At 68.9% G+C, this 57,671-nt stretch carries 47 protein-coding genes and 3 pseudogenes (2 of these 50 running past the window's edge); 29 read left to right on the top strand and 21 right to left on the bottom strand.

Annotated elements, in window-relative coordinates; translation table 11 throughout:
- Positions 1-815: the 5' portion of an ATP-grasp domain-containing protein gene (locus AC07AG_RS26045; RefSeq protein ID WP_478758105.1), read on the bottom strand. The gene continues 559 nt to the left of window position 1, outside the view; the window shows 815 of its 1,374 coding nt (coding positions 1-815); it begins with the start codon at positions 813-815; its stop codon lies off the left edge, out of view.
- Positions 816-1,174: 359 nt separating this feature from the next.
- On the opposite strand from AC07AG_RS26045, the gene AC07AG_RS26040 reads away from it, so the two are divergent.
- The 3 genes from AC07AG_RS26040 to AC07AG_RS26030 all read left to right on the top strand — a co-directional run bounded on the left by AC07AG_RS26040 (position 1,175) and on the right by AC07AG_RS26030 (position 5,627).
- Positions 1,175-2,488, top strand: coding sequence for a PAS domain S-box protein (locus AC07AG_RS26040; RefSeq protein WP_478758103.1), 1,314 nt, complete (start codon positions 1,175-1,177; stop codon positions 2,486-2,488).
- Positions 2,489-2,626: 138 nt separating this feature from the next.
- Positions 2,627-4,063 (top strand): FG-GAP repeat protein, encoded by a 1,437-nt coding sequence (locus tag AC07AG_RS26035; protein ID WP_478758102.1) that lies wholly within the window; start codon positions 2,627-2,629, stop codon positions 4,061-4,063.
- A gap of 88 nt (positions 4,064-4,151) precedes the next feature.
- Positions 4,152-5,627, top strand: a complete 1,476-nt coding sequence (locus AC07AG_RS26030; protein ID WP_478758100.1) for an FG-GAP-like repeat-containing protein — start codon at positions 4,152-4,154, stop codon at positions 5,625-5,627.
- 67 nt (positions 5,628-5,694) lie between these two features.
- On the opposite strand, the gene AC07AG_RS26025 is transcribed toward AC07AG_RS26030, so the two are convergent.
- On the bottom strand, positions 5,695-6,291 hold the full coding sequence (locus tag AC07AG_RS26025; RefSeq protein WP_478758099.1) for a hypothetical protein: 597 nt from the start codon (positions 6,289-6,291) through the stop codon (positions 5,695-5,697).
- Between the two features lie 9 nt (positions 6,292-6,300).
- The gene (locus AC07AG_RS26020; protein ID WP_478758097.1) at positions 6,301-6,780 is read right to left on the bottom strand and encodes a nitroreductase family deazaflavin-dependent oxidoreductase; all 480 of its coding nucleotides are present in this window, start codon (positions 6,778-6,780) and stop codon (positions 6,301-6,303) included.
- Positions 6,781-6,933: 153 nt separating this feature from the next.
- On the opposite strand from AC07AG_RS26020, the gene AC07AG_RS26015 reads away from it, so the two are divergent.
- The 4 genes from AC07AG_RS26015 (at position 6,934) to AC07AG_RS26000 (ending at position 10,271) form a co-directional block, all read left to right on the top strand.
- Entirely contained in the window at positions 6,934-8,232 is a 1,299-nt protein-coding gene (locus AC07AG_RS26015; RefSeq protein ID WP_478758095.1) for a lipase family protein, read from the top strand.
- Positions 8,233-8,385: 153 nt separating this feature from the next.
- Positions 8,386-9,456: a sulfotransferase gene (locus AC07AG_RS26010; RefSeq protein WP_478758093.1), complete on the top strand. Its 1,071-nt coding sequence runs from the start codon at positions 8,386-8,388 to the stop codon at positions 9,454-9,456.
- A 102-nt stretch (positions 9,457-9,558) separates the two neighbouring features.
- Entirely contained in the window at positions 9,559-10,050 is a 492-nt protein-coding gene (locus tag AC07AG_RS26005) for a DUF2975 domain-containing protein (protein ID WP_478758091.1), read from the top strand.
- Entirely contained in the window at positions 10,050-10,271 is a 222-nt protein-coding gene (locus tag AC07AG_RS26000; RefSeq protein ID WP_478758089.1) for a helix-turn-helix domain-containing protein, read from the top strand. The genes AC07AG_RS26005 and AC07AG_RS26000 overlap by 1 nt, the downstream gene beginning before the upstream one ends.
- Before the next feature lie 17 nt (positions 10,272-10,288).
- Here AC07AG_RS26000 and AC07AG_RS25995 read toward each other — a convergent pair whose 3' ends face one another.
- Complete coding sequence (locus tag AC07AG_RS25995; RefSeq protein ID WP_478758087.1) at positions 10,289-10,921, bottom strand: DUF2461 family protein; 633 nt, start codon at positions 10,919-10,921, stop codon at positions 10,289-10,291.
- Between the two features lie 164 nt (positions 10,922-11,085).
- On the opposite strand from AC07AG_RS25995, the gene AC07AG_RS25990 reads away from it, so the two are divergent.
- Together AC07AG_RS25990 and AC07AG_RS25985 are read left to right on the top strand one after the other, a co-directional pair.
- The gene (locus AC07AG_RS25990; protein WP_478758085.1) at positions 11,086-11,325 is read left to right on the top strand and encodes a hypothetical protein; all 240 of its coding nucleotides are present in this window, start codon (positions 11,086-11,088) and stop codon (positions 11,323-11,325) included.
- Between the two features lie 82 nt (positions 11,326-11,407).
- The gene (locus AC07AG_RS25985; RefSeq protein ID WP_478758084.1) at positions 11,408-12,214 is read left to right on the top strand and encodes a DUF899 family protein; all 807 of its coding nucleotides are present in this window, start codon (positions 11,408-11,410) and stop codon (positions 12,212-12,214) included.
- A gap of 218 nt (positions 12,215-12,432) precedes the next feature.
- Here the strand turns inward: AC07AG_RS25985 and AC07AG_RS25980 are convergent, their stop codons facing one another.
- Positions 12,433-12,942: a mycothiol transferase gene (locus tag AC07AG_RS25980; RefSeq protein WP_478758082.1), complete on the bottom strand. Its 510-nt coding sequence runs from the start codon at positions 12,940-12,942 to the stop codon at positions 12,433-12,435.
- Between the two features lie 202 nt (positions 12,943-13,144).
- On the opposite strand from AC07AG_RS25980, the pseudogene AC07AG_RS25975 reads away from it, so the two are divergent.
- From AC07AG_RS25975 to AC07AG_RS25965, 3 genes and pseudogenes are all read left to right on the top strand, one after another.
- Positions 13,145-13,303 (top strand): annotated as a pseudogene (locus tag AC07AG_RS25975) (VOC family protein); the annotation flags it as partial.
- A gap of 229 nt (positions 13,304-13,532) precedes the next feature.
- On the top strand, positions 13,533-15,284 hold the full coding sequence (locus tag AC07AG_RS25970; RefSeq protein ID WP_478758081.1) for a chitinase: 1,752 nt from the start codon (positions 13,533-13,535) through the stop codon (positions 15,282-15,284).
- Positions 15,285-15,583: 299 nt separating this feature from the next.
- Positions 15,584-16,134 (top strand): annotated as a pseudogene (locus tag AC07AG_RS25965) (M24 family metallopeptidase); the annotation flags it as partial.
- Between the two features lie 33 nt (positions 16,135-16,167).
- On the opposite strand, the gene AC07AG_RS25960 reads toward AC07AG_RS25965, so the two are convergent.
- Positions 16,168-17,145 (bottom strand): LacI family DNA-binding transcriptional regulator, encoded by a 978-nt coding sequence (locus AC07AG_RS25960; RefSeq protein WP_478758079.1) that lies wholly within the window; start codon positions 17,143-17,145, stop codon positions 16,168-16,170.
- A gap of 237 nt (positions 17,146-17,382) precedes the next feature.
- Between AC07AG_RS25960 and AC07AG_RS25955 the strand changes: the two genes are divergently transcribed.
- The 3 genes from AC07AG_RS25955 (at position 17,383) to AC07AG_RS25945 (ending at position 22,263) form a co-directional block, all read left to right on the top strand.
- Positions 17,383-18,747: an NCS2 family permease gene (locus AC07AG_RS25955; RefSeq protein ID WP_478758078.1), complete on the top strand. Its 1,365-nt coding sequence runs from the start codon at positions 17,383-17,385 to the stop codon at positions 18,745-18,747.
- A 94-nt stretch (positions 18,748-18,841) separates the two neighbouring features.
- Complete coding sequence (locus AC07AG_RS25950; protein WP_478758076.1) at positions 18,842-20,560, top strand: adenine deaminase C-terminal domain-containing protein; 1,719 nt, start codon at positions 18,842-18,844, stop codon at positions 20,558-20,560.
- A gap of 107 nt (positions 20,561-20,667) precedes the next feature.
- Positions 20,668-22,263, top strand: a complete 1,596-nt coding sequence (locus AC07AG_RS25945) for an MFS transporter (RefSeq protein WP_478758075.1) — start codon at positions 20,668-20,670, stop codon at positions 22,261-22,263.
- Here AC07AG_RS25945 and AC07AG_RS25940 read toward each other — a convergent pair.
- The 3 genes from AC07AG_RS25940 to AC07AG_RS25930 form a co-directional block, all read right to left on the bottom strand.
- Positions 22,248-23,036, bottom strand: coding sequence for a bestrophin-like domain (locus AC07AG_RS25940; RefSeq protein ID WP_478758073.1), 789 nt, complete (start codon positions 23,034-23,036; stop codon positions 22,248-22,250). The genes AC07AG_RS25945 and AC07AG_RS25940 overlap by 16 nt on opposite strands.
- A 249-nt stretch (positions 23,037-23,285) precedes the next feature.
- Positions 23,286-24,326 carry a bile acid:sodium symporter family protein gene (locus tag AC07AG_RS25935; protein ID WP_478758071.1) on the bottom strand — a complete coding sequence of 347 codons (1,041 nt, stop codon included), beginning with the start codon at positions 24,324-24,326 and terminating at the stop codon, positions 23,286-23,288.
- 267 nt (positions 24,327-24,593) lie between these two features.
- Positions 24,594-25,109 (bottom strand): GNAT family N-acetyltransferase, encoded by a 516-nt coding sequence (locus AC07AG_RS25930; RefSeq protein ID WP_478758069.1) that lies wholly within the window; start codon positions 25,107-25,109, stop codon positions 24,594-24,596.
- 232 nt (positions 25,110-25,341) lie between these two features.
- Between AC07AG_RS25930 and AC07AG_RS25925 the strand changes: the two genes are divergently transcribed.
- Positions 25,342-26,139 (top strand): SDR family oxidoreductase, encoded by a 798-nt coding sequence (locus AC07AG_RS25925; protein WP_478758765.1) that lies wholly within the window; start codon positions 25,342-25,344, stop codon positions 26,137-26,139.
- Between the two features lie 174 nt (positions 26,140-26,313).
- Here the strand turns inward: AC07AG_RS25925 and AC07AG_RS25920 are convergent, their stop codons facing one another.
- Positions 26,314-27,783, bottom strand: a complete 1,470-nt coding sequence (locus AC07AG_RS25920; RefSeq protein WP_478758067.1) for an FG-GAP repeat protein — start codon at positions 27,781-27,783, stop codon at positions 26,314-26,316.
- 292 nt (positions 27,784-28,075) lie between these two features.
- On the opposite strand from AC07AG_RS25920, the gene AC07AG_RS25915 reads away from it, so the two are divergent.
- Positions 28,076-28,597, top strand: coding sequence for a peptidase inhibitor family I36 protein (locus tag AC07AG_RS25915; protein ID WP_478758065.1), 522 nt, complete (start codon positions 28,076-28,078; stop codon positions 28,595-28,597).
- 166 nt (positions 28,598-28,763) lie between these two features.
- Here AC07AG_RS25915 and AC07AG_RS25910 read toward each other — a convergent pair whose 3' ends face one another.
- Together AC07AG_RS25910 and AC07AG_RS25905 are read right to left on the bottom strand one after the other, a co-directional pair.
- Positions 28,764-29,288, bottom strand: a complete 525-nt coding sequence (locus AC07AG_RS25910) for a 2'-5' RNA ligase family protein (RefSeq protein WP_478758063.1) — start codon at positions 29,286-29,288, stop codon at positions 28,764-28,766.
- Positions 29,289-29,801: 513 nt separating this feature from the next.
- Complete coding sequence (locus AC07AG_RS25905) at positions 29,802-31,151, bottom strand: cytochrome P450 (RefSeq protein WP_478758061.1); 1,350 nt, start codon at positions 31,149-31,151, stop codon at positions 29,802-29,804.
- Between the two features lie 668 nt (positions 31,152-31,819).
- Between AC07AG_RS25905 and AC07AG_RS25900 the strand changes: the two genes are divergently transcribed.
- Positions 31,820-32,566 (top strand): dienelactone hydrolase family protein, encoded by a 747-nt coding sequence (locus AC07AG_RS25900; RefSeq protein WP_478758059.1) that lies wholly within the window; start codon positions 31,820-31,822, stop codon positions 32,564-32,566.
- A 451-nt stretch (positions 32,567-33,017) separates the two neighbouring features.
- Here AC07AG_RS25900 and AC07AG_RS25895 read toward each other — a convergent pair whose 3' ends face one another.
- Together AC07AG_RS25895 and AC07AG_RS25890 are read right to left on the bottom strand one after the other, a co-directional pair.
- Complete coding sequence (locus AC07AG_RS25895) at positions 33,018-33,419, bottom strand: MmcQ/YjbR family DNA-binding protein (protein WP_478758057.1); 402 nt, start codon at positions 33,417-33,419, stop codon at positions 33,018-33,020.
- Positions 33,420-33,875: 456 nt separating this feature from the next.
- Entirely contained in the window at positions 33,876-35,093 is a 1,218-nt protein-coding gene (locus AC07AG_RS25890) for a low temperature requirement protein A (protein ID WP_478758764.1), read from the bottom strand.
- A gap of 441 nt (positions 35,094-35,534) precedes the next feature.
- Between AC07AG_RS25890 and AC07AG_RS25885 the strand changes: the two genes are divergently transcribed.
- Positions 35,535-36,062, top strand: coding sequence for a ferredoxin (locus AC07AG_RS25885; protein WP_478758055.1), 528 nt, complete (start codon positions 35,535-35,537; stop codon positions 36,060-36,062).
- Between the two features lie 760 nt (positions 36,063-36,822).
- The gene (locus AC07AG_RS25880) at positions 36,823-37,314 is read left to right on the top strand and encodes an NUDIX hydrolase (protein ID WP_478758053.1); all 492 of its coding nucleotides are present in this window, start codon (positions 36,823-36,825) and stop codon (positions 37,312-37,314) included.
- A 605-nt stretch (positions 37,315-37,919) separates the two neighbouring features.
- Here the strand turns inward: AC07AG_RS25880 and AC07AG_RS25875 are convergent.
- Entirely contained in the window at positions 37,920-38,525 is a 606-nt protein-coding gene (locus AC07AG_RS25875) for a SigE family RNA polymerase sigma factor (RefSeq protein WP_478758051.1), read from the bottom strand.
- Between the two features lie 586 nt (positions 38,526-39,111).
- On the opposite strand from AC07AG_RS25875, the gene AC07AG_RS25870 reads away from it, so the two are divergent.
- Both AC07AG_RS25870 and AC07AG_RS25865 read left to right on the top strand, forming a co-directional pair.
- Entirely contained in the window at positions 39,112-39,867 is a 756-nt protein-coding gene (locus AC07AG_RS25870) for an alpha/beta hydrolase (RefSeq protein WP_478758049.1), read from the top strand.
- Positions 39,868-39,952: 85 nt separating this feature from the next.
- Positions 39,953-41,146 (top strand): alpha/beta hydrolase, encoded by a 1,194-nt coding sequence (locus tag AC07AG_RS25865; protein ID WP_478758047.1) that lies wholly within the window; start codon positions 39,953-39,955, stop codon positions 41,144-41,146.
- A 163-nt stretch (positions 41,147-41,309) separates the two neighbouring features.
- On the opposite strand, the gene AC07AG_RS25860 is transcribed toward AC07AG_RS25865, so the two are convergent.
- Together AC07AG_RS25860 and AC07AG_RS25855 are read right to left on the bottom strand one after the other, a co-directional pair.
- Complete coding sequence (locus AC07AG_RS25860; RefSeq protein ID WP_478758762.1) at positions 41,310-42,140, bottom strand: hypothetical protein; 831 nt, start codon at positions 42,138-42,140, stop codon at positions 41,310-41,312.
- A gap of 321 nt (positions 42,141-42,461) precedes the next feature.
- Entirely contained in the window at positions 42,462-43,331 is an 870-nt protein-coding gene (locus AC07AG_RS25855; protein WP_478758045.1) for an AraC family transcriptional regulator, read from the bottom strand.
- A 436-nt stretch (positions 43,332-43,767) separates the two neighbouring features.
- Here AC07AG_RS25855 and AC07AG_RS25850 point away from each other — a divergent pair, with 436 nt between their 5' ends.
- Both AC07AG_RS25850 and AC07AG_RS25845 read left to right on the top strand, forming a co-directional pair.
- Entirely contained in the window at positions 43,768-44,373 is a 606-nt protein-coding gene (locus tag AC07AG_RS25850; RefSeq protein ID WP_478758043.1) for a dihydrofolate reductase family protein, read from the top strand.
- A gap of 341 nt (positions 44,374-44,714) precedes the next feature.
- The gene (locus tag AC07AG_RS25845) at positions 44,715-45,209 is read left to right on the top strand and encodes a hypothetical protein (protein ID WP_478758041.1); all 495 of its coding nucleotides are present in this window, start codon (positions 44,715-44,717) and stop codon (positions 45,207-45,209) included.
- Between the two features lie 670 nt (positions 45,210-45,879).
- Here the strand turns inward: AC07AG_RS25845 and AC07AG_RS25840 are convergent.
- The gene (locus tag AC07AG_RS25840; RefSeq protein WP_478758039.1) at positions 45,880-46,377 is read right to left on the bottom strand and encodes a hypothetical protein; all 498 of its coding nucleotides are present in this window, start codon (positions 46,375-46,377) and stop codon (positions 45,880-45,882) included.
- A gap of 46 nt (positions 46,378-46,423) precedes the next feature.
- Here AC07AG_RS25840 and AC07AG_RS25835 point away from each other — a divergent pair, with 46 nt between their 5' ends.
- Complete coding sequence (locus tag AC07AG_RS25835; RefSeq protein ID WP_478758037.1) at positions 46,424-46,960, top strand: dihydrofolate reductase family protein; 537 nt, start codon at positions 46,424-46,426, stop codon at positions 46,958-46,960.
- A gap of 44 nt (positions 46,961-47,004) precedes the next feature.
- Here AC07AG_RS25835 and AC07AG_RS25830 read toward each other — a convergent pair whose 3' ends face one another.
- From AC07AG_RS25830 to AC07AG_RS25820, 3 genes are read right to left on the bottom strand one after another with little or no spacing between them, the layout of a single operon-like run.
- Complete coding sequence (locus tag AC07AG_RS25830; protein WP_478758036.1) at positions 47,005-48,120, bottom strand: AI-2E family transporter; 1,116 nt, start codon at positions 48,118-48,120, stop codon at positions 47,005-47,007.
- Positions 48,121-48,130: 10 nt separating this feature from the next.
- A complete protein-coding gene (locus AC07AG_RS25825; RefSeq protein WP_478758034.1) occupies positions 48,131-48,301 on the bottom strand; it encodes a hypothetical protein in 171 nt (56 codons plus the stop codon).
- A gap of 45 nt (positions 48,302-48,346) precedes the next feature.
- Complete coding sequence (locus AC07AG_RS25820; RefSeq protein WP_478758032.1) at positions 48,347-51,319, bottom strand: helix-turn-helix transcriptional regulator; 2,973 nt, start codon at positions 51,317-51,319, stop codon at positions 48,347-48,349.
- A gap of 1,686 nt (positions 51,320-53,005) precedes the next feature.
- Here AC07AG_RS25820 and AC07AG_RS25815 point away from each other — a divergent pair.
- From AC07AG_RS25815 to AC07AG_RS25800, 4 genes and pseudogenes are all read left to right on the top strand, one after another.
- Positions 53,006-53,899: a hypothetical protein gene (locus tag AC07AG_RS25815; protein ID WP_478758030.1), complete on the top strand. Its 894-nt coding sequence runs from the start codon at positions 53,006-53,008 to the stop codon at positions 53,897-53,899.
- Positions 53,900-54,985: 1,086 nt separating this feature from the next.
- Complete coding sequence (locus AC07AG_RS25810) at positions 54,986-55,288, top strand: Mu transposase domain-containing protein (RefSeq protein WP_478758028.1); 303 nt, start codon at positions 54,986-54,988, stop codon at positions 55,286-55,288.
- Between the two features lie 243 nt (positions 55,289-55,531).
- Entirely contained in the window at positions 55,532-56,875 is a 1,344-nt protein-coding gene (locus AC07AG_RS25805) for an MFS transporter (RefSeq protein ID WP_478758027.1), read from the top strand.
- Between the two features lie 95 nt (positions 56,876-56,970).
- A pseudogene (locus tag AC07AG_RS25800) lies at positions 56,971-57,671 on the top strand (IS5 family transposase); its annotated part runs 124 nt beyond the window's last position; the annotation flags it as partial.

Genomic DNA, 57,671 nt, shown 5'->3' with positions numbered 1-57,671 from the left:
AGGGCCACGATCCGGTCCTGGGCGTCCTGGGACAGCAGGGCGGGAGTGATGCCCGCACGCTCGGTGAACGGCTCGACCGTGGGCATCCGGCCGCTGAGGCAGACCGGACGGAACACGCCGTCCGCCACGACTCCCTCCACACTGACGTAGTCGCCCCAGCCGGACTCGTCGAACCAGTCCGAAGCGGTACCGGTCACGATCTCTTCGACCACGAAGTCCGCGTCGGCCTCGGCGACATGAAGCTCCGCGTACCCCAACAGAGCCGATTCGGCCATCACTTCACGCGATCGATGCCAGGCAGCGGACACCTCGTGCGGGGAGCGGATGATCTGGTGCGCGGTGGACCCCGCGCTCCAGGCCGCCTTGAGGAGCAGCGGGAAGGGCAGGTGAGCGGCCGCCTCGTGCAGGTCCGCCTCCGTGGCGACCGGCCGGAACTCGGGCTGCGGCAGGCCTTGTTCGTGCCAGGTGCGCCGCATCAGGCGTTTGTCACGGGCGAGCGCGGCGGCGCTGCCCGCCCCCGTCAGGCCGAGCGCCCCGCACGCCTCGGCGACGGCCACGACCGCGTACTCGGAGAAGGTGAACACCGCGTCCGCGCCCACGGCCCTGGCCTGCGAGACGATCAGGGACACCAGGTCGGAGCGCTGTGCCTCGGTGGGTGTCACCACCGAGGCGCACAGTGTCCGGGCGGCGTCTGCCGCCGTGGGAGGAAGAGCGCTGAGCGTCAGAAGATGCACTTCCGCCCTCGCGGCCGCCCGGGACAGGACGTGACCGAGCGGCGGACCACCCTTGGCGTGCACTAACAGCACCTTGCTCATTGAAGTTCGTCTCCATACATCCGGTTGGTACGTGTCGTGGTGCCGTACGGATCGGTGACGCGCGTAGAACACGAGGGATCACCGGGCGTACGTTGCAGGGCGTGTTCACCCGCACACTCAAGGGGACCAGCCGGCAGGCACCCGCGGACGCCACCGGGGGTGCCTGCGACTCAGGCAAATGCCTGAGTCGCAGGCCGTGTTGGGCCACCTCATGCTCCGCGAGGGATCGCAGGCCGCCCGCGACACCGCGCGGGCAGCCGCCACTTCGGCCGAGAACCGAGCATGCGCGAGACCGGGACGGGATACGCCTCGCGTGATGACTGTGCGTCAACTGGCTGTATACGGACGGAGAGACCCCTGTGGACGATTCCAGACTCAAGGCACTTCTCGATCACCTTCCCGTCTTCTGGCGGGAGGTCGACGAGCCGTGGCAGGCGCTGGAGAGCGGAGGCGGCGCCTTCGCCGACACCGGCACTGACACCGGCACCGACACGGCGCAGCGCTTCCTGGAGCGGATGCAGCAAGAACGCCCGGCCCCCGGGCACCCGCCCGAGGAGGGCCGCTGGCAGGCCCGTTTCGACGGCCGCACCATCGACGTGAGCCGGCCCCAGGACGAGAACCGCGCCCGCAGCCGCCCGCGTGGCCTCGCGGTGGAGGCCGAGGCCCACCCCGAAGTCCCGCGCCGGTACGCGGCTTTCGCCGACCTCATCGACCGCGCCCCGGCCGCCGCCTTCATCCGGGACCGGGACGGACGCTACCTGTGGGCCAACCATGCCTACGCGCACCTCTACGGCACCACGGCGGAGGAACTCACCGGCAAGTGCATCGAGGACTTCGACGCCCCCGCCGAGGCCGTCCGGTTCCGCGCCCTCGACCAGGAGATCCTCAACCGGGGCACGCAGGTGCGCCACACCCTCGGCTACCGCCGCCCGGACGGCAGCGCCGGTCAGGCGGTCGGCCACCGCTTTCCCGTACGGGAGAACACACAGACCTGCGTCGCCGGAATCTACGTGGACATCACGGACCACCTCCGTGCCATGGTCCAACGGCAGGAGGCGGAGGAGAACCTCCAGGCGCTGCGCGACCACAGCGGCCTGCCCTGCGCACTGCTCTCGGCCGACGGACGCGTGATCGAGGCGAGCGCGGCGGCCGCCGACCTGCTCCACCTCGGCCTGCCCGACCTGGTGGGCCGCCGCGCGGGCACCCTGCTCGCCCCCACCCCTGACCTCGACCGGCTGCACCGCAGATGGAACGGTCTGATAGCGCGCCGCACCAGACGGGTGGAGACATCCGCCGTGCTCGTCGACAGCCGGGGGCGACACCGCCGCGCGCAGCTGCACCTGACGACGGTCGGCCATTCCGCTGCCCGTGCCCGGCACGTCTGGGCCGTCATCACCCACCAGAGCCTCGCCCACGAGGCCCATCCGGCGCTCACCGCCGCGCAGGTCCGCATCCTGTCCCTCCTGGCGGAGGGCAGCAGCAACAGCGACATCGCCACCTCGCTGAAGCTGTCCCGGCAGACGGTCGACTACCACCTCAGCCGCCTGCGGCAAGCCCTGGGCGCCGCCACCCGCCCCGCCCTGGTCGCCCGCGCCTACGTCCTGGGCATCCTCGCCCCCCGAGCCTGGCCCCCGCGCTCCGCCACGGCGGCCCACCCGCTCAGCACCGTCTGACCGTCGGGCCACCCGCATCGGACAACGAAAGTGCGTTCACCGGGCAGCCACCTTCGCACAACCCTTCGTACGCCTCACGAGTCACATCCCCGGAAGCCCTTCCCTCTCATTTCCCCCTTCTAGCACCGGAGTTCCACCGTGCGTGTACGTACCCTGACCGCCACCGCTGCCGTAGTGGCACTCACCGCCGCCGGTCTGACCCTGCCGCTCGCCGGGAGCGCCGCGGCTGCCACGACCCCGCGGTTCGACTTCAACGGCGACGGATACGAGGACATCGCGGTCGGCATGCCCAACGCCACGGTGGACGGCAAGGCCAAGGCCGGCTACGTCAGCGTGATCTACGGCGGCCCGCAGAGCCCGAGCCAGTCCACCGGCGTCATCAGCCAGGCCGAGGCCGGCATACCCGGCACCCCCGAGGCGGGCGACCGCTTCGGCTCCTCCGTGGCCCCCGTCGACGTGAACGGCGACGGCGTCTACGAGCTCGTCGTCGGCGCGAGCGGCGAGTCACTCACCGCCGAGCAATTCCAGGACGAGGGCACCATCACCGTCCTGGACGGCTCGGGGTGGAACGTCAAGGGCACCACCGTGGCCAGGGGTTCGGGCGAGTTCAGCAAGATCGGCGGCACCATCGCCACGGGCGACTACGACGGCGACGGCGACACCGACCTCGCGTACGGCGAGAGCGGCGAGGAGCGCGGCTCGCTCCGGTTCCGTCCGGGCCCGCTGACCGCCGACCCGGTGACCCCCACCACTGTGCGCCAGTACGGCATGGGCGGCGCCACCACCGACCTGGCCACCGGCGACTTCGACGGCGACGGCCGGGACGACCTCGCCGCCACCTGGAAGGGCATGGAGGACTCCAGCACCTTCATCACGCGCTGGGACGACCAGGCCAAGCCCGCCCAGTGGTACGCCGACGCCGACCGCGGCAGCTCGCTGGCCGCCGCCGACTTCGACCGGGACGGAACGGACGACCTCGCGGTCGGCCTCGTACAGCCCAACCCCGAGTCGGAGACCACGAATTGCAGCGACCGGCTCGGTGGTGCCGTGCTCCTTCTCAAGGGCTCCAAGACCGCGGACTTCGGCACCGAGAGCGAGTGCTTCACCCAGTCGACCCCGGAGGTCGGCGGCACCGCCGAGGAGGGCGACGACTTCGGCGCCGCGCTGTCCGCGGGCGACCAGACCGGCGACGGCCGTCCGGAGCTCGTGGTCGGCGTGCCGGGAGAGGACGTGGGCACGGTGAAGGACGCGGGCGGATACGTCACCATGAACGGCACCGAGCACGGCCTCCGTGGCGGTCTGGCCCGCAGCCAGAGCACCCCGAACATGCCCGGCACGGCCGAGGCCGGCGACCGCTTCGGCGCCCAGGTGGCCGTCGGCGACTACAACCGCGACGGGCTGCCGGACAGCGCGGTGAGCGCGCCCGGGGAGAACGACGGTGAGCCCAGGTCGGGCGGCGTCTGGTTCGCGCCGAGCAGCACCGAGGAGACGTACCCGCTGGGCAAGTCGCTGACCCCGTTCGGCTTCGCGCTGCCCAACGGGGCCATCAAGTACGGCGAAGTGCTGGGGTTCTAGGCGTCCGTCCGCCCTTCCGCACGTGATCCGCGTGATCCGCGTGACCCGCACGTGAACTGACCTTCCCACCCTGCGATATGGAGTACCTGTGCCCGGTAAGAGACTCTCGGCCGCCTTGCTCGGCGCCGTCACCGCCTTCGTGTCGGCGGGGCTTGCCCCCGCAGCGGGCGCGGCGCCGTCGGCGGCCGTTCAGGGGGCCGACTTCAACGGTGACGGGTACGCGGACACCGTGGTCGGCGTGTATCGAGGGGACGTCGACGGCATGAAGGCCGCCGGTTACCTGCACGTGCTCTACGGCGGATCGAGCGGCGCCGGTACGTTCACCACCTCTGTCAGCCAGGACAGCCCGGGTGTCCCCGGCACCAGCGAGAGGAACGACGGGTTCGGCAGTTCCGTCGTGACGGCCGACGTGGACGGCGACGGATTCACCGACGTCGTCGTCGGGGCGACGGGCGAGGATGTCGGCAGCGATCCGGCGGCGACGGGCCACGGCTCGGTGGTCGTGCTGTACGGCTCGTCCAGTGGCTACTTCGAGCGCGGCAGGACCATCGCGCAGGGCTCGGCGGGCAGCGGCGCCGGGGCCTCGCTCGCCGTGGGCGACTTCACCCAGGACGGCGCCATGGACGTGGCGGTGGGACTGCCCCACGGGGAGTTCGGCGAGGTCACCCTGCGGCCGGGCCCGCTCACCGAGGACAAGCCGCTGACGCATCTGCTCGACACGGGCTTCGGCGGCACATCGGGCAGGCTCGCGGCCGGGGACTTCGACGGGAACGGCAAGACCGACCTGGCGATCTCCGCGTACTCCAACGACTACTCGCGCACCACCCTGTGGAGCTGGAACGGCTCGGCCCTGCAGGAGTACTGGAAGTCCCCGGCCACCGGCTACGACGTGGCCGCGGGCGACTTCGACGGCGACAGCGTGGACGACCTGGCGCTCGGGCACTGCCTGATCACCGCCGAGGCCGACCGGCCCACCGGGGCGTGCGGTCCCGACGCGGCGGCCAAGGGCGGCAAGGTGCGGGTGTTCTACGGAGGCGGGGGCGCCGAGGGCTTCGGGACGCGCAACCAGACTTTCAGTCAGGACACTCCAGGCGTCGCGGGCACGTCCGAGGACGCGGACAACTTCGGCATCGAGCTGGCCGCGGGCGATCTCAACGAAGACGGCCGGGACGACCTCGTGGCGGGCACGCCCAGCGAGGCCATCGGGACGTTGGACCGCGCCGGTTCGGCCACCGTGCTGACCTCGGGCCCGGACGGTCTGCTCGACGCCTCGGGCACCGCCCGGTCGACGGCCTGGCACCAGGACTCCGCCGGGGTCCCCGGGGCGCCGGAGGTCAACGACGAGTTCGGCTCGGCGCTGGCTCTCGGGGACTACGACGGTGACGGCGACGGCGATGTCACGGTCGGCGTCTACAACGAGAACAGCACGGAGTACGAGCAGAGCCTCAGCACGGGCGGTGTCTGGACCCTGCCGAACGGCGCCGGGGCGGGTTCCCAGGCGCTGACGCCACGGCTGTTCGGGCTGCGGGGGGCGCTGCACTACGGGCAGGTGCTCGGGCGCTGAGACTGCGGTGAACGGGCGGCGGCGCGTCCCTTCCGAACCGCTGCCCCTTGCCGTGCGTTTCCGGCTCTCAGCTGAAGATGTCCAGGAGGTCCAGGGGCGAGCCGTCATCGTTGGAGGGGCGGGCTCGCATCGGGAGCGGATCCGGGTAGGTCTCCGCTGCGGCCCTTGCACGGACGATGTCCGGCCCGCCGCACGCCGCGACGGCGAAGGCGCCGAATATCTTGGCGAACGCGGCCGGGTCGCGGAACTCCGCGCCGAACGCCCGGCCGTCCCGCAGCGGCACCCACACGACCCGGTCGAACCGTGTCCATTCCAGCACCGGCTGGTCGTCGGCCGTCGACCGCCCTTCCAGCCACAGCCGCGCTACGTGCAGCAGGTTCACCTTCTCCATCGGCAGCCGCTTGCGCCGCACCCGCAGCTCACGCGTCGTCAGCACGACTCGCTGGTCCTTCTTCGGGTACCAGACGACGCCGATCCCGAACGGCACCCACAGCAGGATCATGATCATCGGCCAGACCAGAGCGTCGCCCCACGACCGGAGCAGTCCGCCGTCGAGCAGGTACAGGACCCCGAAGACCAGAACCCACTTCGCTGTCATCCGCCAGAACCCGGTGCCTTGCCGGTACAGGACTCGCTGCTTCCCCGTCATCCCCGTCATCGCCATGCCCGCACGTTATCCGCCGTGCCCGCTGCTGGGCGTCGGGCGTGTCGCGGACGCGGGCTCCAGCACGAAGACGGGAATCACACGGTCGGCCTTCTCCTGGTACTCGGTGTACGGGGGATACGCGGCGACCGCCCGCTCCCACCACTCGGCCTTCTCGTCCCCGGTGATCTCACGGGCCGTCATGTCCTGGCGTACGGAACCGTCCTGGAGCTCCACGTGCGGGTCGGACTTGAGGTTGAAGTACCAGACCGGGTGCCGCGGGAAGCCGCCATTCGAGGCCACGGCCGCGTACCGCCCTTGATGTTCCACGCGCATCAGCGGGATCTTGCGGATCTTGCCGCTCTTCGCGCCGCGCATCGTGACGATGACGACGGGCAGGCCCGTGTCCCAGAGCGTCGCCCCTCGCGTGCCGCCCGAACTCTCGTACAACTCGACCTGTTCGCGCACCCACTGCACCGGATGCGGCCCGTACTCGCCCTCAAGCGGCATCGCGTTCACCCCATCGTCCCGTGCGGATTGTATCGACCGGACAAGACCGAGGTCGGCCTCGCCTCGGACCCTGCACATCTATGGCCGTATTACTGACGGGTCAGTACGGTGCTGGTCAACCCCCCTTGTACACAGGAGAGTTGGGAGAGCTGCATGATGTCAGCCTTACGCAGACGGCCGGTGGCCGCGGGTGCCGTCCTCGCGGTGGCAATGCTCGGGCTCCCGGGATCCGCCGCCGCGCAGAGCGCGAACGCGGACGGTGCCCCAGGCGCAACACCCTCGGCCTACGCCTCGACGCCGACCGCAGGCAATGCCTCCAGCGCCGCGAAGCACGAGAAGGACAAGCGCCACCACCCGGGCCAGGCCGCGAAGCGCCCGGGTAGGAACGGCGAGATCATCAGCTCCGAGCCGTCCTCGTTCCAGTACACACCGGGCGTTCCGACCCCCACCAAGGCGTGGAAGATCATCTACCGGTCGACCTCCGCCGACGGGCGGCACAACAAGGTCTCCGGCACCGTGATCGTCCCCGACGACGGAAGGGTCACCCCTCGCCCGCTGATCACCTACGCCGTCGGCACGGTCGGCCTCGGCGACAAGTGCGCGCCGTCCGCCGGATTCCCGGGCGGTACGACGGCGGAGGCGCCGCTCATCAACGCCGCGCTGGTCCGGGGTTACGCCGTCGTCGCCACCGACTACGAAGGCCTCGGCACCCCCGGCGACCACACCTACATGGTCGCCAAGGCCCAGGGCAGCGCCGTCCTCGACGCGGCGCGCGCGGCCCAGCGGCACCCGGAGGCGGCAAAGTACGGCGTCTCCGCGAGCGCGCCCGTGGGCATCATGGGCTACTCCCAGGGTGGCGGAGCCAGCGCGAAGGCCGCCGAGATGGCCGGGACCTACGCCCCCGAGCTGAAGGTCAAGGGGACGGCGAGCGGAGGCGTTCCCGCCGATCTCACCAAGGTCGCCGAATCGCTGGAGGGTGGCGACAGCGCCGGGTACCTGCTGATGTCCGCCGTCGGCCAGAACGCCGCCCAGCCGTCCCTGGCGCTCAACAAGTACCTCAACAAGGAGGGCCGCAAGCTGGCCAAGGTGGTGCGCAGCGAGTGTGTCGGTACGGTCCTGGAGGCTGGGCGCGGCAAGACGATCGAGGACGTCACCACGTCCAACCCGCTGGAGCGGCCGAACTGGCGGAAGGCCATCGCCAAGCAGTTGATCGGCACGAAGCGGACCTCGGCACCGACGTTCGTCTACCACGGGGAGGCGGACGAGACGATCCCCTACGCCGTCGGGCAGCAGCTGAGGGCAAACTGGTGCGCGAAGGGTAACGCCGTGGAGTGGAAGTCCTTCCCCGGGCAGTCCCATGTGGGGACGGCAATCCAAGGCAACGGCCCGGCACTTGAGTGGCTCGGTCGGCGCTTCGCCGGCGAGCCCACATCGGGCAACTGCGGGACGTGAGGGCGCGGCCCGCACTCACCCCTCCGCCACCGTCCACGGGTGGCGGCGGAGGGGTGCCGAGGCTGCCACCTGGTGCCCTGGGCTCAGGTGTGCTGAGGTGGTGAGAGCCCTGGAACAGCCGCCCTGTGCCCTCGGAGAGCGACCTTGCGCAGCTTGACCTTTGTCATCGGTACGGGCCGCAGCGGCTCCACCGCCCTGTCCCGCATTCTCCAATCCCATCCCGACGTGCTGAGCCTCAACGAGTACCTGGCCTCGGTAGGTGATGTGGCATTTCCCGAAGGCCACGTGTCGGGCGCGGAGTTCTGGGAGTTCCTGTTCCGGCCCACCCCGTACTTCGCGAGCATGATCCGCAGCGGGGTGCTGATGCCGGAGTTTCTCTACACCCGTCGTCCGGGGCGGTACCGGGCGGAGACCGACGGCATCCCCGCTCTCTCCCTCATGGTGCTGCCCCACCTCACCGACGACCCCGACGGCCTGCTCGACGACATCCGTGCGGCGGTCGTCGGCTGGCCGGAGCGTGCCGCTGCCGCCCATCACGAGGCGCTCTTCGAGTTGCTCGGCGAACGGTTCGGCCGCACCGCCGTCGTGGAGCGTTCCGGATACTCGACGGGCTGGGCACCGGGGCTTCGATCCGCCTTCCCCTACGCGAAGTTCGTGCACCTCTTCCGCGACGGGCCGGACTGTGCGCTGTCCATGAGCCGCCACCCCGGGTACCGCACCATCACCTTGATGCGTGAGATCAGGGAACGGACGGGAGTCGACAGCTTCGGCGAACTGACGGAGGAGCATGTGCGTTCTCTTCCTCCGGACCTGGCGCCCCTGCTCGGCGACACCTTCGACGCCGCCCTCGTGCGGGACCGGGAATTTCCCCTACGGCGGTTCGGTGACCTGTGGTCCGAACTGGTCGTCCAGGGCACGCAGTTCCTCGACGGTCTGCCTGCCGGTCAGCGCATGACACTCGCCTACGAGGACCTGCTCGACACGCCTCGGGAGGAACTCGCCCGCCTCGCGGCGTTCGTCGGGGTCGAACCGTCCCCGCAGTGGCTGGACGGCGCGTGTGCCGAGCTCGACGACAGCCGCCGCGGCTCCGCCCGCAAGCAGTTGTCGGCCGCCGAACTGCAAGACCTGAGGGACAGCTGCGCTGCGGGCACCCAGGCCTTGGAGGGGAAGCCGACGGGGGCCGCGTCCCGAGACCACGAGCCAGGGCCAGGGCCCCCGCAGTAGCGGCGTGGATTCCTTGCGGGGCCTCCGTCTCAGCCCTTGCTAAGCCTATCGAATAACGATAGATTCCCATCGCGTCTCGATGGACGGATGGGTGGATGGGTCATGGGAAAGCTGACAGTGCGCGCGCTGCGCGCCGTGCTCGTGGTGGTGCTCACCGGCAGTGTGTTCGTACAGGTATTGATGGTGTGGGCGTTGGTCAGCGGGAATGACCCGGAGGACGGGTCGCTCCCGCTGACCCCGCTGCGCGTGATGACGATCCTGGGCATCGGGACGGCCCAGGTCGCCCTGGTCTCTGTATGGCGACTGGTGACGATGGTGCGACGCGGAACCGTGTTCTCCCACGCCGCGTTCCGGTACGTGGACCTCATCATCGGCGCGATCGTCGCCGCTGGTCTCGTGTGGTTCGCGGCCACGGCCCTGAACGCGCCCGGCCAGCGGGACGACCCGGGCGTCACCCTCATCATGGGCGGGATCGGCGTGGCCATCCTGGGAGTCGCGCTCATCGTGCTCGTGCTGCGGATGCTGCTCGCCCAGGCCGTCGCCCGCGACGGCGAAGCGGCGCAGATGCAGGCCGAGTTGGACGAGGTGATCTGATGCCGATCGCCGTCGACATCGACGTGATGCTGGCCAAGCGGAAGATGTCCGTGGGCGAACTCGCCGACCGCGTAGGGATCACGCCCGCCAACCTGGCGGTACTCAAGAACGGCCGCGCCAAGGCGGTGCGCTTCGCGACGCTCGCCGCGCTCTGCGAGGTGCTCAAGTGCCAGCCGGGCGACCTGCTTCGCTGGGAGTCCGAGGACACCGAGGGCGGCTGACCGGCGCCCTCGTGATGTCAGGCGGCGCGCTTCACGTGGCGGACCAGCCACATCAGCAGGGCGTCCAGGTCGGCGGCGGCGGAGAGGACCCGGTCGAGCGCCTCGGGAGTGTGCAGCCACTCCTCGCAGCCGAGGGGACGGGCGGCGATCAGCGAACGGTGGCGCAGCAGGTTCGTCCGGGAGTGGTCCGTCGGATAACCGCGCGGGGGGCGTTTCATCACGTCCCCGGAGATGTCGTAGCCCTTCTGCCGCACGTCCTCGACGATGGCTGACAGTTCGCGGCCGCTCCCCTCGGCGGCCACGGCTTTGCGGAACATGCTCACCTGGCCGGGATCGGGGTACCACCAGGCGCCCTGGATCCGCAGGCCGTCCAGGGAGAACCGGAGACCGATCTCGACCTTGCGTCCGAGCCGGATCACCGCGCTCTGGTTCTGCCACCACCACGAGTCGGTGCGGTAGTGCCAGACGGAGAAGTCCTCGTATCGGGGGTCGGTGTCCGCGACCTCGTTGAGCAGGGCGATCATCGGCTGCCGGACCAGGCGTTCGCGGTCCGCGCGACAGCGCTCGCGGGTCGCGTGGGTCGGTTCGCCCTGGAGCTGCCACAACACGTCCATGGCCTGCTCCGGCCAGCCGGTGAACTGTCCGTGCATGCGGGCAGGTTAGCTCACAGGGGTTCCAGGCCCGTTAGGACACCATCGTCGCGATCACCGACGCTGAGCTGGAGCGATCCTGAGCGCCTGGAGGGCGGCGGCCGGCACGCCGCATCGGGCGCCCCCGGGTCGCGCGAGGGCGCGTGGCCCCTTAGACCGGATGTATGAGCGAGAACGAAGGGCAGGTCTACCGCCCCGGCGAGATCGTCCCTGAGCCGGGTATCTACGAGTGTGAGTGCGGAGAACACCACCGCTACGGCGCAGACCCTCCCCGGCCACCGCTTTCCGCCGCCGAGCGAGGCCTGCACCGGCAGCGGCTGGGAACTCGTCATCTCCGCGCACGATTCCTGACCGCACTCGCCAAGCACGGCATTGCCGCGCGCCGTGCTGCAGCACCGATGTGACCGCCAGCGAGGCACCCACCCTTCGGCGGGAGATGAGAGGAAGCTTCAGCCAACGCCATCGGAACAAGGAGAGAAAGCAGCCATGGAGGACGAATCAACAACCCTCGGCAAGCCGGCGGTCGTCGACCGGGCCGCCTTCCAGGCCGAACTCGACAACCTGCGCTCCCGTGAGAAGGCGCACACCCGGGAAGGCGACGCGATCGCCGCGGCCCGCCGGCGCCTGCCCATGGTCGAGGTCGATCCGGACCTTGAGCTGATCGGGCCGAACGGACCGCTCACCCTGCGCGACGCGTTCGAAGGCCGCCGGCAGCTCGTCGCCTACTACTTCATGTGGTGGCCCGCCCGGCCCGCACCCGAGCAGTGCGAAGGCTGCACGTTGTTCCTCAGCCAGGTCAGCGAGCTGTCCTACCTGCACTCCCGTGACATCACCTACGCGGTCTTCAGCCAGGGCCGCAACACCGCGTTCGGCCCGGCCGACCCACAGGTGTCCTACGACGAGAGCCTCCGCTATCGCGACTTCATGGGCTGGACCTTGCCGTGGTACTCGGCGCAGCCCTCCCTCGACGCGCTCCTCGTCGGTCGTGAGATCGGGTTGTTCCACCTCGTGTGCTACCTCCGGGAAGGCGACCGCGTCTTCGAGACCTACTGGACGAACCGCCGTGGTGTGGAGGCGATGGACTACAGCTACGCGCTCATGGACCTCGCCGTCTACGGACGCCAGGAGCCGTGGGAGGACTCACCCTCCGGCTGGCCACAACGCTGCTCCATGAGGGCGGACGGCGGCCCTCCCGCATGGCCACCGGTGTCGGAGGAGCCGGGCGGACGTCCCATCGCCCAGTGGCCGCGACTCGACGCCGGACACTCCGACGACCTGGCCGTTGGCCCCTGATCGTCAGCGGAAAGAGCCGACCACACCGCCCATGGGCGGGCGCGCCGCAGCGTCCGCCGGTCAGGTCGCTTGATGAAGTCGACGATGTCCTGCCGACCGGGCCCTCGTACGTGACGACGTGCGGCCGCAGATCGCCTCCCCGCAGGTCACTCGCACCTGCCGATCGACCGGGCGCGGCCTGTACGCCCGGTGGGTGCAGCGGCCGGGGCGACCGTGTGTCAACGGCGCTGCAGCAGGCCCCGGACGTACGCGGCCTGGCCGGTGTGCTGCAGATCGTCGGAGATGACGCTGATCAGCCGGACGCCGAGGGTGACGTGCGGCGTCCATCGCTCGTCGACGACGCGATCGAGCGCCTTGCCGTCGAGTGTGCGCACGAAGGAGAGGGTCTGCTCGTGGACGGCGTCGTGGTAACCGCGCAACTGGTCGGCGGAGACGCCACCGAGCGATGCCACCTGCTTGGCCGTGTGCCCGTACCCCGTGTCCTCCTCGCCGAGCGGCAGTTGGAACCGGTCGGACCAGCCCTGGGCGGTCCACACCTGGTCCAGGCCCGCCGCGTCAGCGACATGATCGTCCTGGACGCGGGTGAGATGCCACACCAGCCAGACGATCGAATTGGCCTTGTCGTCAGGACGGAAGGCGAGCTCCTCCGGCGAGAGACCGTCGACGGCAGCATGCACTTCCTCCTGGACACGATCGAACGCGTCCGCCAAGAGTTCTGCAGTGTTCATCCATCCATAGTCACCGCCGCGACGGGAACGTGCCGGAATGCAGGGTGACGACGGCCTGTCGCCGACGAGGGGAGGGCCAGGGCCTGCTGTCCCCTCCGGGCGCCGGTCGATGTGTCCACCTGGACCGAGGTGGTCGACACTGTTGCCCACGTCGACGGGTACGCCGAGGGGACGGTAAACCGGTACGAGCGAGGAAGCGTGTGCCCTCGACGCTTCGCAGGCGTTCCACGAGCAGGACCTCGGCCTCGCCCGCGCGCAGGCCGGACCTCCGCACGCTGTCGTCCTTGAGGCGAAGCCCATCACGTTCGCACTCCGCGACGTCGTTCCCGGCACCGATCTCGCATCCGTTGCGCAGCCCGGAAGCCCGGAGGCCCGGAAGCCCGGATGCCCGGCGTCGCGCCCCGTGCACGCGGAGATGGCCCCTGGGCGGCGCCGCGCTGCGTACGGTCCGCGCCGGCCCTCGACTGCTCCGCGGTCGGGTCGTCGCGTCAGAAGCCTTGACAACTCCATTGGTCTGGACCAACTATGCGCACAGCAGCGGTGGCCACCGTCGTTCACTTCCGTCCTTCACCTCTCCCTGGAGGCTTTCCGTGGACCGTGTACGGCAGGGCAGACCCGGCATTCGCCGGAGAATCGGCGCAGCGATCGCCGTCGGTGCGGCCGCCGCACTCACCGTCACCGCACTCGCCGCGCCCGCGCAGTCGGCGGACGTCGAAGCGGCGTACACCAAGGCGGCTGACGTTGCGGCGGCAGACGTCAACGTTGCCAAGAACGCCGGGTTCGAGGCGGACCTGAGCAACTGGACCTGCGCCGCGAACAGCGGTGCCGCAGTGACCTCCCCCGTGCACGGCGGCACGAAGGCGCTCAGAGCCACCCCGTCGGGCCAGGGCACCGCCGAGTGTTCCCAGATCGTCTCGGTGAAGCCCAACTCGACGTACAAGCTGAGCAGTTGGGTGCAGGGCAGTTACGCCTACCTCGGCGCCCGTGGCACCGGTACCACCGACGTGTCCACCTGGACGCCGGGCAACTCGTCCTGGCAGCAGCTCTCCACCAGCTTCACGACCGGTGCGAACACCACCTCGGTCACCGTGTACACGCACGGCTGGTACGGACAGAGCGCGTACTACGTGGACGATGTGAGCGTCCTGGGGCCCGACGGGGGCGGCGGCGCCGACCCGGTGGAGATACCGTCCGTGCCGGCCGGCCTCGCGGCGGGCACGGCAACGTCCACGTCGGTGGACCTGTCCTGGGCCCCGGTGTCCACGGCCACCGGATACACCGTCTACCGCGACGGCGCCAAGGTGGCCTCGGTCGGCGGCGCCTCCACGACCGTCACCGGCCTCACGCCCGAGACCACCTACAGCTTCCAGGTGAGCGCCTCGAACGCGGCGGGTGAGTCCGCGAAGTCGACGGTGGTGTCCGCGCGGACCGCCAAGGGTGGCGGCGGAGACGGCGGCACCGTGCCCAAGCACGCGCTGACCGGCTACTGGCAGAACTTCAACAACGGCGCGACCGTGCAGAAGCTGCGGGACGTGTCGTCGCAGTACGACATCATCGCCGTCTCCTTCGCCGACGCCACCACCACGCCGGGCCAGATCACCTTCAATCTGGACCCAGCCGTCGGCTACTCCTCCGCTGCCGACTTCAAGGCGGACATCGCCGCGAAGAAGGCCGCGGGCAAGTCCGTGATCCTCTCGGTCGGCGGAGAGAAGGGCACCATCTCGGTCAACAGCGACGCCTCCGCGACCGCGTTCGCCAACAGCGCCTACGCGCTGATGCAGGAGTACGGGTTCAACGGTGTCGACATCGACCTGGAGAACGGCCTCAACCCCACCTACATGACGAAGGCGCTGCGCCAGCTCGCCGCGAAGGCGGGCCCGAACATGGTGCTCACGATGGCGCCGCAGACCATCGACATGCAGTCCACGTCCGGCGGGTACTTCCAGACGGCGCTGAACGTGAAGGACATCCTCACGGTCGTCAACATGCAGTACTACAACAGCGGTTCAATGCTCGGCTGTGACGGCAAGGTCTACAGCCAGGGGAGCGTGGACTTCCTGACCGCCCTCGCCTGCATCCAGCTGGAGGGCGGCCTCGACCCGTCGCAGGTCGGACTCGGCGTCCCGGCGTCCACACGCGCCGCCGGCAGCGGCTACGTGGCCCCGTCGGTCGTGAACAACGCCCTCGACTGCCTGACCCGGGGCACCGGCTGCGGCTCCTTCAAGCCGTCGAAGACGTACCCCGGGCTGCGGGGCGCCATGACGTGGTCCACGAACTGGGACGCGACGGCGGGCAGTTCATGGTCGAACTCCGTCGGCCCGAAGGTGCACGGCCTTCCGTAGCGAACGAACTACCTGGCGGGGCGGGCGGGCCGAACCATGGTCCGTCCCGCCCCGTCCGGCGCCTGCGCCACTACGAGGAACAGGGCCTCCTGGCGTCCCACTGTCCCGACAGCGGGCTCATCTCCGCCACCCGGACCCACGCGCCGACACGCGCACAGGCCCGCCACCGCGCGTCTGCGGCTGTCGCCGACCCGCCTTGGCGTGCCCGCTGCCGGCCTGTGAGGCGGTCCGATCGTGAACCCGATTCTCATACCGGTATAGTTTGACCGGTATAGTTGTTGGTTTCGTGCGGAAAGTGGCACCTCCTGGACATCGACCGGTGGGCCAAGGCCATGATCGTCGAGGCGGATGCGCAATCCTGCTACGTCGACTACGCACCATCCTTCGGACGCGGCCCCTTCGGCCACTACATCTGCACGGCCGTCAACGACGCCGTGCTCCACGGGCGGCCCTACGACTACACGCTCGCCGACGGAGATCTGCTCACCCTTGACCTTGCCGTCTCCAGGCACGGAGTCGCCGCGGACGCCGCCATCAGCTTCGTCGTGGGCAAGGCGCAGCCCTCGGAGAGCGTCGCGATGATCAGGGCAACCGAACACGCACTGGCCGCGGGGGATCGCCGCCGCCGGACCCGGAGCTCGTATCGGCGACATCTCCCACGCCATCGGCACAGTCCTCCGTCAGGCCGGATACGAGATCAACACCGAATTCGGAGGCCATGGCATCGGGTCGACGATGCACCAGGACCCGCACGTTGCGAACACTGGCACACAGCGAGCACACGATCGCCATCACCGAGGACGGAGCCGAAATCCTCACGCTGCCGAAGCTCTCGCGGAAGCAGCCGTAAGGCTGCAACCCCCGCGCTCCTCTTTCCGCCCGGCTACAGGCCGCGCGGCGGAGCCGTCGACGCGCGCCATACGGGGGCAGCCGGCAGGCGCGAGGTGACCGTGCGCCGGTGGCCGTCGAGCAGCTCGTGGAGGCGAGAGACGGCAAGTGCACCCGCTTCTCGGAGTGGTACGTCAAGCGCTGTCACCGGGGGAGTGGTGGCGCTGAGGCTACTGAGGTCGTCGGCCGCGGCCAGGCTCACGTCCTCGGGTACGTGGCGTCCTGCCACGCCGAGGCCGTGCAGCAGCCCGAGTGTCAGATAGCTGTTGTAGGCGAGGACGGCCGTGGCATCGGCGGGCAGCCCGCGTGAGGCCTCGATCCCGGCGTCGAACGATGGCGGCAGGGGCCCGAGGGTGTGGACACGGGCTCCGGTCGCCGACGCCCGTGCGGTGAGAGCGCTCCGTCGCTGTTCGTCTGCCCAGGAGTCCGCCGGACCGGAGACGTAGGCGATGTCGCGGTGGCCCTGTGCCAGCAGGTGGTCAAGGAGTTCGGTCAGGCCCGTGGCGGTGTCGGCCACCACGGCGGGCAGACGGCCCACCTGGCGGTCGACGAGTACCAGCGGGCGCCGTCGGAACCGCTCCCGCAGCGCGGCGTCCGTGCCGACGGGCGTCACCATGATGAGGCCGTCGGCCTGCTCGGAGAGCCGGTCGGCGAGGGCGGCCTCGCGCTGCGCGTCATACTCCGAGACCGCGATCAGCAGATGGCTCTCGGTCTCCTCCGCCGCCTGTTGTGCGCCCATCACCAGCGGCGCGAAGAACGGGTTCGAGAGCGTCGGCACGATCAGGCCGATCAAGCCCGTACGGCCCGTGGTCAGCGCGCGGGCGGCGGCGTTGGGATGGAAACCGAGCCGGTCGGCCGCCTCCCGGACGCGAAGGCGCGTGCTCTCGGCGACCAGTTCGGGGCGCTGCAGTGCCCGCGAGGCGGTGGCCTTGGACACCCCCGCCGCACGCGCCACGTCCAAGAGTGTCGCCAATGCCGTCCCCTGCCTCATGTGCCCGGCAAGGATCGAAGATCCGTCCGAGGCCAGTGTTCACTTTCGCCTGATGCCGTGCCATGATACCCGCAACCGGTCTCTGCAACCGGTTTCATAGACCGGTTGCAGAGACCGTGCCAAATTCGCGGAGACCGTTCCAGGCCGGGTTCCCCGCGCGCCCGCACCCTGACCGCGCCGACCACCGCGTGCCCGCCCTTCACCCCGCCCGAGGTCCCCATGCCCACCACCGCTCCGCCGCCCGGCGAGCAGACCGACGTCACCACCCCGCCGCCCGCCTCGCTCGTGGAGCGGCTCTTCGGCGTCCGTGATCGCGGCAGCAGCCACCGCACGGAACTCGTGGCGGGCGCCTCGATGTTCATGGCCGCCGCCTACGCCGTCGTCGTGGTACCCGGCCAGCTGGCCTCCGCCGGTGTGCCGCACGGCGCCGCGACGACCGCCGTCATCATCGCCATCGCCCTCGCGACGCTGGCCATGGGCCTGATCGCCAACCTGCCGTTCGTCGTCGCCCCGGGCCTCGGCGGCGTGGCCCTGATCGCGTTCACCATCGTCGGACAGGACCATGTCCCCTGGGACACGGCGCTCGGCATGGTCTTCTGGTCCGGCGTCGCCTTCCTGCTCCTCACCCTCTTCGGCATCCGCGACCTCGTCACGCGGCTCATGCCGATGAACCTCAAGTACGCCATCAGCGGCGGCCTGGGCCTCTACATCGCCCTCATCGGATTCCGCGACGCCGACCTCGTCGTCGGCAACGCCGACAAGGCCGCTCTCGCGGTCGGCGACCTGTCCGAGCCCACCGCGCTCCTCGCCCTGGCCGGCCTGCTGCTGCTCACGGCTCTCGCCGCACGCAAGGTGCCGGGCGCCTTCCTCATCACCATCGCAGCCGTCACGATCGTGGGCGTGCCGCTGGGCGTGACCGACGTCCCCGACAGCCTCTTCTCGGCCCCCGACTCACCCGGCCCCCTCCTCTTCCACATCGACATCATCGGCGCTCTCAAGCCCGAATACTTCCCCTACATCTTCGCGTTCTTCGTGTCCGAGTTCTTCTCCATGACCGGAACCCTCCTTGCCGTCTCCGGACGCGCCGGCCTCCTGGACAAGGACGGCAACATCCCCGGCTCCCGCCGCCCCTTCCTTGTCGACTCGGTCTCCGTGATGGGGGGTTCAGCCGTGGGCGCGCCCTCGATGACCGCCTACCTGGAGTCGTCTGCCGCAGCCGACGCCGGCGGCAAGACCGGCCTGGCATCGGTATGGGCCGCGTGTGGCTTCGCCCTGCTGCTGCTCGTCACCCCGTTCGCCACCCTGATCCCCTCCGCCGCCACCGCACCCGTACTGATGTTCATCGGCCTGAACATGCTCGGCGCGCTCAAGAACGTCGACTTCAAGGACCCCACGAACGCCATCCCGGCCGCCCTGACCGTCGCGACCACGCTGTTCTTCGGCAACTTCGGCACCGGCATCGCGACCGGCCTCGCTGCCCACGTCCTGGTGAAGACCGTCAGCGGCCGGATCCGCGAGGTGCCCTGGCCGCTGTGGATCGTCATGATCCCGCTGGGCTACTACTTCTACACACTCGTCCCCTGAGCCGACCGCCCCGTCGGCCCGAGACGACCACCATCTTCCGGGGCGGGCCGCGCCCGCCCGCGCGTGACGACACCCTTCCAAGGAGCACGACCACATGAGTGAGCAGCACGACCTCCGGATCAGCGGCGGGCGCGTGATGTCCACCTTCACCGGTGAGGAGTTCGCCGCGGACGTACTGGTGCGGGGCGACCGCATCACCGCGGTGCTCCCGCCCGGCACCCCGGCCACGGCCCGGGAGGAGATCGACGCGACCGGCATGTTGATCGTCCCCGGCTTCGTGGACGCCCACATGCACATCGAGAGCGCGTTCCTGACCCCTCAGGAGTTCGCCGCCGTGACGCTGGCCCGCGGCACGACGACGGTCCTCGCCGACCCGCACGAGATCGTCAACGTCGCAGGCCGGGACGCCATGCGCTGGATGATCGACGCGGGCCGCCAGACGGCTCAGACCCAGCTGTGGGGCGTGCCCTCGTGCGTGCCCGCGCTGGAGGGCCTTGAGCACGCCGGAGCAGCCCTCTCCGCCGATGACATCGCGGACATGCTGGGGTGGCCGGGCGTCGTCGCGCTGGGCGAGGTCATGGACTACCGCGCGGTCGTCGCCGGTGACCGCCGCATGCACGAGATCACCGCGGTGGCCCGCGCGCACGACGCGATCCTCGACGGCCACTGCCCGAACCTGACCGGCGCGGAACTGAGCGCGTACCTGGCCACCGGTGTGGACTCCGACCACACCAAGAATCGCACCGAGGTGGTCCTGGAGAAGGCACGCCTGGGCATGACGATGATGCTCCAGGAGAAGTGCCTCACCCCGGACGTGGCGACAGGCCTGCTGGCCTTGCCTCAACTCCCGCCGCTGTGCCTGGTCACGGACGACCTCGCGGCCGACCACATCGTCGAGCGAGGCCACCTGGACCACATCGCCCGGGTCGCGGTGGCCGCCGGGTTCCCGCCCCACGTCGTCCTCAAGGCCCTGACCTGGACGCCGGCCCAGCGTCTGCGACTCCACGACCGAGGCGTCGTCTCCCCGGGCAAGCGTGCCGACCTGGTCCTGTTGCGGGGCGAACTCGCCTCGTTCGAGCCCGCGTTGGTGCTGGCGGGTGGCCGCATCGTGGGCCGCGACGGCGCACCCGAACAGGCGACGCCCGCCTCCGAGACCCTTGCCGTACCGCCCCTGGACAGCCGCGTGGACGTAGAACCCCAGGAGGAGGACGGATACCGCTGGCGCGTGGACCTGCCGGACGGCACGCACCGCTTCCGTGCGATGAGCGTCAACCCGCGCGACACCTACACCGAAGCGACCGAGGTCGAACTCCCGGTCTCCGGCGGCGAGGTGCACTGGGAGGGACGGACCACACTGGTCCGCGTACGAAACCGCTACGGACGCCCCGGCATGGTCTTCGCCCCGCTGGTGGGCCGGGATCTGGGTGAGGGCGCCGTGGCATCGACGTACGCCCACGACAGCCACAACCTCCTGACGATCGGTACCTCACGCGCGGCGATGGCCGCGGCGGCCGCGACGGTCGTCGCCGACGGGGGAGGAGTGGCCGTCGTCAGGGGTACCGCGGGTGAAACGGTGGCGGCGCGCATGCCGCTGCCCGTGGGCGGCGTCCTGTCCGCCCGCCCGGCCCACGACGTCGCCGCCCAGGCGGCCGCGGTGCGAACGGCCCTGGAAAGCTGGGGCTGGCACCACCTCAACCCCTTCATGAGCGTGTCGACCCTCACGCTCGCCGTCTCACCCGCCCTCAAAATCACCGACCGCTCGCTGGTGGACGTGGCACGCCGCGAACCGGTGGCAGCGACAGTCGGGGACTGACCAGCCAGGGCGAGGGCTCCCGACGGGGTGACCGCTGGGCGGTACCAGCACAGGCCGCTGATCGTGATGACGTCCATGACGCAGACGACGGTGACCATTATGCGGACATGCGTACGAGCGATTTCCAGCCGGTGCGACGATTCGCCGGTACGTCCGCACCACCCCGGAAGGCGCTCGTGAGCTCCACCTCTCCCTTGTCCGGCAGCACGACCCCGGCGACCGTGCCGGGCACGGTACTGATCCGCTCCGCGGCGGACGTCTCGGATCTGGTCAACTCGGGCACGGCCCGCGGCCGGCACGCCAAAATGATCGTGATCATCGCGCTCGGCGGCATCTTCCTCGACGCCTACGACCTGAGTTCCCTCGCCTACGGGCTTCCCGACATCACAGAACAGTTCGGCCTGAGCTCCGCCATGGCCGGCACGGTCACCGCCTCGATCAGCGTGGGATCACTCGTCGGCGCTCTCGTCGGCGGCTGGCTGGTGGACCGGATCGGCCGCTACCGGGTGTTCATGGCGAACATGCTCTTCTTCGTCGTGACCGCGCTGGTGTGCGCGCTGGCGCAGGACGTGTGGACGCTGATCGCGGCGCGCTTCGTGATGGGCATAGGCGTCGGCATGGACATCCCCGTCGCGATCGCGTTCCTCGCCGAGTTCTCCCGGCTGCGCGGCAAGGGCAGCAAGGGCTCGCGTACGGCTGCCTGGTCGCCCGCCTGGTACACCGCGACCAGCGGCTGCTACCTGGTGATCATGGTGCTGTACTTCCTCCTGCCCGACGCCCAGCTGGGCTGGCTGTGGCGATTCACCGTCGGCTTCGGCGCCATACCTGCACTGCTCGTACTGCTGCTGCGCCGGCGCTACATGAATGAGTCCCCGACCTGGGCCGCCGACCAGGGCGACCTGGAAAGCGCGGCGCGGATCCTTCGCCAGTCCTACGGCGTGGACGCGCGCGTCGCCGACGACGTGCCCGCGCAGACACCCCGCCCGCCCAAGCCCGGCCTCACCGCGTACGCACGGCTCTTCACACCTCCCTACCGCGCGCGCACCATCCAGTCGGTGACGGTCGGTCTGGCGGAAACCTTCGGCTACAACGCGGTCGCGTTCGGGCTGCCGATCATCATCGCCACACTGATGACCCAGGGCCCGCTGACCACGATCGCATCCTCCTTCGCCCTGAACCTCCTCTTCGCCCTGACCGGCGGACTGCTCGGCATCCGCTGGGCATCGACCCGCGGCGCCTGGCCGATGATGACGCTGGGCTTCGCGATCCAGTTCGCCGCCATCACGGTGCTCGGCCTCATCGCAGCGCCCTCCGGGACGGCCGCCGTCACGGCGGGCATCCTGATGCTGGGCGCGTTCATGTTCGCCCAGGGCTTCGGCCCTGGCGCGCACATCATGAGCTACGCCTCGCTGGGCTTCCCCACGTCGATGCGCGGCGTCAGCATCGGCTTCAACCAGGCGGTACTGCGCCTCGGTTCGACGCTGACCCTGTTCTTCTTCCCCATCCTCAGCAGCGGCCTGGGCACCCACGTCTACTGGGTCATCCTCGCCGCCCCCGTACTGGGCCTGATCGCACTCCTGGCCAAGCGCTGGGAACCGGTCGGCTTCGACGCGGACGCAGAGGAACGAAGCATGCTGGAGGCCACGACGTCCGAGGGACTCGTGCGAGCCGCACACCACCCGGTTCGTCAGGTCCAGAACTGAGCGAGTACGCCCTCCTTGAAGGGAGCAGGCGAAACGGCGAGCTCGCCCGCGAACGGATGGTCCAACGTCAGGCACAGCAGCAGACTCACGCCGATGAGTGCGGCGACCGACACGACGAACATCAAGTTCGCGCGCACGCTTCTGATGCCGTAGAGCAGGGTCAGGGGAAGCATGACGAGCGCGCCGCCGTAGACGAGGACGTTCAGGAGCGACGGCAGGGACTGCTCGGAGTCGGCGAGCCGGGTACGGCGTGCGCCTGCGATCTCGCCCAGCGTCGAGACGGACTGCGCGTAGTAGGTCTTCTCGGCCTCGGTCCGCGGCTCGTATTCCTGGAACACCCGGTACAGCGCGGTCACTTCGGGGTTGGTGATCTCGGGGTCGGGCTCGCCCGCGCGCATCAGCGGCCATTGCTCGTCGACGACGACACGGACGTACGCCCCGACGGCGTCCGTCACCCGGCGCTCCTGCTCGGCCGGGAACGCAGAGGCATCACGCAGTACCTCGGCGGTCTGGCTGGCCTCGAGCGCGACGTTGGTCTCCGCCGCGTTGAGGCCCTCCCACTCGGCCACGACGACGAAGGCCAGGATGATGCCGTAGATCGCGGCGTACATGCCGAGCACAACGCCGATCATCTCGTTGTGCGTGCCGTTCGCGTGGTGAGGAAAACTGCGTCTCAGTACGAGCGTGCCGGCCACGGCGGCCAGTACGGCGCCGCCCCCGAGCAGCCCGGCAAGCGCGACAGTGGTGAAATTGTTCAGCAGCCAGATACCCACGGCCTCATAACGCCGGGCCCCAGCCCGGGTTACCCCTTGGCCGCGGTGAATCAGACCGCGACTGGCCCACCCTCCTGCTGGTCGGCGGCATGATGACCTACGTCGCGATGCCGGAGCACGCCGGGATCATCGAGAAGATCGCCCAGCACGCGGCCGACTTCGAGCCCCGCTCGTCGTAGCCCTCCTCCTGTGTTTCACGGTCGCCGTCACCTCGGCCTTCGCCTCCTCGACCGCAACCCTCACCACAAGTCACAGCCTCTCCCGGCCGGGTGCGGCTCGCTTCCGTGCCGGCCACGGAAACCACCGCGCGCCCGGCTGTTTGCGTGGCGTCAGGTTCTCAGTTACGGATGCGGGAGGTGCTCCCGCGCCGACGGCGGCAGTCTCGGCCGGGGCGACGCGGCGCAGGAGGAAGCCGGCGGTCAGGGCCATGACGAACATCGCCACCGCATACACCGCCGAGGGAATGGCCATCCGGGTGCTGTCCAGCAGCGAAGGGCTGAGGGCGATCGCCATCGACAGGGTGGTGTTGTGCATGCCGATCTCGAAGCAGGTGGCGACGGACTGCCGGTGGTCGCCGCGGGCCAGCCGGGTCGCGCCGTAGCCGATGGTGAGGGAGATCGCGCCGAAGAGGAAGGCTACGAGGCCTACGTCGGCGAGATAGCCGACTACGTTCTCCCGCTCGGCGGCGAGCGCGGCGATGATGATGCCGACGAGCGCGGCGATCGCTGTCACCTTGACCATCCGCGTGGAGCGCTCGGCGAAGTCCGGACGGCGGTGGCGGACCAGCATCCCCGCCGCGACCGGGACCAGCACGACGAGGAAGACCTGCAGCGTCTTGTCGAAGCGCAGTCCCAGCGCCTCGTCCGTGCCGGTCATGAAATGGTCGAGGGAGAGGTTCACGACGATCGGCAGCGTGACGACGGCGATGACCGAATTGATGGCGGTCAGCGAGATGTTGAGGGCGACGTCGCCGCCGAACAGATGGCTGAAGATATTGGCCATCGTGCCGCCGGGAGAAGCCGCGAGCAGCATCATGCCGACGGCCAGCGCGGGACTCAGGTCGAAGGCCAGCACCAGACCCAGACAGATGGCGGGCAGCAGCACCAGCTGGCAGACAAGCGCGACGGCCACAGGCCGCGGATACGCCGCGATCCTGCGGAAGTCGGCCACGGACAGGCCGAGTCCGAGACCGAACATGATCACGGCGAGGACGGCAGGCAGCAGATAGGTGGTCAGCGGCGAGTCCACGGGAACAGACTCCGGGAGGCCGGTCGAAAAGTCCACGGCCATGCAGAGCGGCTCCCGCAGTGAGAAGGCGGATGACAAGAGCCCCCTGGCCGACCAAGGTTCAAGAACCAGGCACGAGAAGCGGGACCCCTGGGTGCGGCAGGGCGGGACCACCTTCCAGTTCGCCAACGACGACATCGAGTCCGTGCTCGCTCAGGCCCGCGAGGCCGCCGGTGACCGGGACGTCCGCTCGGCTCCGGAATCCGCCTGCTCGGGGGCGTCGACGCGAGCCGCGTGGCTCTCGACCTGGTCCGTGCAGAGCCATCGCGGTCATGGGGTCGCGGTCGGATCCGCGGAGAGGTCGATGGTGAACGCCACCCGGTCGAGTCCAGGGCCGTCGTAGTCCGTCTTCACGTCTGAGGCCGCGAAACCGAGCCGAGCGTGAAATGCCCGCGACGCGACGTTCTCCGGGCTGGTGATGCAGTGCACGTAACGCCGCCCATCGGACCGAGCGAGCGCGAAGAAGGCCCGGTAGAGGGTGCTCCCGATGCCTTGGCCATGCAGCGCCGGGTCGACGCCGACGAAGTGCACATAGGCGGTGTCGGGCTGGGTCGGCGACAGGAAGCCGACCAGGAAGGCGGCTATCTCTCCACTGTCGTGTTCGACCAGGAAACTGGTGGTGGTGAAATGCTGGAAGTACAGCCGGGGCAGAAGCAGCGCCCGCTCCGTCGACCCTGCCCTCCCTTTCAGGCCACCCCACCAAGTGTCCAGTACGGCGATGACCCGGAGATGGTCTTCGGTGGCAAGGTGCCGAGCCGTCAGGCCGGAGGGAAGATCGTCGATCATCTGTTCAGTCTGCCATCCGCCCCGACGCGCTGCGCGGACTTGGCCAGAACTGGAAATCAACTGGCTCACGTGCCGACCTGGGCCCCCTTCCTGACGGTCATGCAGGGACCGTGCCCGCTGTTCCTGAGAGCCGACTACGCGTGCCGCCGCTGACGCCTGCTGTCTGCCGCGACGTCGCAGGAATACGATTGACGCTGCGGTCGCCGTTCGTGAACCATTCCGGACCGTGACGATGAACACCGCTCGCGAACAGCCCGCCCACGGACAAAGCCCTCCGGCCAACCGCCCGCTCGCCCTGATTACCGGTGTGGGCCGCACCGTTGGCATCGGGGCGGGCATCGCCCGTCGGCTAGCCGCTTCGGGCTGGGACATCGCCTTCACCTACTGGACCCCCTACGACGACCGTATGAGCTGGGGGAGCGAGCCCGGCGCGACCGAAGCGATCCGCCGGACTCTGGCCGAACAGGGTGCGTCCACCACCGCAATTGAGGCGGATCTCGCCGACCCGGACACCCCGGCGCGCGTCTTCGAGGAGGTCGAACAACGGCTGGGCAGTGTCACCGCACTGGTCATGAGTCACTGCGAGTCTGTCGACTCTGGGCTCCTCGACACCACCTTGGAGAGTTTCGACCGGCACTTCGCCGTCAACGCTCGCGCCACCTGGCTGCTCATCCGCGAGTTCGGACGCCGCTTCGCCGCGGAACGGGGGACCGGACGGATCATCAGCCTCACCAGTGATCACACCGTTGGCAACCTGCCGTACGGAGCGAGCAAGGGAGCCCTGGACCGCATCACCCTGGCCGCCGCCCACGAACTCGCCCACCTCGGCGTCACCGCCAACGCGATCAACCCCGGGCCGGTTGACACCGGTTGGATGCCGGAGGAACTCAGGGAGCACTGCATCCGCAGCGCCCCCCTCGGCAGACTGGGCACTCCGCAGGACACCGCGCACCTCGTCGCCTTCCTGTGTTCCAAGGAAGGCGAGTGGATCAACGGTCAACTGCTGATGAGCAATGGTGGCCTCGCATAGAACCCGAAAGTTCGATGTTGGAGCGCCACACCTTCTGTCCCTCCGACAGGACTCGATTCGCGGAGGAGCTAGAGGGGCCCGAGGAGCTCGAATCCTGTGCGGCCGTACATCAGAGCCACCGGGTGACCACGCCCGCTCCCTTCCCGCCTGCGCGCCCTTGCCAGGCCCCCGACATTAGTGACTGTTCAGTGGCTTGCCGTACTTGTGAGCTGTGGAGAGGTACGGGAGGCCGAGCGTGCGAGGTGAGAAGGCTGCCGAGTCGCGGGCCGAGCCACGGGGGAGGACCCAAACAGCGCCCAGGGAGGCGTTCTCGCCAGGGGATCCGACCGTGACGTCCGGTACGCCGTCGGCGTTGTAGTCACCCGAAGCGACCCCCGCGCCGAAGGTGTCGCCCGACTCCGCGACGCCCGGCACGCCGGACGTGTCCTGGTTCCAGGCGACGGACGTGGCTGCGCCGCCTGCGTCGAGCAGGCCCTGAGCGCCTCCGTGGAGCAGCCAGGCGGCGCCCGCCCCCGCCTTGCTTGCGATGGCCTCGCCGGGAGCGCCCGCGATCAGGTCGTCGCGGCCGTCGCGGTTGACGTCAGCGACGGCGAGGGCGGCGCCGAAGCGGTCGCCGTCCTCGGCCACCCCCGGGACGCCCTCCGTGTCCTGGTTGAGGGTCTGGGCGCGGCTGCCGAACGAGCCGCCCTCGGGGCTTCCGTAGTGGAGGTGGATGCCTCCCCCCTTGGCGAGCTCCTCGGGGCCGCACGGGTCGTCGATGTTCTCGTCGGCGATCTCACGGCATTCGCCGAGCGCCAGGTCGTCGTGGCCGTCGCCGTCGAAGTCGCCGGCGGCCAGCGCGGTCACGCCGGCGTTGTCCGTGTTCCAGAAGTTGGCCATCTCGGCCCGGTCGGCGTCCCACTTCCACAGACGCACGTGGGACTGCGTGTTGGGATCGCCCGCGGTCCAGTAGGCAACGGCCAGGTCGTCGCGGCCGTCGCTGTCGAAGTCGCCGGTGGTCAGGATGGGGGCGCGGCCTCCCATGGGGGCGGCGACGACGGTGGTGATCATGCTGTCTTCACCCTGGATGACACGAGCGACGACTTTGTCCGTGCCTCCGATGACGATCACCTTGTTCTCGCCGCCGGTCAGGTCGGCTGCCGCGACCGATTTGCCGTACGCAGCGGCCGACGACGGCCCGGTAAGGACCGTCGACGCCGGTCCCGGTCCGTCCTTCGACCCGCCTACGGCGATGACCATGCCCGCGTCAGCACCGCGATCGGTGACGTCCTCGCCGGGGACACCGACGAGCAGTTCCGCGATGTCGTCGCCGTTGAGGTCCGTCAGGGTCACGGACGCACCGAAGCGGTCGCCGGCCTCCGGGGCGCCGGGAACCTCGGGAGTGGCCTGAGTGACACGGATGCTTCCGTGGGCGCCGACGCCCTTCGGGCCGCCCCAGACGACGTTCACGTACCCGGCCTTGGCCTGGCCGTCGACGGTCCCGTCCGGGACGCCGACGGCCAGGTCCGCGTAGCCGTCGCCGTTGAAGTCGCTCATGGTGGCCGAGGGTGCGGCAGCGGCGGCACCGGACGGGAGTACGAGCCCGGCGGTGACGGCGGCGGCGGTTGCGATGGCGTACGTCAGGATGCGGCGGCTGTGTGGCATGGAGGCTCTCACTCGGTCGACGGGGCGCGGTTCTGTCTGGTGTGACCGTCGAAGGGCGGAGCTGGTTGTACGGAGTTCACCTGCGGTTGGTACCGGGTTCACGGTGGCCGACGGTCAGCATCCTGCGCCGGCAAGCCAATGCGGTCGGCTCCCTCCGGTGGCACGCGTGGAGGCCCGGGAGTGACCGGCAAGTGACCGGGGCGATACCGGGTCACGGAAGGTGCCTACCAGGCAGCCCTCTGGTCGCCGTACGTCTCCCTGAGCCTTCGGGCTCGGTGCAGGAGGAACCAAAATGACCTCAATCCACAGGATCACCGGCTCGTTCATCACCGTCACCGCGCTGGCGCTGCTTGCAAGCGGGCCCTCGCCCGCGGTTGCAGCGACGGTACCGAAGGCCTCCCTGCACTGCATCACCGTGCTGGAGAGAATGCAGTCTGGAGAGCGCGAGTCCCGTGTGGCCGAACGGCACTGCACCCGTGCTCGGGAGTCCGTGACCAGCCTGCGCAGCCGGACGAACAGCCAGGCCCGCGTCCTTCTTCTCAAGTACTGGGAGGACGAGAATTTCACAGGCAACTCCGACGAGATCCGCGGTCGCGACGGAGGGTGCGATGCCTCTGGTTACGGGGTCCCTGACCTCGGGGACTTCGCCAACAAGGTCTCGTCCTTCCGGAGCTACGGCACCTGCGCCAACGTCACGGGGTACTCAGATCCCGGCTATGCGGGGGATTCGTTCACCTGGAAGGGTCTGAGCGGGATGAGCTTCGTCGGGGGAGCCTGGAACGACAACATGGAATCGTGGTGGCTCAAGAGCTGACAGACCACCTGCCCAAGCTGGTCACGAGCAGCTGGCCGCACCTTCGCGACCGTACTCGCCTTGGAGTTCGCGGGGGTGACGGACAAGGTACGTCGGTGCACTGAGCAACCCCGCAAGACTCAGCTTCTGGCAGACCGGCTGAGGACCGATCGTGAACTCCGCCCGGTCATCCGGTGAGCGGCAACTGGGCGAGGACCTGCCAGCCGTCGGGCGAGAGAGCGACCACGTGCACGGCGGACACCTCGGTGCGGATGGGCAGACGGCCGGTGACTAGGCGCGTGATATCGGCGGCGGTGTGGGTCGTTGCGTCCAGCGATACGGTGACGTGTACCGGCGGATCCTGCCCGAACCGGCCGCCGTAGGGCACCTGTTCGGGGAACGCCGTGCGAACGGCGGTGGCCAGGGCATGCAGTTCGGGCACCGGGATGCCGATGAACGCATCGGCCCGCTCGACCTCGGCCAGCCGCAGGGGAATCCGGCCGACTTCCGGCGCGGCCCGCATCAGTACGGCCCGCAACCGCTCCAGCTCCCTCGCGCCGATCTCCTCGGCGGGCAGCCACGGGTAGAGCAGCGTCGCGTGTGCGGGCACACCCGGCCGCACCACCCGCGTGTCCACCTGGGCGGCCAGCTTCAGTAGAGGGTCGGCGTCCGGCAGCAGTGCCAGGACAGCCGTCGTTCCCGGCGCGGGCATGGTCGCCGTCACCCCGCCTTCCGCATCGAGTCCGCCGCAACAACCTGAGCCACAAGAATTCGCGTCCCTTCAGACATGACGACGTTCGTGACCGATCGCTTCGCGTGCTCGAAGCGATCTTCGGCATCGGTCGCTGAGTAGAAGTGTCACCGACAGTGTGCATGCCTGTCACCAGCACATGCCCAACGCTCCCACCGAACCGCTGCGCGTTGACCTACCGTCCGAGGCCGTCTCCCTGCACCAGCACCTCGCCCGCCGTGGCAGGCAGAGCGCCACCGTCACGGATCCGGTGCCGGGTCTCAAGGTGTGGGTGCCTTGAGGAAGCCCGCCGGCCCCGACAATCGATTGCATCGGCGGAGCCAAGCGGTGCGGAGCTGTGCGGGCCGACCGCGCCGGCCTGGCGGCGCGACGTCGGCTGCACAGCGAGCGGCCCATCGGTCACGTGCCCGTTGCGCACGCTCGACGGCAGAGCGATTGACGCGTCTGATGCAGCCCCGAGGGCTCCGGACACGGCTAGCTGGGGGTGCGTGGGTGGAGTGTCATCTGGATGTCGTCCTGCGCCCAGAGGACGAACCGTTCGATGGGCGTCACCTCGTGGCCCGGCACGGGCCTGAAGCGGAAGCGTTTGAGCAGTACGGCCAGGACGAGTTCGGCCTCGACCATGGCCAGGGCCGCGCCCTCGCAGCTTCGGGGACCGAGCCCGAAGGGGATGTAGGCAAGCCTCGGCCGCTTTGCCACCTCGTCCGGGGTGAACCTCTCGGGCATGAACTTCTCGGGTTCGGGCCAGTAGTCCGGGTTCATGTGCACGGCCCAGAACGGGTAGAAGACCGTAGCCCCCGCCGGGACGTGGTAGTCGCCCAGGACGAGTTCCTCGGTCGTCTCCCGCGCGCCGTACGGGCCGGGCGGGTAGAGCCGCATCGACTCCTTGAGTGTCATGTCGAGATAGGTGAGTTCGCGCAGGTCGGCGTAGTCGGGTGCCGGGCGGTCGCCGAGCACGTGGTCCAGCTCGTCGGCGACCCGTTCCGCGACCTCCGGGTGGCGGCCCAGCAGATGCAGCGTCCAGGAGACGGCGACCCCGGTGGTGTGGTGCGCTGCCAGCATCGTCACCATGACGGTGTCGCGGATGCGCGCGGGGCTCTGGCCGGCCTCGACAAGCGCCCCGATCAGATCGCTCTTGTCTGTACGGCCGCCCGAACCGTGCGCGGCGATCACCTCGTCGACCGTCGCGCGCAGATAGGTGAGGGCCTCGTCGGCCTGCCTGGCCCGCTCCTCTTGAGTGCCGGGGACGGGCACACGGTAAAGGCGTCCGAGATATTCGATGAGTACGTCTTCGAACGCGGAGATGACGCGGTCGGGGTCCGCGGCGTCGCTGCCCAGCGCGAACTGGCAGATCATACGGAGCGTCAGCGCAGTGAGGTCCTTCTGCAGCGCGACTGGCTCGCCGGACCCTTGGTGCCCGGTGGTCTCCCGCACAGTCCGCTGGGCCCAGCGGTCGGCGAGAGCCGTGGCCATTTCGGTGAATCGCGCGAAGTGCCGCTCGTGGGAGGGGCGTCCGGCCAGCACCGACAGCAGCAGTCGTCGCCACGGGGCGTGCTGCTCGGCGTCGAGCACCTGCAGGTTGTCCGCCTCGCACAGCGGGGCCAGAAACTCGAAGAGCTGCTCCGGGCGCTTGTTGATGTGAGCCGTGGCCTCCAGCAGTAGGGGGTCGGCCACTGATACGGCTGTTTCGGCGCCAGGCAGTTGGAACCGTACGACGGGCCCGTACTCGGCATGCAGGCGTAACTGGTAGTTGTGCAGTCCCCCTGCTGCCGTGACGGCGCCGACCCCGCCGTCCGCGCGGGGCTCAGGACCGGGAATACGCATCGCCGTACCTCCTCAGTGACGGATGCTCACGGACGAAGCCTAGATGCGTAAGCCCGAGCAGCTGGCTGTGTTCTTCGGTCGTCCTGGGGCCGGGTCCAGCGGCTGGTCAGGCATTGAGTCCGCCGCAGCCGTGGTCGCGGTCCTTGGAATGGAAGGTCCAGGAGGCGCATTGGTGAGGTGCTCCCGACCCGGCCTCGGCTAGCCGGACTGGGCCGGCAGGAGAGAACCACCGCTCATGAACGCGGCGTGGGGCACCGGTGGACACTGGCGGGCGCGGTGGCGCTCCGCCGGTCGCCCTGCATGGACGTGGTGGAGCTGTGTCGCGTGTGGTGTTGCTGATTGCTGTGTCTGCGCCGCTGGATGGCTCTGTGTTGTCGGGCGTTGGGGTGGTGGGGGATGGTCACATCGAGTGGCTTCGCCGCAGGAGTCTTAACCTCAACTGTAGCTTTAGTGTTGCCTTGTTCCGTGCGGATGCTGTCGTCCGCCGTTGCGGTCGGCTGAGGCTGTGTTGGAGTCCTGCGGGCTGCCCCTCACCCTCACCCTCACGGACGAGGTTTGTGATGGTTCTTGTGAGCCCTCGCCGTATTTTCAGGGGGGATACGCGTGCTGCTCTGCCAGCGGCAGAACTGCGGCCGGACCGGGCTCGACGATCACTACAGTCCAGTCTCATGACGACGACTACGACGATTACGACGCGTACGGTCGAGTACCCGGCCGACGGTCTCACGATGGTCGGGCACCTCGCGCTCCCGGCCGGTGCCGACCGCCGGCCCGCAGTGCTGCTCGGACCAGAGGGCACGGGGCTCAGCGACGTCGAGCGAGGTCGGGCCGATGCTCTCGCCGAGCTGGGATACATAGCGCTGGCCTTCGACCTCCATGGCGGGCGCTATTTGAGCGACCCCGAGGAGATGCTGGCCCGTTGCATGCCACTGCTCTCTGATCCCGACCGGATGCGGGGCATCGGCCATGCGGCGCTCGACGTGTTGCGCGCCGAACCGCGGACCGACCCCGACCGGATCGGCGCCGTCGGCTACGGCACCGGGGGCGCCGTTGGGCTGGAACTCGGGCGCGACGGGGTCAACCTGCGCGCGATCGGCACAGTCAACGCAACCACCACGGGCCGGCCGGGCGAGGCGGCACGCATTCGCTGTCCGGTGTGGGCCGGGGTCGGGTCGGAAGACCCGATCATGCATCCCGCGCAACGCAACGCGTTCACCGCTGAGATGCAGGCCGCGGGCGTCGACTGGCGCCTCGTGGTCTACGGCGGCGCCTTGCACGCCTTCCATCACCCGCCGGTAGACCACCCCACGGTCCCCGGCGTCGGCTACCACCCACAGCACGCGCAGCGAGCCTGGCGCGACGTCGTCGACCTGCTCGCCGAGTGCCTGCCCGTAACGGAGAACCTGGGGGCATGATCCAGACAAAGGGGAAGCTCGGGCCGGTTCGGCGAGGGCGGCGGGGACGTCGAGCAGGATAGCCAGGCATTCCACGGCGTGACGGGACTTGTAATCTCCGCGGTCATTCTCCAGGCCTGGATGGCGTCTCGGACTGGACGACCCTCGACTACGGCTTCCACAACGACTTCGAGTTCGGGGCCAACGACAGCTACGACGTCTACGCGCCGCGGAGGGCCCCTTCAGCGTGCTGGTCGTCGCTCACCGCGTGGGCCTGCCTGTGCACGGAACTCCTGACCGTCGACTGCGCGTACATGGAAGCGACGCCGGCCGAACTGCGGGCCGACCTGGTGGTGGGGACGGCCCGAGAACCCGCAGAACGACGACGGCCCCGCCCGGGCCCCCGCCGCCCCCCGGCCAGGCCGCTTCCGCCTGGATGCCGGGGTATACCTCGTCCAGCAACCGCTCGCGGTCAGCTGATGGGTGGCGGTAGGGCGACCCGGGAGGCGAGGAATTTCGGGGCCATCTCGCGGTAGCTGTCGGTGATCAGTTCGGCTAGCTCGGTCCAGTCGGAGTGGTCACCGAGAACAGCAGCGACGACGTTGTGGCCCCAGCCGGCACGAAGGAACGGGAACCCACCGGCGGTCAGGCCGAGCAGGTCGTCGACGGGTACCCGAAAAGTCATCACGACCAGCTCCTGACCTGCGGCCGCATACGGCGCGTAGACCGGGTAGCGATCCACATCCGGCGTGTAGACGTGGGCGAACGTCCGCGATCGGATCCGCCAGCGCACACCGATCCAGGCCGGTTCCTCGTACGACTCGGGCAGTTGGCGGCAGATTGACCGCAACCGGTTCAGGATCTCCGGCGGCACGTCTCCAGGACTGGACATGGGCCGACCCTAGCGACCGCCCGCGATTCCGCGCCGGACGCGGCTGGACAGGGAAGCCCGCGTGGCAGCGCTGAGCCCCAGTGCCTGGCGTGCTCGGCCTCGGCTACGAGGCTCTGGCCACAATGGACGTGGTGTCGATCCGGAGCGGAGATTTCCCCACTTCGCAGGACGCGCCCCTGGTCACCTGGATCGGCTTGGCGCATTCTCCGTGTACGGATGCGCGTTGGTCGTGGCGATCCGCTCGTACTGGCTGCGGACCCGCTCTCTCCCGAAGCCTTGACCGAGAGTGGCGCCTGTGAGCTGCGGCTGGGAACTGCCGGGCACGGCCTCGGGGGACTTCGGTACAGCGGTTGACGCTGAATCGGTGATCTTGAGTGCCCGGCGTAAGCAGCCGTTCCGATGGCTGGGTTCAGAACCGATCGACATCCCCGCCGATGCCTACGGCGTATCGAGTTCTTCAAGCATCTGCTGTTGGTGGCGATGGCCGATCGTCTCGTAGCCGATCACGGTGATGAATGGCGCGAGCATGACCACGAGCAGGCTCACCGCGATGGCCACGCCGGCGGCGGCCAGGAGGACTGCCGTGAGCAGTACGGCGAAGGTGAGGGCGATCAGAAGGATGTGGAAGCGGTCGGCCGTGGACAGCAGCAGGGTGTGCAGGAGGTAGATCATCAACATGTAGAGACCGACGGGGATGGCGAGGGCGAGGACGACGGCGGTGCCGGAAATCTTGGCGTGGTGTTCCATGTACAGGCCTGCCACGTGCAGCCCGGCGCCTGCTCCGGCGACGCCGATGTACAGGGGGATGTGGCCGTAGCCGAAGAGGTATCCGCGGCCGCGGCGGTGCGCCAGGATGTCGCCGAACGGCGTCATGAAATACATCCACCACATACCGAAGGTCAGGCCCACACCGGCGATGACAACGGCGATGGCGTTCCAGGTCCAGTGCGTGCCGTCCCCGCCCCCCAGGAGGTCGCCGGAGGAGGCGACTGTACCGACGACGCCCTCGCCGAGGACGATGATTGCGAAGAGTCCGTACCGTTCGGCGACGTGGTGCGGGTGCCAGGGGGTGCCGCCCGCGGAGCCCTGCGTAAGCACCGGCAGGACGAGTTCGAGGGCGCCCAGGACGCCGAACGCGGCGAAGACGGCGCTGATCGGCATGTGCACAAAGGCCACGAAGATCCAGCCTGCCTGGACGATCACCGTCCACCGGATGTTGGCCATGCCGACGTCATGGAACGACGGGGACTGGCGGGCGGCGCGCCACCACTGGAGCACCATCGCGATCCGCATCACGACGTAGCCGATGACCATGGCGCGCAGTTCGAGGTGGCCTCCCTCCTCGACGGAGTGGAACATCGCAGGTAGGCCGAGCGAGAACACGACGACGCCGATCATCTGCAGCATCGTCACGGCCCGGTAGAGCCAGTCGTCGGTGGCGAAAGCAGAGGCGAACCAGCTGAAGCTGATCCAGGCGATGCTGATCGCGAACATTGCCAGTACGAACGCGATGACCGCCTCGCCGGCATGCCCCTCGGCGACCATCTCGGCGAACTGGAGCGCTGCCGTGCCGACGGCGACCACGAAGGTCAGGTCGAACAATAGCTCCAGCGGTGAGGCGGTCCGGCCGTGCTCTTCCGGGTCGCGGCCGGTCATGGGGACCAGTCGTCGCGACAGGCCGAACTTGCCGGTCTTGCCGGTGGGTGGTGGCTCGTTCATGGGAGCAGTATTTCTGACGCTGCCCATGCTTGCCCGGCCGCACTGCCGACGCAGAGTCCTCTGGCGACAACGACAACGACGACGGCGACAACGACAACGACGACGGCGACAACGGCGAAACAGGGGTGCTCGCAAAGTTGCCGGTGCGTACTGGCTTGAGAGCGCGGTGCACGAGGCGCCCCAAGTACGCCCCTGCGATCACCCGTCCGTGGCACGGAAGGCTGTCGGAGGGATTCGGCTGTTTGCATGCGTCGATGACGGGGTTCGCCGAGGAATTATCTGTTGAGGTTGGTTCTGGTGTCACCGGGTTCATTCGAGGAGGCGCCTTTTTTTAGGCCGTGTCCGGTGAATCGTTCGGCAAGTGGCTAACCTTCTGCCGTGGACCTTTACTTCGATCCGGTGCCGATGCTCGAGGATGCGCGCGGAGCGTTCCTGGGGCAGTGGTCGTATCGAAAGTGGCTCAACGTGCCTGGACCGTTCTACGGGGCCGATACCGACAACTGCGGCACGGGCCGTATCCATGCCCCAGAGCTGGTTCTCTACGAGGCCGACTACTTCACCGAGTACGTGTACCGGCAGCCCCGGACGCCGGAGGAGCTTCAACGGCTGGTCGATGCGGCGGAGGCTGAGGCATTCTCCGGTTACGGCTGTGACGGCGACACCCAATGGACGCCGACAGCGGTCCGGGAGTGGTGGCGTGACCGAGGGCGGATCAGGGAGTACCTGGCGAATCGGCGTGCCGATTGGGAGGCCGACGACGCGAAGGCCGGGCAAGGTGTGGCCGCTGCAGCCTTGAGCTACGCCGCCTACCTCGACGGCGAGCTGGCGTCGCACCTCCGTGTCTATCTCTTCTGGCTTGAGGAGCGGCGCACTCCCACAGTTGCGGACCGACTGCCGCAACTGTGACGGCAGCCGTGCGTCAGCCGCAGAGCCAGAGACGGATCGCGGCAGCAGTCACCGTGCCGTGGAAGACGTAGGCGCGCTTGTCGTCGCTGGCGGCTCCGTGGCAGGAGTTGCCTGGTCCATCTCGGCTGTACCCATGTCGACTGCGCAGCCTTCGGGGATCTTGTCGCTGGAAGTCGCGCAGGCCGAAGGATCGGCGTCGGGGGAGGCCTGGTTGGCCTGGCGTTGGCTCTTGTCCTGTGCGTCTGGGGTCGAGGTGTCCGAAGACGGGTTGGCCGCCGGGGACGACGAGCAGGCCGCGGAGCCCATCACCGTGCACAGGATCAAAGCAGCGGAAGCTGCAGCAGTACGAGTACGCATGGAAGTCCCCCCGACGCGGACGCGGAGTGTCCGGCCCGCCAGTGGATCAACGATGCCACCTTGAGTCGTGCAGGTGGCGTGGGAGGTGTGAAGAAATTGCAGGCCTGCTTGATGGGTTCGCGGCTGAATCCGGTATTCGGCTCAAGGATGCGTGCTGGGTCTGACGGGCGCTCACGTGTGGAAGCGGCGCTGCAGGTCGAGGGAGGAGCAGCGCGGCCAGCCAGCCGAGGAGCAGGGCGGACGGCCAGCCGTAGGTCGCTCGAGGCATGAACATAGTTGAGCGGCTGAGACCGGGGACGGGCTGCGGGTGACGTCTAAGAACGCGGCGCCGGAGCCGCCACTACGCGCCCAGTGAGGCAGCGTCAGGCTCAAACGGGGAACCTGAGGAAAGGCGGACAACATCATGCCTGACTACGTGAGCGATCTGCGGGCGCTGGTGGGACACAGGCCTCTGATCCTTCCCGGCGCCGCGGTGCTGCTCACCGATGAGGGTGGCCGGGTCCTGCTGCTGGCGCGGGCGGACACCGGAGGGTGGGGCCTGCCCGGCGGGCTGATGGAGCCCGGTGAGCGCCTGGAGGACACGTGCCGACGCGAGGTGCGGGAGGAAACCGGGCTCAGTATCGGCGAGTTGCAGCTGTTCGGGGTCTACTCCGGGGCGGAGCAGTTCTACCGGTACCCCAATGGCGATGAGATCTACAACGTCACCGTCGTCTACCGTGCCGCCCTTCCCCCAGACAGCACACCGCAGGCAAAAGGCCCGGAGAACACCGACTGGCGCCTGTTCCGTCCCGACGAGCCCCCCGCGACGCTCATCGGTCCCGAGAAGCCGATCCTTGCCGACTGTGCCCGGGTCACCGCCCGCGCTACGCCTCCGGGACCCGCTGCAGCTACTTGACCGGCCCGGTGTGCATATAGCTGTGACCTCGCACGTCATGGCGGCGGTGGGACAGAAGCGCCGCCACGCCCCGGCCCCAGCCGTGACGAGCAGCAGCGTTGAAAGCAGGGCAAGCCGCTCGAGTTGCTGGTCACCAGGCGCCACATCCGGAGCTGAACAGTCCGGCTCTCTACGCGACTTGGCGGGGCACGACCCCGGGAGCGGTCCGGTGACCTTCCTGCGAGGAAGAGCGGGAAGGGCGTACGGGAAGGCCGCTCGGGGAAGGGCGTGCGGCAGACAGCCGCAGCTCCGGCTGGTCTACGGGGCGATAGGTCTGGGTGTCTCGTCTGGTGGGGAGGAGGCGGGTGCAGGTGACGTGTTGTGGTGGCTCGGGCCGGCGGGTGGCGGAGTGTCGGCGGGGGCTGACGGGTCGTCCCGGGAGAGGAGCCGTGGCAGCACGAGGAGAGCTGCTGCCAGGGCTGCGGTCAGAACGACTATCGCAGCCTTGCGCAGTGCCGGGTGGGTGACGGTCCGTGCGCGGGTCGATGGCGGGAGGGCCGGGCGGAGAGCGGTGACTTGGTTGGCCCGAGCGCGCAGTGCGGCGCGAAGGCGGTCCTCGACGGCTGTCATGGTGTCTCTTCCAGTCTTCTGGCCAGAGCCGTGAGTGCCCGGCTCGCTGTGGACTTCACTGCACCCCGGGACAGGCCCAGAGTTGCTGCGATGTCCGCTTCGGACATGTTCGACCAGTACCTGAGGACGAGGACCTCCCGCTGGCGCACGGTCAGCAGTCGCAGTGCTCGCAGCACTTCCTGGTGTTCTTCCCTGAGGAGGATCTCTTCTTCCGGTGGTGGTGCGGGGAGGGTGCGCGGGGGGATGTAGGCACGCACGGTGCGCCTCCTGCGCAGCACATCCCTGGAGGTGTTGACCACGCTGCGCCGTATGTAGGCGTCGGGGTCGGCGATGTGGCCGAGCGCGTTGCCGTGTCGTCGGTAGAGGGCTGCGAAGGCTTCCTGGACGACGTCCTCGGCTGTGGGGATGTCGTCGACCAGGAGGACGGCCAGGCGCACGAGGTCGAGCCTGCGGTGGCGGTACAGCCTGTCGATTTCTTCCGACGCTGTGCCGGACAGTCGGCCCACGGAGTCCGATCTGTTTCGGTCGTGGGAGAGGCGGGCCAGTAGCCATCGCCACCGGCTGCGCGGGAAAGCACCTTCACAGGCGGAAACGGCAGCCATCAGCGCCTTCTCCTCGCGGGTGGGCCGTGACGTCCTGATGCTGTGTGTGTCGGCCGTCATCCGGTCCGGGACGCCGCGGGGACGTCGGGCGGATGCTGGCCCGGATGGTTTCCCAGCGGGTGATTTCTGGCATATGTGCCAACCTGTTGCGTGAATCGAGCGGTTCAGGGCGTGCAGGGGGTGCCCTCTACTGAGAAGGACGTGTGAGGCACCGACAGGTTGCAGTTCACCGGGCGGTGCGGGGCATACCGCTGGGGCGCGGCCTGTCCGTCTTCAGCTTCCGGAACTTGATCGTCGCGGCCTGCAACCTCGGGCAGGCCCGCACGTCTGTCAACGCGTAAGGGGTGTTCCGCCCTGGTGCGGACGTGCGTGTCCGGCATGCGCGGGACACGTCGCCGTCGGATGTGCGACCTGAGACCTGAGGAAGACCGTGCTGAATGTCAGAGCTGCTGCGGCCGTCGTGCTGGTGTGCCTGGGCCTGGTGTCGGGCTGTGCGAGCCCGGCCGGCGGGTCCGGGCATGACCCGGAGGCGGGAGCTGCGACGTCCACGGCGCCGTTGCCCTCCGGGGCACGGAGCAGTGAGCCCGTGGCACCGCCGGAAAATGAGCCGGCCTCGTACGAGCCGGGCTCTCCCGACCGCACGGTGCGCACGGCACGGGGGTATCTCGTCAACACGTGCGTGCCCGAGGACCTGAGGAGTAAAGCCACCACGCTGACGACCAGCGATGGGGTGCATCTCTCGGCGCTGGTCCTGGGGGACGGGCCCGACGGCGTTCTTCTGGATCACGAACAGGGCTACAGCATTTGCTCGTTCGTCGACATCGGGCGGCAACTGGCGAAGCGTGGCTATCACGTGGTGATCCCCGAGTACCGCAATCACGGTGCGTCCCAGAGAACGGCCGCCAACGAGCACATCGACCGAGATGCCCGTGCCGGACTGGCGGAACTGCGGCGGGTCGGTGCGAAGCGGGTGTTCCTGGCGGGGGCGTCGTGCGGGGGGACGACGGCAGCGGTCGCCGGCGTTGACACGCCCTTGCGGGTGGTGGGCCTGTTGATGATGTCCTCGCCTGCCCGGTGCCTCGGGGCAGACGGCGTGGCGGCGGTGAGGAAGCTGCGCATTCCGACGCTTCTCGTGGTGTCGCCCGGTGACATGCAGGGCGCGGTGGAGAAGCAGGTCCGTGAGGTCTATGCGGCCTCCGCAGCCGCCCGCAAGAAGGAACTGGTCATCGACGAGAGCGGCTTCCACGGAACGGACATGATCAGGCGGGCAGGTGACTCGGGGGCCGCGTTGCAGGACCGGGTCATCCGGTTCGTGGTGGATTCCTACGCCGCCGCCCGCTGAGGACGGCCTTCACCTGCACCCCGGGCAACGGCCACGAGCGGGACCGGACGGTCCGGGCCGGGGCCCTCTGCTCACCGAGGGAGAAATGATGAAGAGACGCAAACGCACGAGGGCTTCGGCTCGTCTGCTGGGCCTGTCGGCGGCGGTGCTGTCCACCGCCGCCGCAGCCTTCACGTATACGGACGCAACCGGTGCCGCGGCGCCGAACGAGGCGCTGGGACGGAGCACGGTGCCTTCGCCCGGGGCCACCCGGACCGTACGCTACGACCTGGGCGATGAGGCCTGGCATCTTCCACAGACCGGTCAACCGGGCGAGCTGACCGGGGTGGTGCACTACCCCGCCGACCTGGGCACGGGGCGGCATCCACTGATCGTGATGCTGCACGGCTTGCACGACACCTGCGCCGACCGGAAGGCAGACGCAGCGCGCACAGCTGCCGAGCACGATGGTGACGACGCCGCGTATGAAGCTGCCAATGCCAAGCTGTCCGCCTGGCCGTGTGCGTCGGGAACACCCGTCCTGCCCAGTGAGCGCGGATATGACTACCTGGGCCGCAAGTTGGCCGCTGAGGGGTTTGTCGTGGTCTCGGTCGGCGCAAACGGCATCAACGCCTCCTCCGTGACAGGGGATGACAACGCTGCCGTGCGCGCGGATCTCATCAACCGGCATCTGCGCATGTGGCAGGAGCTCAGCTCCAAGGACAAGGGCGAGCTGGCCGGGAAGTTCACCGACCCGGCGACCGGAGCGGCGCGACGCGTCGGCTTCGCCCACCACGTGGACATGGGCAACGTAGGGACCATGGGGCATTCCAGGGCAGGCGCCGGGGTCACCTGGCAGGCGGCTGACAGCCATCGCGGGCAGTGGCCCGAGGGCGTGGAGGTCAAGGCGGTGGCCGCTGTGGCGCCCGCCTACAACGTGATGACGGAGAACATGTCCAACTACGCGATGACCAAGACACCTTTCGCCACCTTCCGGGGAACGTGCGACGGACAGGTTGGCGATGAGGCACTCTGGTTCGCGGCCGACGCGGCCAAGGGAAACCGGAGCGGCTTCTACCGATTCGCGATCCAAGGGGCGAACCACAACTACTTCAACACGCAGTGGTCGCCTCAGAGCCGTCAGGTCGCGGCCTTCGACGATGCCATGCCGGTTGAAGGACACCCCGGGCAGTGCACTGACCGTGAGGGTGCCGCGCCGGCCAGGCAGTTGACCGAAGTGCAGCAGCGCCGTGTCGCCGCCACTTACCTCAGTGCCTTCTTCCGCCGCTACCTCTCGTAGCTTGAAAAGCCGCACTTGGTGTGACTGGGCACCGGATCCGGAGGGCGAGCACGAGACCTGGCGGTCTGTGGCTTCGCTGGCCTGGCCTCGTGTGCGTGGTGAGCTCTCGCCATGGAGAGCTCGCTATGGGCTGTTGGCCCGCAGCGTGATCTTCGACGCTGGTTCAGGTGCCGGTCGTCCGGGCCGAGCGGGGGCGGGCGCGGAGGGCAGGAAGGCGGGCGCAGTCCTCCGCTTCGGCCAGGCTCTCGCCCAGGGTCAGGAGCGAGAGGAGCCGCACCGGCCGGCCGGCTGTGGCAGCGGCCTCCAGTTTGTGGTGGCCATCGAGGAGGAAGTGGGTCAGGCCCCAGTGCGCGGAGGGGGCATCTCCCAGGTCGAGGGCGGGCTGGCACACGTCCAGCGTGGAGATCGCCACCGCTGTGGGGACCGATCCCTGCTCCATGAGCGCGACATACTCCTCGACACGCTCCCTCTCGTTCCACGTCGGGGGGACCATGGGCACGACGAACTCATAGAGGTGGGTGTCCGCGTCGACGGCGGTCTCGAAGGTCCGGTAGTACGGGGTGTGGGGGTACTCGGGCAGGCCCCAGAACTGATCGATGCCCCACGTCGCGACCTGTTCACCGCTGAAGTAGTCACCTTCCTTCCCGGGGATGATCAGCCGGGGTTCCACGCTCAGGAGCAGCGGAAGGTACTCGCCCTCCGGCAGCAACGCACCGAACGCATCGATGACACCGCCGTCGTCCGGGTCGTCCAGTGCGCCGGTGAGCCGTTCCTGCATGCTCTCCAGGGACAACTTTTCTCTCGCGGTTTCCAGTCGGCGAAACAGCAGCGGGCACGTTCCGCAGTAGAAGCTGAGCTCGAAGGCAGGCTCGTCGTCGACCATGAGCAAGCGGCGCCGCGGACCACCGCCGAGTTCCTGCAGTTCCGTATCGAAGTGCAACCGTGCCTCGGAGGAAGGGACGCCGAGACCGCGAGGGTCGCCCGCTTTCATCATCACGGACCGACCGTATGGGACATCGTGGACCGGCTCCACCGAGTACTGAGCGTCTATCTGGCCGGCGGGCCAGCTGCGGCCAAGCAGATACGCAGGGCCAACAACACCGCGGGTCCATCCGCTTCCCAACGCAGTTTTATGGGACCAGCCGTCCGCCACTCCGGTGACCGGCAGCGCCCGCCACACGGTGGGTGCCGCCGGCTTCGACGGTCCCGGGACACCTGAACTGCACAGCTGCACCCGTGGTCAGCCGTGGTGAGCGCTTCAGCCGGCGGAAGCCACAGCTGAAGCGCTCAGCCTCGCTCGATGGTCGTCAGTGCGTCACGCAGGTTCGACGGGAAGCCACAGCTCGCAGGTCGCGGTGCTGAAATCGTCTGCGCGCTCGAGGAACGCGACGATCGAGGGCCCAGGCCGCAGCCGCCATGGGTTGGACGGGAACCACTCGGTCGCGGTCGCCGCCCAAGTGGTCTGCAGGGCCTGCGGATGCGGTCCGCTGGTACGGAAGACCGCCCACAGTCCAGCCGGCACCTCGATGGTGTCGAGCCCGTCCGGGACCGGCGTGTCCCGGCTGAGGGCGACTCCGTGCAGGTAGGTCAGTTCGCTGCCCTCCCTGCCGTCGGGATCGAGGTCGTCGCTGATCTGCAGCAGGCCCTCGGGTTCGGTGTTGCTGAGGCCCTTCAGTCGCAGGTGCTCCTCCATAGGCAGCGCGGCGATGTGTTCCTGGATGTGCGGGTTGACGCCCTGGTAAATGAGCGGAACCCGGGCTGCGTGTCCTACCAGCCTGAACGCAGGGCGGTCGGCGAGGCGGGTGTCCATGGGGAGAATCCCTTCGACGGTCAGGCGGAACCTGAGCTGCGGTTGCGTGCGCAGGGGGCCTCCGTCACGGCGCACGTCACTGGGGCCGGCACCGTGGACCGCTCGGAACGCGCGTCCGAACGCTTCACTCGAGCCGTATCCGTGCCGGACGGCGATGCCCAGCAGGTCCTCCTCGCCCCGGACGACGTCGGCGGCGGCGACGGTCATGCGTCGCCGTCGCACGTACTCCGACAGGGGCATACCGGCCAACGACGAGAACATCCGACGCAAGTGGTACTCGGTCGTACCGAGCGCCACGGCCAAGCCGTCGACGTCGAGCTCCTCGGCGAGGTGCTCCTCGACAAGACCGACCAGCTGGTTGAGTGCCGAGATCACGAGGCCTCCTTTCGACTCCAACCCTGGCAGCACGCATCCCGGCCACACCCGACCGTTGCGAACCGATCCGATCAAGTACCAGGACCGACGCGGAGCAGGCACACACTCCTGGTGCTCAGGGGCGGCCGACGTCTTTGTCCCTGACGAGCTGATGTGAAACGGCGGCCCGTGCCGAGAGGCACCGGCCGCAGCCACGTCCGCCGGGCCGGAGGCCCAGCGCGCCCGCCTGTCCTGCAAGCATTCCCTCATCCACCGTAGTCGTGTTTGCCCAGGTCAGGCCTCGACGCCGACGCCATGTAGCTCGAAGAGTCACGAACCTGTTACTGAGCGTTTCAGCTGGCCTCCGAGCGGTGCACCGGGTCCGGCCGAGCGCGACCGATGAGTCTGGGGCTCGCGGCCGGTCCAAGTTCGTGACACCCCAGGAGAGGACACGGTCATGTCGGAGCTTCTCGTCGACTTCATCACTTCCCTCGACGGCTATGCATCGGGAGAGGGATGGCCCGGTTTCTGGGGCCTCGAGGGCCCGGAGTACCTCGCGTGGCTCGGCAAGCAGCCCGAGTCCACCTACCTGATGGGAGCGAACACCTACCGCCTGATGTCGGGCTTCGCCGCAGGCGAGGTCCCGAACGGACAAGACGAGTTCAGGCCCGAAGAGGAGGCGTCCGTCGACGAGCTCACGCAAGCGTCCAAGGTGGTGTTCTCCTCCTCACTCAAGGAGCCACTGACGTGGGCCAACTCCACACTCGTCCGCGACGACGCCGTCGAGGTGGTCCGCGCCATGAAGTCGAGTGGCTCGGGACTCCTGAGCACGATCGGCAGCCTCAGCCTGTGCCGGTCCCTGCTACGAGCCGGACTCGTCGACCGCTTCCGGGTCGTGATGTTCCCGGTGATCACCGGGGCCACGGGCGAAGAACGCATCTACGACGGCTATCCGGACGTGGCCCTCGAGATGATCGAGCACCGCACCTTCGACGGCCGCACCCAGCTGGTCGAGTACAAGCCCCGCGTGCTCGAGCACCCGCCGCTCGGCGCCCCTGCGTGAGGGTGCTCGGCGGGCGCCGGTCTGAACGGCGCCCGCCGACGCCGGCTCCTCTGCGATGCCCTGCTCGATGAACCAGTCCGGGGCCGGCGGCAGGGCCTGCTCGCCGCGGATCGCTCGGACTCTCGCCGTTTCTCGTCCGCGATCCATGTGCGGGTGCGTGCCAGGTGGCGTTCTGGCGACCCCGATCACGGACGACGCCCGGATCCGCGACATCCCCCCGCCGGCCACACTGCACGTTGCCGTCAGCGCCGACACCCGCACCGGATAACGTTCTGCGCATGACAACGCACGGAAGGCCGCAACCGCCGACGCCGACGTGCCCGCGCTGCGGTGGAGTTGAGGTGCGGACGGTCGAAAAGGCGCAGTCCGGCAAGGGCGCCCTGACCAAGAACCTCGGCACCCGGCTGGCGAAGGGCCCGGAGAAGAGCGGCGACGGCTGCATCCACTTCGCCGAGGGGCTCATCTTGAGCCTCATGGTCGGCGGTGGTCTCGCCTACACGGGCGTCGAGAAGGACAACCAGCTGTACACCGTCGGCGGTGTGGTCCTCGGACTGCTCATCTTCGCCGCCACCCTCGCGGTGGTGCGCGACGACGGCCGGGAGAAGGACGCCGAGACATCCGGCGAGACACTGGCCAACGAGTTCTGGCTGCCGGCGCACTACTGCTACAGCTGCGAGGGCGTCTTCTGCCCGGGCGGCACCCCTTGGCAGGGCGTGCTCACCCCGGAAGAGTTCAAGAAGCTGGTCTGGCGACAGGGCTGCTACGAGCGCCAGTTGCAGCCGGGCGACAAGGCGAAGGATGCGGAGATCCCACCGGGGACGCTGATCGAGGGCTAGTAGTGCTTCGTCAGGTTCTGGGTCTGTTGGTGGTGAGGGTCGCTGCAGGTGGTGCAGGTTCCGGTCCAGCACCGCAGCAGGTCCTGGAGGGGTGGCGAGTACGTGTAGAGACTCATCGCGGGCTGCGGGCTTTTGGGTCGTCGCGCCGCCGGGGTGAGGAAGGCTACCGGCGGGGGAGCCGGGTATCCCTCCCCGTGTCGCGCTAGCTCCCGGCCCGATGATGAGGCCTGGCAGTCCTGCTGCCCAACACCGGAGATCGGAGAGCGGGAGCCGTGGCTTCTCGGCCGTGAGGCCCGGCCGTACGTGCAGGACCTGGCCACCCACACCCGCGCACGATCCAGCTGACCGGCGGGAACGGTGCGGTCCTTGCACTGTCGGTCCCGCCAGACGGACGCTGGCTGTTCGGCGCGAGCGAAGACGGGACCATTTCTCCGGGGTCGTACCCGGAGGGCACGGCTTACTGTCTCGGCGGCCCTGACCGACTGGCTGTCGATGACCGTTGCGACCCCGTGAGGGGAGGTCCCCATGCGGCGCCGCACCAGGCGGCGCAACTGGCCCCGAACGTGGTCCAGTACTCCGGCTCTGCTCCCGCACAGCAAGAAGCCGTAGACCGATGCGTGAGGCGGGAAGCTCGCGGGGCAGAGCACGCCTTGTGCGGAATCGAGCCGGGCTAGGAGTGCGGCCGATTGCAGAGGAAGCAGCCGTCCTGGAGTGGGGGCGCGCTGAGGACGCGGTGGTGGACGCACGAGGCCATCGCGGCTTCGTCCGGGCCGGGGAAGCCACGTACGGCACTGCTGTCGGCGGGCGGGGTGCAGGACTCCACCATGGCCGTGAAGCAGTGCAGGTAGTCATGCACGCGGGGCGGGTGGTAGTCCAGCTCGCTCCAGCGATGTCCGCTCGCCGCGAGTGCTGTGGCACGCAGCACGAAGTCCTTCGCGCGGGCGCGCTCCCGCTCCGTCGCACCCCAGTCGAACTCCGTCAGGTCGAACCCGACGGCACCGCGCCCCATGACGTTCTGGTCCTGCAGGGTTAGCAGCGCCGCGAAGCGGAAGTCCCAGTCCTCGGAGGCGAGATCGGACACGGCCAGCATCAGCACGTCGATGAACACCGCGGTGGCACCATTGGACAGGTCCAGCTCGTGGCTGCCGCCGGAGAAGATGTTGCTCACCGACCTATGATGCAATCCCGGCCCTCCACCTGCTTGGAGCAGACGCATGACGGATGCGAGCACCGGCAAAGTAGTCGTGAACAGAGTGATGTCCCTGGACGGGTTCATCGCCGGTCCCGGCCACACGATGGACTGGGTCTTCGAGCACATGACGTCGGCGACGTTCCCGGAGGTCATGGCGGCCACGGGCGCCATGCTCATCGGCCGGGAGACGTACGAGGTCGGCAAGCGCATGTCCGACGACAACACCGACTACGACGGTGGGCCACAGTTCGTCCTCACCCACCGCCCGCCCAACGAGCCGGACCCCAACGTCACCTTCCTCACCTGCGACATCGAGGAAGCCGTGGCCACGGCACGCCGAGCCGCCGGCGACAAGAACCTGGAGATCCTCGGCGCCGACGTGGCCGCCCAGTGCCTGCGGCGCGGCCTCGTCGACGAGATCCTGGTGTACGTGCTGCCGGTGCTGCTCGGCGACGGCGTCCGCTTCACGCCGCCGGGCCTCGACCGGATCGACCTGGAACCGTTCAGCAACGTCCAGTCGGGCGGGGTCACGATGCTGCGCTTCCACGTACGCAAGTAGGCACGGTCGCAGCTACTCGCCCCCTTACAGGGCCCAAGGAGGAATTACGACGGGACCGTCGCACCAGGATGCGGGCCGTCGGTCTCCGGCTCCAGCGGCGGGTCGCTGAGCTGCTCGCGCAGATAGTTCCAGACCACCGCGATCAGGGCGGCTGCCGGTACCGCGAGCAGGCTGCCCACGACGCCGGCCAGACTCGCGCCCAGTGTGACTGCCAGCAGGACCACCGCAGCATGCAGACCCAGCCCGCGACTTTGGATTATCGGCTGGAACACGTTGCCCTCGAGTTGCTGCACCACGACGATGATCGCCAGCACGATAAGCGCGTCTGTCAGACCGTTGGACACCAACGCGATGAGCACTGCTACGAAGCCGGCGAACAGGGCACCTACGATCGGCACGAAAGCGGAGACGAAGGTCAGCACCGCCAGCGGGAGCACGAGCGGCACACCCAGGATCCACAGGCCCAGACCGATGAGGACCGCGTCGATCAGCCCGACGAAGGCCTGGGAACGTACGAACGCGCCCAGAGTGTCCCAGCTGCGCGCCGCCACGATCGGGACGTCGTTGGCGAGCCGGCCGGGGAGCTGGCGGCCAAGCCAGGGAAGGAACCGCGGGCCGTCCTTGAGGAAGAAGAACATCAGGAAGAGCGCCAGGACCGCGGTCACCACACCGTCCACCACGGTGCTCACTCCGGTGAAGAGAGTGGTGACGACGCTGCCGACGCTGCCCTTGATGCGGGAGGTCGCCGAGTCGACTCCGCCTGAGATCTGGGCGTCATTGATGTTCAGGGGCGGTCCGGCGGCCCACTCGCGCAGCTTCTCGACGCCGTCGGCCACGCCGTCGGCAAGTTCTCCGGACTCGGACGCCACCGGCACCGCGATCAGCGCCACGATGCCCGCAGCGACCAGAAGAAACAGTACGGTCACCACCGAGGCGGCCAGGGCGGCGGGCCACCCGCGCCGGCGGAGGAAGCTGGCCACGGGCCATGTCAGTGTGGTGAGCAAGAGGCCCACTATGAGCGGCCAGACGACCGACCACATTCGACCCAGAACCCACAGGGCCACCGCGGCGGCCACAAGAACCAGCAGCAACTCGACGGAGACCCGCGCAGATCTGCGGAGCGCGGCAGCGGTTTTCGTGGAACTCAGCGTGGCAGGCATGGGGGACACCCTATTGATACTTCAGACACGCTTCGCACCGCAGTCGGCGGCCGAGGGCGAAGCCGCGGTTGTGGCCCTCGTCGAGGCTGCGCTCGTCGAGGCTGCGTTGCCGCTGGGCGAAGAATGCGGTGCGCGTCCGGGTCGCCGTCGCGGTTCCCGCGTCGGCGTCGTGCTCGGCCATCGACGAGCTGCGGTTCTGGCACCGTCCCGAAGCGACGGAAGCTGCTCAGCCCGACGCGCTGGTCTCCGGCTCGATCAGGCCCTCGCGGTATGCGATGCCGACGGCCTCGGTACGGCTCGCGGCACCCAGCTTGGCGAGGATGTTGGAGACGTGGACGCTTGCCGTCTTGCCGCTGATGTACAACTCTTCGCCGATCTGACGGTTGGTCCGCCCGCGGCCGAGCAGCCGCAGCACCTCGCTCTCCCGGGAGGTCAGGTCGGCGATACGCTTCCCGGCGGCCGGTACGTCGGCGAGACGGCCGCGTCGTACCAAGGCGTCGAGTGCCTCTCGCAGCGGTACGGCGCCGAGCCGCACGGCCGTGTTGCGGGCCGCATGTACCTGCTCGGCCGCCTCTTCGCGGCGGCCGACGGTGAGCAGGGCCTCCGCGAGCCGCCGTCGGCACCGGGCGAGTTCGTATGGCTCGCCGTAGCCGAACGCGGTCACGGCCCGCTCCCAGGTGGCGACGTCCGGGCCGGTAGCGGCGCGTACTCCCTCGGCTTGGGCGCGCGCCAGCCAGGCCAAGCCCTCGGGTCCCTGCTCAGTGCCGTCCTTGCCATGGGCCGCCGTGGTCCGGGCCAGCTCTACGAGCTCGGCCGCGATGTCCGTCCAGCGACTGGTGCTCGGCGCGTCGCCGGCCAGGCGTGACTCCTCCGCCGCGTCCGCGACGGCTGACAAGGTGAGCGCGGCCAGCCGGACCACGGCGTCGGGCCTGACCGAGCCCTCCGTGAGTGCGTCGACCGCGGCTCCCAGCTGCCGTACACAGTCCTCGGCGTCACCGCGCAGCGCCGCGGCGTCGGTGAGCACGATGCTCGCGACGAGCGAGGCCATCCAGTCCGGGGGGCCGTCGAGCAGTGCGCGGGAGCCGCCGACCGCCACGTCGAACTCGCCGCGCGCCAGAGCGACGTACAGCGCGGGTGCGGTCGCGAACCCGGACGCGGCCGTGAGGAGGGTGACATCGTCGGCGGCCGTTCGCGTGCACTCGTCCCAGCGACCCAGCGTGTAGAGCAGCAGGGATTGCAGATAGCGCAACTCCACGGCGTACGGCGAGGAGAGGAGGCCGGCACGGCGGGCGCGGTCGAGTCCGTCGCTGATCCAGGTCAGGCACGAGTCCATTTCGCCGCACTCGTGGCAACCGATCGCCAGGTTGTACAGGGCCCGCATCTCCACCTGAAAGTTTCCGGCGGTGCGGGCCAGCTCACGGGCTCCGAGCAGCCGCTCCCGGCCCTGCGGAGTACGCCGGTTGTGCGCCTCGAGACCGACCAGCGAGATCACCAGATCGGCCTGGGCGTCAGCCAGCCGGAGCCTCTCGGCGATGTCCAGGGCCTGCCGGGCGACGCGTGCGGCGTCCTCGTCACGGCCCACGTAACGGGCCGCCATGACGTGGGTCGCGGCCGCCCACACCCAGGTGCGCGAAGGCGGTTCGGCCGGGATCAGCCCGAGCGCATCGCTGCTGTACGCGAAGGCGGCCTCCAGATTGTCGATCCGCATCAGGTTGCCCGCGAGGGTGTAGCGCACACGGGCGGCGAGTTCGGAGTCGGCCTCCGAGCCGACCCGGGCGAGCGCGGAGCGGGTGAGCTGGACCGCTCGATGGGGATCCCCGGCGCGTGCGGCGGCGGCTGAGGCACGCAGGGTCAGAGTGACCGGGTCGCTGTGCTCGGGGTGCGCGGCCGCGTCCACCACGGCCCACAGTTCGAGCGCGGTCTCCAGGTGGCGCAGTTCTTCGGCGGGTGCGCGGAGGCGCTGGGCGTGGTCTGCGGCTTCGAGGGAGGCCGCCAGCGCGTCCGCCAGGTCGTGGCTCGCGCGTGAGTGATGGGCTCGCTCCGCCGCGCTGTTCGCCGGACGGTCCTCGCCGGCGAGGAGCGCAGCGAACACCCCGTGCAGCCTGACCCGTTCGCCGGGCAACAGATCCGCGTACACGGCCTCGCGGGTGAGGGCGTGCCGGAAGGAGTACGTCGCGGCGTCGTCGGTCACCAGAAGCTGGTGACCGACTGCCTCGCGCAGCGCCGATTCCAGCTCCTCCTGCGGCAGTTGCACGGCGTCACGCAGCAGGTCGTGCCCGACCCGGCGCCCTGCCACTGCCGCCGTGCGCAGGACCTGCTGGGCAGTCTCGGTCAGCTGCTCGATCCGGATGAGCAGGACGTCGGCCAGGCCGCTGGGCATGGCGGCCGAGTCCGGGCCCTCGCCGTCCTCGGGCAGCGCGGCGAGCAACTCCTCGGCGTAGAAGGCGTTTCCCTCGGCGCGGTCGACGATGCGGCGAACCGCTGCCTCGGAGAGGGGGCCCATGCGTTGCGCGTGCACGAGCCGGGCCACGTCCGCGTCAGCCAGCGGGTGCAGTTCGAGTCGGTCGACGGCGGGCAGCCTGACCAGCTCGGCGAGCAGCGGCCGCAGCGGGTGGCGCCGGTGCAGGTCGTCCGTGCGGAACGAGGCGAAGACTGCGAGCCGGTGGGGCGGGCCGCCGGGCGTGGGCCGCTGTAGGACACCCCGGCTGAGCAGAAAGCGGAGCAGGTCACGAGACGATTGGTCCGCCCAGTGGAGGTCCTCGATGACCAGGAGAAGTGGGGTCAGGGCCGTCAGGTCGGCGAGGAGGCCGGCGATACCCTCAAAGAGCTGGAGGCGGCTGCCGGCGTCGGGCAGGGGGCCCGCTCCCGCTGCCGTACCGATCAGGCGTTCCACCGCGGGGTACGCGGCGAAGGCCGGGGCGAGCCGTTCGTCGGCGGCAGCCGCACCGAGGATCTCCGTGAACGGGAGGTAGGGCAGGCCGACGTCCCCGAGGTCCACGCAGTGGCCGGTCAGGACGGTCATGCCGAGGGTTGTGGCGTGCGCCGCGGCCACGGTCAGCATGCGGGTCTTGCCGACGCCGGCGTCCCCGGCCACAAGGACGGCGCGCGGGTCGCCGACCGCGGCCCGCTCCAGTACGCCGGTGAGCCGGGTGAGTTCGGCTGTCCGGCCGACGAACGGTGTATCGATTGTCTGGGCCACGGGCCCATCCAAGCACGCCCGGCCGGTACCGCTCGTGGGTCCAGCCGCGCTCCTCCGAGTGCGAGGACGCGGTGCGGGGCGCGCGGGGGTGGCTCTGCGGCGGAGAAGTGGGAGCAGGCACACATTCCGTGAGGAGAGGCAGCGCTGCACTCTCGCAGGCTTCCCGGAGGGGCTGGGGCGCGGCGGGATGTCGAGGGAGCGCTGTCGTGGCGCTCGCCGGGCGCTTGGCGGGGCCCCGGCTGTCGCTGTGGCGGGGAGGGGGCAGGTGCACCGTAGCCAGTCGAGGCCGATTAGCTCACTGTCGAGCACGCAAAAATCTATCGTGGCGAGAGTAGACATTGGGTGGTGGTGTGGTTATGGTTTCTCTCGTAGCCAGAAAGACAGCAGGGCCCGGCAGGGATGAACTGCCGGGCAGTAGTACCCGCAAGTGCAGTACGCAGGACGGTGCGGTGGTGGAGTTGCGAAGCCAGAGCAGTTGTAGGACGGCGACGGGACTGACGACCGGACCGGGTGGCTCGCAGTGATCAGGGGCCGCCACGAGCAGGACCGCAGTACCCGCAAGTGAAAGTCGCAGTACCCAGCAGTGCAGGCAAGTGAGCGGTACCTCGGTGAAGGCGTCGGCTGCGGGCGCGCGCATCGGGAGGTTCGGCAGTGGGGTTCTAAGCCAGAGCAGATGCAGGAGAGGCGACGGGGCTGGCTGCCGAAGGGTGACGCTTGGTCAGGCCACCAGCAGTTCGCATCACCGGCAGTATCCGTAGGTGCAGTTCGCAGTACCAGCAGTATGCAGTCCCCCTTCGGTAAGTAGTTGATCAAGAGGGAAGAACGGAGGAGCCGAGCGCCATCAGGATCGCCCGGGCGGAGTGTTGTGTCCGGGTACCGCAGGACATCGATAGTGAGGTGGTCTCCGGTCAAGCAACCGCGATCCCCGCAATCCCGGCGACTTCCAGGCCGGGGCAGCGGAAACAGAAGGCCGGCGCAGCATCAGGGCCGGCAGATGGTGTAGCAGTTCCTTCGGGGCCCGGGTGCCAGTACGGCACTCGGGCCCCTCCACGCGTTCCAGGGGCGCGGTCCTTTGCAACGATCTTCTGGACCCGCGGGCCGAGCCGGAATTCCAAGCCGTGGCACAGCACGGCATCACGCCTCAACGCGCCACCACAGCCGCGCCCTTCGCTGACCTCGTGGGCCCTGACGGCGTTGTTCCACGACCGCCGGTGCCTCGCCTACCCCGCCTTCTTCGGCCGTGGTGTCCGCAAGCGGGAACTGCCTCTGCGTGACCGCGCGAACAGCGTTCACCCACCAACCGATGAGGCGATGAGCTCCCGCAGTTCTCTGCTGGCTCGGCCGTTGACGAAGGGCGCTGCTCGTCGTGCAGTTCGTATAGGTGTCACCACGGGCTGGGGCACGTGCGGCAGGCAGCGCGGGGCTCTCCTTTCCCTTTCCGGTCCCTTCCGGAGTAAATCGGCTGTCGCCGCGGCGCGAGTTGCGCTCACGGCGCGCCGGATCCGAGACGAACGCCCCAGCCGGGCGGCGCCTACCCCATGGTGGATTTGCTCCGAGGCCTTCCAGACGTGACATGGGCGTATGGCTGGATTTGCAGATGCGCCCTTCCCCACGCCTGGGTCGAGCGGTACTCCTTGCCGGGATGCGGGCGGCCCCAGTCAGGGAAGGGACACTGCGATGACTCATATGCGCCACCACAGCCAGGGAAACCTGGAAAGTGGCTTACCGGGCGGCCCGGCTGGCTGCGGCCAGACGGAGATGACCTCGTTCGACGAGGTGTACGACCAGCCAGATCCCAGACATTTCTACCGCCTGCTGGGCCGCTGGGACTATCAGACGCCTCACCATGCGCAGAGGGTGTTGCGGCGCGTGGCCGCAGCCCGTGCCTCCGCCCCGCTCACGGTGCTGGACATCTGCTGCTCGTACGGGATCAACGCGGCCCTCCTCAACCACGACCTCACTCTGGAGGACCTGTACGCCCACTACACCTCCCCACAGGCCGCGGCACTCACGACAGCAGAACTGATCGAGTGGGACCGTGCCTATTACGCGGCCCATCGACGTCCCGACGCACACCGGATGATCGGGCTCGACATCGCTGCGAACGCCATCTCCTACGCTCTCGCCGTCGGCCTGCTGGACGAAGGCTTCGCCGAGAACCTCGAAGCGGCTGCGCCCACCCCCGCTCTCCTACGCGCGGTCCAGCAGGTCCTTCTGGTCACCGTCACGGGCGGAGCGAGCTTCCTGTCCCCACGTACCTTTCAACCGCTCCTTGCCGCCGCAGGCGACCAGGTGTGGATCGCGGCATTCGTTCTGCGCACCGGCTCCTACCGGCACATCGCTGACGGGCTGACACCGCACGGCCTCATCACCGAGAGAGCGGCTGCTGTGAGCTATCGGCAGCGCCGCTTCACGAGCGTGCATGAGCAGCGGTACGCCATCACCGCCGTGACTGCCGCCGGGGAGGATCCTCAGGGCAGGGAGACCGACGGGTACTTCCACACCGAACTGCACCTGTCACGGCCCGCGAAGGACATGGCAGCACTTCCACCCACCACTTTCACGTCACAGGGCGTGTAAGCACACGCGAACCCACGCAGGATCGCCCGCTCGGTCGCGCACGCTGCAGGACGGCTCCCAGACGCTGCTGGCCTACACGCCGGCTGGGAACATAGATTTCTGCGAGGACCCGTGTGCTTTAACGGTTTGAGTCGGCTCCACTTCTCCGGCTTGAAGTGGCCCCAGAGGGAGGGCGCCTTGGAGTGTTCGGGGGGTTGTTCCGGCTTGAGTTGGCCCCAGCTCTGTCCCGGTGGTGGGACCCTCGCGAAGGGGTGCCACGAGGGGGCGAGGCCGGTGGATCAATGGAAGGAAGAGCTGTTCCTGCGTATCCGTCGTGACTCATGACTGAATGGACTGTCGGTACGGGCTCTGGCTCGTAAGTACGGTGTTCACCGTCGTCTGGTCCGGGGGGCTTTGACCTCGGCGACGCCGCCTGCCCGCAGAACGCCGGTGCGGAAGTCACCGCGGCTCGAGCCGTTCAAGACGACGATCGACGAGTGGCTGCTGCAGGACCTGGACGCGCCGCCCAAACAGCGCCACACCGGGCAGCGCATCACGGCGAGGCTGCAGCAAGAGCTCGACGCCGAGATCGCCTACACCAGGGTCTGGGACTATGCGTCGCGGCGGCGCCGGGAGATCGCGGAGCGAGCGGGAGCAGCGCCGGCGGCCGGGTTCATCAACCGGCACAACCGGCCGGGCATGGACGCCGAGGTCGATTTCGGCGAGGCACGGGTGGACTTGGCCGGCCAGCGGACCAGTGCTACGTGTTCGCCTTCCGACTGGCCTACTCGGGCAAGGCCGCCCACCAGATCACCACCTCCTGCGGGCAGGAGGCATTCCTGGACGGCCACGTCCATGCGTTTCGGATGTTGGGCGGGGTGCCGGGCGGACAGATTCGCTACGACAACCTTTCCCTGTCTCCCGGGTGATCCACAGGAGCCGGTCGCGGGATGAACATCCGAAGTGGACCGCCTTCACCCGACACTTCGCCTTCACTCCCTTCTGCTGTGAGCCGGGCCTGCGAGGCTCCCATGAGAAGGGCGGGGTGGAGGGGCAGGCGGGCTGCTTCCGTCGCGATCACCTCACCCCGGTGCCACAAGTGGCGTCGTGGCATGTGGATCCGCACCATCGGCCAGGACTTCGCCAGCGAGGCCCCGCTGCTGCTGCCCCTGCCAGGCGATTCGTTTCGAGACCGGCATCGTCTTCACGCCGCGAGTCGGCCGTTACGGAATGATCGCCGTGAGGGTCTGCCGCTACTCGGTTCCGGCCCGCTTCATCGGCCGCACCGTGCGCGTCATGCTCCGCTCCCGCGACTTAGAGGTCGCGCGGATAGGTGTGGTGCTTGGGAAGCTCGGCACCGTGGCGGAGCGACGGGAAACAGAGGGATCACTCTGTCGTCGGCTCCGGTAGCATCGGCGCCATGTCTGCTTCTTCGTGCGCGGCTTGCGCCGCAGTGACGAGGACGCTCCGCTAGCGGCGGGGCGTCTCTCTCACTTCTGTAGAACGTGTCGTCGCTTCGTGGTCGAACCGAAGCGGCACGTTGGTGCTGCTCGGAACTTCTTCTGAGCAACGGAGCACTTGGTGATTTCAGGCATTCTCTCTGCGTGCCGGGACGGCTCGTCCCCGGTGCGTGCACGGCTGGTGCTGTGCTGCATGGCCGTGCTGCAGTTCTTCATCGCGGTCGACGTGACGGTGATCAATGTCGCCCTGCCCTCGATCGGCGCGGACTTCGGCGTCGATGGTCATGCGCTGACCTGGGTAGTGGTCGGGTACACGATTACCGGTGGCGGGCTGTTGATGCTCGGCGGCCGGCTGGGCGACGTGCTCGGCAGGCGCCGCGTCCTTCTGCTCGGCACCACAGTCTTCGGTGCCGCATCGCTGCTGGCCGGACTCGCGCCGTCCTTCGCTCTGCTGGTAACGGCCCGGCTGCTGCAGGGGGCCGGTGAGGCCATCGCGCTTCCTGCCGCGATGTCGGTAATCGTGCTCATGTTCCCGGAAGGGCCACGCAGGGCACGAGCGTTGAGCGTGTGGGCAGCCGTCGCCAGTTGCGGCCTCGTCCTCGGGTTCGTGGTCTCCGGCTTCATCACCGAACTCCTCGGCTGGCGGTGGATCTTCCTGGTGTCCGTGCCGTTCGTCCTGGTCGTACTCCTGGCAGCGATTTTCCTCGTACCGGGCGAACGGCCCGCTGGGAGGACTCCGTTGGACCTTCCCGGATCGTTCCTGCTGATCGCGGCCCCGCTGTTCTTCACCTTCGGGGTCGTCGAAGCAGGTGAAGAGAACGGCACAGCGTCCTGGCTTGCCCCGGTGGCATTGGTGGGCGCGGCCGTGGCCGGAGCCCTGTTCGTCAGGGTCGAGCGGCGCTCACACAATCCGCTCGTGCCGCTCCGGTTCTTCCGCAACCGGTCCCGGGTTCTGGCCAACCTTGCCACCGCCTTGGTGAGCGTGGCACTGTCCACCTCGTTCCTGCTGTTCACCTACTACCTGCAGGACCGGTTGGGAGCCAGCCCGCTCCAGGCCGGTGTGACCATGCTGCCCTTGGCAGGGTCTCTGATCACGGCCTCGGTGCTGGTTCCCCGGGTACTCAAACACTGGGGTGCTCGGCTCTGCATCCTGGCCGGGATCTGCTGCACTGCTTTGGCCATGGCAGCCATCGCCCTGGTCTCGCACTTCGGGGCTACCGGCCTGGCGATGATTCCGGCCATGGTGCTCATCGCCGCCGGAATGGGGCTCGGGATCGTCGGGCTGCAGTACATCGCAGTCACCGGCGTGACCGAAGAGGACGCCGGCATCGCCTCCGGCGTCCAGCGAGCCGCCGACCAACTGGGCGGCTCCACCGGGATCACGCTGTACGTGGGCATCGGGTTCGCCCCCGCCCTGGACGGCACCGATCCCTTCCTCGCCAGTAGCTTCCTGGCCCTCGCCGGACTCGCCGTGGCCGGGTTCGTCACCTGGCGGATCTCCGTGCCCACTGCCGTGACAGCGGAATCGATCAGCTGACCTCAAACAGGGGCTGTGCCCGCCCGGCTCTCCGGCCGGGCGGGCACAGCCCTGGAGAACGGCCCACGATCGCCATTCGCCCAGCAGAAGGTCACGTGCCCGTCCTGCCCTCCTGCATCACCGAACCCCTGTGGGACCAGTTCCATACGCTGATCCCGCGCCGGCAGATCACCCACCCGCTGGGGTGCCATCGCCCCCAGGTCCCAGACAGGATCGTGTTCGACAAACTCCTGGCCCGGCTCGTGCTGGGCGGCACCTACCAACAGCACGCCGACCACCGGGTATCCGCGACAACACTGCGGTCCCGGCGGGATGAGTGGATTGCCGCCGGAGTCTTCACCTCCCTGCACCAGGCCGCGCTCGATGCCTATGACCAGGCCATCGGCCTGGACCTGGAAGACCTCGCCGCCGACGGGTGCCTCGTGAAGGCCCCCGGTGGCGGAGAGAACACCGGTCCCTCGCCGGTGGACCGCGGAAAGTCGGGGCTCAAGAGGTCCCTGCTGGTCGAAGGCACAGGGCTCCCGATCGGGTGCGTGCTCGCCAGCGCCAACCGGCATGATTCGCCGCTGCTACGCCCCACCCTGGAAACCCTGGGACGCTTTGGGTTCCATCTGCCCGACAAGATCACAGTGCACTTGGACTCCGGCTACGACTCGCGCGTGACCCGCGACCTATTGACCGAGCTGGGCTGCGGGTGGCCGATCGCCCCAAAGGGTGCGTTCGTACCCATCAACCGCACTCGCCGGTGGGTTGTCGAACGGACGAACTCCTGGCACACGCGGGGGTTCAAATCGCT

The sequence above is a fragment of the Streptomyces sp. NPDC044044 genome (genome assembly GCF_056434405.1).
The sequence above is the reverse complement of the archived record's forward strand: the minus strand, read 5'-3'. Positions and strand labels throughout refer to the sequence as shown.

Bases quoted from the DNA above. Each gene is read 5' to 3' on its own strand.
- AC07AG_RS26025 (WP_478758099.1), bottom strand. From the start codon at position 6,291: ATGGCGATGACGGGGATGACGGGGAAGCAGCGAGTCCTGTACCGGCAA.
- AC07AG_RS26020 (WP_478758097.1), bottom strand. From the start codon at position 6,780: ATGCCGCTTGAGGGCGAGTACGGGCCGCATCCGGTGCAGTGGGTGCGC.
- AC07AG_RS26015 (WP_478758095.1), top strand. From the start codon at position 6,934: ATGATGTCAGCCTTACGCAGACGGCCGGTGGCCGCGGGTGCCGTCCTC.
- AC07AG_RS26005 (WP_478758091.1), top strand. From the start codon at position 9,559: ATGGGAAAGCTGACAGTGCGCGCGCTGCGCGCCGTGCTCGTGGTGGTG.
- AC07AG_RS26000 (WP_478758089.1), top strand. From the start codon at position 10,050: ATGCCGATCGCCGTCGACATCGACGTGATGCTGGCCAAGCGGAAGATG.
- AC07AG_RS25995 (WP_478758087.1), bottom strand. From the start codon at position 10,921: ATGCACGGACAGTTCACCGGCTGGCCGGAGCAGGCCATGGACGTGTTG.
- AC07AG_RS25990 (WP_478758085.1), top strand. From the start codon at position 11,086: ATGAGCGAGAACGAAGGGCAGGTCTACCGCCCCGGCGAGATCGTCCCT.
- AC07AG_RS25985 (WP_478758084.1), top strand. From the start codon at position 11,408: ATGGAGGACGAATCAACAACCCTCGGCAAGCCGGCGGTCGTCGACCGG.
- AC07AG_RS25980 (WP_478758082.1), bottom strand. From the start codon at position 12,942: ATGAACACTGCAGAACTCTTGGCGGACGCGTTCGATCGTGTCCAGGAG.
- AC07AG_RS25955 (WP_478758078.1), top strand. From the start codon at position 17,383: ATGCCCACCACCGCTCCGCCGCCCGGCGAGCAGACCGACGTCACCACC.
- AC07AG_RS25950 (WP_478758076.1), top strand. From the start codon at position 18,842: ATGAGTGAGCAGCACGACCTCCGGATCAGCGGCGGGCGCGTGATGTCC.
- AC07AG_RS25945 (WP_478758075.1), top strand. From the start codon at position 20,668: ATGCGTACGAGCGATTTCCAGCCGGTGCGACGATTCGCCGGTACGTCC.
- AC07AG_RS25935 (WP_478758071.1), bottom strand. From the start codon at position 24,326: ATGGCCGTGGACTTTTCGACCGGCCTCCCGGAGTCTGTTCCCGTGGAC.
- AC07AG_RS25930 (WP_478758069.1), bottom strand. From the start codon at position 25,109: ATGATCGACGATCTTCCCTCCGGCCTGACGGCTCGGCACCTTGCCACC.
- AC07AG_RS25925 (WP_478758765.1), top strand. From the start codon at position 25,342: ATGAACACCGCTCGCGAACAGCCCGCCCACGGACAAAGCCCTCCGGCC.
- AC07AG_RS25920 (WP_478758067.1), bottom strand. From the start codon at position 27,783: ATGCCACACAGCCGCCGCATCCTGACGTACGCCATCGCAACCGCCGCC.
- AC07AG_RS25915 (WP_478758065.1), top strand. From the start codon at position 28,076: ATGACCTCAATCCACAGGATCACCGGCTCGTTCATCACCGTCACCGCG.
- AC07AG_RS25910 (WP_478758063.1), bottom strand. From the start codon at position 29,288: ATGCCCGCGCCGGGAACGACGGCTGTCCTGGCACTGCTGCCGGACGCC.
- AC07AG_RS25905 (WP_478758061.1), bottom strand. From the start codon at position 31,151: ATGCGTATTCCCGGTCCTGAGCCCCGCGCGGACGGCGGGGTCGGCGCC.
- AC07AG_RS25900 (WP_478758059.1), top strand. From the start codon at position 31,820: ATGACGACGACTACGACGATTACGACGCGTACGGTCGAGTACCCGGCC.
- AC07AG_RS25890 (WP_478758764.1), bottom strand. From the start codon at position 35,093: ATGACCGGCCGCGACCCGGAAGAGCACGGCCGGACCGCCTCACCGCTG.
- AC07AG_RS25880 (WP_478758053.1), top strand. From the start codon at position 36,823: ATGCCTGACTACGTGAGCGATCTGCGGGCGCTGGTGGGACACAGGCCT.
- AC07AG_RS25875 (WP_478758051.1), bottom strand. From the start codon at position 38,525: ATGGCTGCCGTTTCCGCCTGTGAAGGTGCTTTCCCGCGCAGCCGGTGG.
- AC07AG_RS25865 (WP_478758047.1), top strand. From the start codon at position 39,953: ATGATGAAGAGACGCAAACGCACGAGGGCTTCGGCTCGTCTGCTGGGC.
- AC07AG_RS25860 (WP_478758762.1), bottom strand. From the start codon at position 42,140: ATGATGAAAGCGGGCGACCCTCGCGGTCTCGGCGTCCCTTCCTCCGAG.
- AC07AG_RS25850 (WP_478758043.1), top strand. From the start codon at position 43,768: ATGTCGGAGCTTCTCGTCGACTTCATCACTTCCCTCGACGGCTATGCA.
- AC07AG_RS25835 (WP_478758037.1), top strand. From the start codon at position 46,424: ATGACGGATGCGAGCACCGGCAAAGTAGTCGTGAACAGAGTGATGTCC.
- AC07AG_RS25830 (WP_478758036.1), bottom strand. From the start codon at position 48,120: ATGCCTGCCACGCTGAGTTCCACGAAAACCGCTGCCGCGCTCCGCAGA.
- AC07AG_RS25825 (WP_478758034.1), bottom strand. From the start codon at position 48,301: ATGGCCGAGCACGACGCCGACGCGGGAACCGCGACGGCGACCCGGACG.
- AC07AG_RS25815 (WP_478758030.1), top strand. From the start codon at position 53,006: ATGCGCCACCACAGCCAGGGAAACCTGGAAAGTGGCTTACCGGGCGGC.
- AC07AG_RS25805 (WP_478758027.1), top strand. From the start codon at position 55,532: ATGGCCGTGCTGCAGTTCTTCATCGCGGTCGACGTGACGGTGATCAAT.